Annotated in this window: 56 protein-coding genes and 1 pseudogene (2 of these 57 running past the window's edge); 56 read left to right on the forward strand and 1 reads right to left on the reverse strand. The window is 38.5% G+C overall.

The features are described 5' to 3' along the window. The 9 genes from fmt to spoVM form a co-directional block, all read left to right on the forward strand. A protein-coding gene (gene fmt / locus BR30_RS0119240) for a methionyl-tRNA formyltransferase (protein ID WP_026566416.1) crosses the window boundary here: on the forward strand, nucleotides 1–903 show its 3' portion. The gene continues 36 nt to the left of window position 1, outside the view; 903 of the gene's 939 nt are visible here — the last part of the coding sequence; its start codon lies off the left edge, out of view; its stop codon occupies nucleotides 901–903. Between the two features lie 2 nt (nucleotides 904–905). Beyond that, nucleotides 906–2,255, forward strand: coding sequence for a 16S rRNA (cytosine(967)-C(5))-methyltransferase RsmB (rsmB, locus tag BR30_RS0119245; RefSeq protein WP_026566417.1), 1,350 nt, complete (start codon nucleotides 906–908; stop codon nucleotides 2,253–2,255). Between the two features lie 3 nt (nucleotides 2,256–2,258). Beyond that, on the forward strand, nucleotides 2,259–3,350 hold the full coding sequence (gene rlmN / locus BR30_RS0119250) for a dual-specificity RNA methyltransferase RlmN (RefSeq protein ID WP_026566418.1): 1,092 nt from the start codon (nucleotides 2,259–2,261) through the stop codon (nucleotides 3,348–3,350). 5 nt (nucleotides 3,351–3,355) lie between these two features. Beyond that, nucleotides 3,356–4,114 carry a Stp1/IreP family PP2C-type Ser/Thr phosphatase gene (locus tag BR30_RS0119255; RefSeq protein ID WP_026566419.1) on the forward strand — a complete coding sequence of 253 codons (759 nt, stop codon included), beginning with the start codon at nucleotides 3,356–3,358 and terminating at the stop codon, nucleotides 4,112–4,114. Next, nucleotides 4,111–6,096, forward strand: coding sequence for a Stk1 family PASTA domain-containing Ser/Thr kinase (gene pknB / locus BR30_RS0119260; RefSeq protein WP_026566420.1), 1,986 nt, complete (start codon nucleotides 4,111–4,113; stop codon nucleotides 6,094–6,096). The genes BR30_RS0119255 and pknB overlap by 4 nt, the downstream gene beginning before the upstream one ends. Nucleotides 6,097–6,183: 87 nt before the next feature. Beyond that, a complete protein-coding gene (gene rsgA, locus BR30_RS0119265) occupies nucleotides 6,184–7,065 on the forward strand; it encodes a ribosome small subunit-dependent GTPase A (protein ID WP_026566421.1) in 882 nt (293 codons plus the stop codon). Between the two features lie 2 nt (nucleotides 7,066–7,067). Next, nucleotides 7,068–7,712 (forward strand): ribulose-phosphate 3-epimerase, encoded by a 645-nt coding sequence (gene rpe / locus BR30_RS0119270; protein WP_026566422.1) that lies wholly within the window; start codon nucleotides 7,068–7,070, stop codon nucleotides 7,710–7,712. Nucleotides 7,713–7,768: 56 nt separating this feature from the next. Beyond that, nucleotides 7,769–8,416: a thiamine diphosphokinase gene (locus BR30_RS0119275; protein ID WP_026566423.1), complete on the forward strand. Its 648-nt coding sequence runs from the start codon at nucleotides 7,769–7,771 to the stop codon at nucleotides 8,414–8,416. A 134-nt stretch (nucleotides 8,417–8,550) separates the two neighbouring features. After that, nucleotides 8,551–8,634: a stage V sporulation protein SpoVM gene (spoVM, locus tag BR30_RS33970; RefSeq protein ID WP_035445740.1), complete on the forward strand. Its 84-nt coding sequence runs from the start codon at nucleotides 8,551–8,553 to the stop codon at nucleotides 8,632–8,634. 167 nt (nucleotides 8,635–8,801) lie between these two features. On the opposite strand, the gene rpmB is transcribed toward spoVM, so the two are convergent. Beyond that, nucleotides 8,802–8,990, reverse strand: a complete 189-nt coding sequence (rpmB, locus tag BR30_RS0119285) for a 50S ribosomal protein L28 (protein WP_026566424.1) — start codon at nucleotides 8,988–8,990, stop codon at nucleotides 8,802–8,804. A gap of 284 nt (nucleotides 8,991–9,274) precedes the next feature. Here rpmB and BR30_RS0119290 point away from each other — a divergent pair, with 284 nt between their 5' ends. From BR30_RS0119290 to infB, 47 genes and pseudogenes are all read left to right on the forward strand, one after another. Then, nucleotides 9,275–9,637, forward strand: coding sequence for an Asp23/Gls24 family envelope stress response protein (locus BR30_RS0119290; RefSeq protein ID WP_026566425.1), 363 nt, complete (start codon nucleotides 9,275–9,277; stop codon nucleotides 9,635–9,637). 36 nt (nucleotides 9,638–9,673) lie between these two features. Then, complete coding sequence (locus BR30_RS0119295) at nucleotides 9,674–11,356, forward strand: DAK2 domain-containing protein (protein ID WP_026566426.1); 1,683 nt, start codon at nucleotides 9,674–9,676, stop codon at nucleotides 11,354–11,356. Between the two features lie 54 nt (nucleotides 11,357–11,410). Continuing rightward, a pseudogene (locus tag BR30_RS38030) lies at nucleotides 11,411–11,542 on the forward strand (L-serine ammonia-lyase, iron-sulfur-dependent, subunit alpha); the annotation flags it as partial. After that, entirely contained in the window at nucleotides 11,526–13,574 is a 2,049-nt protein-coding gene (gene recG / locus BR30_RS0119305; protein WP_026566427.1) for an ATP-dependent DNA helicase RecG, read from the forward strand. The pseudogene BR30_RS38030 and the gene recG, both read left to right, overlap by 17 nt. A gap of 141 nt (nucleotides 13,575–13,715) precedes the next feature. Then, nucleotides 13,716–14,282 carry a transcription factor FapR gene (gene fapR, locus BR30_RS0119310; protein ID WP_026566428.1) on the forward strand — a complete coding sequence of 189 codons (567 nt, stop codon included), beginning with the start codon at nucleotides 13,716–13,718 and terminating at the stop codon, nucleotides 14,280–14,282. Nucleotides 14,283–14,295: 13 nt separating this feature from the next. Then, nucleotides 14,296–15,315, forward strand: coding sequence for a phosphate acyltransferase PlsX (gene plsX / locus BR30_RS0119315; RefSeq protein ID WP_026566429.1), 1,020 nt, complete (start codon nucleotides 14,296–14,298; stop codon nucleotides 15,313–15,315). A 12-nt stretch (nucleotides 15,316–15,327) separates the two neighbouring features. Next, nucleotides 15,328–16,275 (forward strand): ACP S-malonyltransferase, encoded by a 948-nt coding sequence (gene fabD / locus BR30_RS0119320; RefSeq protein WP_026566430.1) that lies wholly within the window; start codon nucleotides 15,328–15,330, stop codon nucleotides 16,273–16,275. After that, the gene (fabG, locus tag BR30_RS0119325; RefSeq protein WP_026566431.1) at nucleotides 16,272–17,015 is read left to right on the forward strand and encodes a 3-oxoacyl-[acyl-carrier-protein] reductase; all 744 of its coding nucleotides are present in this window, start codon (nucleotides 16,272–16,274) and stop codon (nucleotides 17,013–17,015) included. The genes fabD and fabG overlap by 4 nt, the downstream gene beginning before the upstream one ends. Nucleotides 17,016–17,114: 99 nt before the next feature. Continuing rightward, a complete protein-coding gene (acpP, locus tag BR30_RS0119330) occupies nucleotides 17,115–17,348 on the forward strand; it encodes an acyl carrier protein (protein ID WP_026566432.1) in 234 nt (77 codons plus the stop codon). A 168-nt stretch (nucleotides 17,349–17,516) separates the two neighbouring features. Next, nucleotides 17,517–18,257 (forward strand): ribonuclease III, encoded by a 741-nt coding sequence (rnc, locus tag BR30_RS0119335; protein ID WP_026566433.1) that lies wholly within the window; start codon nucleotides 17,517–17,519, stop codon nucleotides 18,255–18,257. A gap of 54 nt (nucleotides 18,258–18,311) precedes the next feature. Next, the gene (gene smc / locus BR30_RS0119340; protein WP_026566434.1) at nucleotides 18,312–21,878 is read left to right on the forward strand and encodes a chromosome segregation protein SMC; all 3,567 of its coding nucleotides are present in this window, start codon (nucleotides 18,312–18,314) and stop codon (nucleotides 21,876–21,878) included. Nucleotides 21,879–21,895: 17 nt separating this feature from the next. Next, on the forward strand, nucleotides 21,896–22,882 hold the full coding sequence (ftsY, locus tag BR30_RS0119345) for a signal recognition particle-docking protein FtsY (protein ID WP_026566435.1): 987 nt from the start codon (nucleotides 21,896–21,898) through the stop codon (nucleotides 22,880–22,882). A gap of 96 nt (nucleotides 22,883–22,978) precedes the next feature. Next, on the forward strand, nucleotides 22,979–23,311 hold the full coding sequence (locus BR30_RS0119350) for a putative DNA-binding protein (protein ID WP_026566436.1): 333 nt from the start codon (nucleotides 22,979–22,981) through the stop codon (nucleotides 23,309–23,311). A gap of 12 nt (nucleotides 23,312–23,323) precedes the next feature. Beyond that, nucleotides 23,324–24,676 carry a signal recognition particle protein gene (gene ffh / locus BR30_RS0119355; RefSeq protein ID WP_026566437.1) on the forward strand — a complete coding sequence of 451 codons (1,353 nt, stop codon included), beginning with the start codon at nucleotides 23,324–23,326 and terminating at the stop codon, nucleotides 24,674–24,676. A 119-nt stretch (nucleotides 24,677–24,795) separates the two neighbouring features. Continuing rightward, complete coding sequence (gene rpsP, locus BR30_RS0119360) at nucleotides 24,796–25,068, forward strand: 30S ribosomal protein S16 (RefSeq protein ID WP_026566438.1); 273 nt, start codon at nucleotides 24,796–24,798, stop codon at nucleotides 25,066–25,068. A gap of 11 nt (nucleotides 25,069–25,079) precedes the next feature. After that, on the forward strand, nucleotides 25,080–25,310 hold the full coding sequence (locus tag BR30_RS0119365) for a KH domain-containing protein (RefSeq protein WP_026566439.1): 231 nt from the start codon (nucleotides 25,080–25,082) through the stop codon (nucleotides 25,308–25,310). Nucleotides 25,311–25,392: 82 nt separating this feature from the next. Beyond that, nucleotides 25,393–25,788, forward strand: coding sequence for a YlqD family protein (locus BR30_RS0119370; protein WP_026566440.1), 396 nt, complete (start codon nucleotides 25,393–25,395; stop codon nucleotides 25,786–25,788). 4 nt (nucleotides 25,789–25,792) lie between these two features. Continuing rightward, nucleotides 25,793–26,311, forward strand: a complete 519-nt coding sequence (gene rimM, locus BR30_RS0119375; RefSeq protein ID WP_026566441.1) for a ribosome maturation factor RimM — start codon at nucleotides 25,793–25,795, stop codon at nucleotides 26,309–26,311. Next, nucleotides 26,311–27,051: a tRNA (guanosine(37)-N1)-methyltransferase TrmD gene (gene trmD, locus BR30_RS0119380; protein WP_197032394.1), complete on the forward strand. Its 741-nt coding sequence runs from the start codon at nucleotides 26,311–26,313 to the stop codon at nucleotides 27,049–27,051. The genes rimM and trmD overlap by 1 nt, the downstream gene beginning before the upstream one ends. Before the next feature lie 145 nt (nucleotides 27,052–27,196). Further along, complete coding sequence (rplS, locus tag BR30_RS0119385) at nucleotides 27,197–27,541, forward strand: 50S ribosomal protein L19 (protein WP_026566443.1); 345 nt, start codon at nucleotides 27,197–27,199, stop codon at nucleotides 27,539–27,541. A 219-nt stretch (nucleotides 27,542–27,760) separates the two neighbouring features. Then, nucleotides 27,761–28,318, forward strand: coding sequence for a signal peptidase I (gene lepB / locus BR30_RS0119390; protein ID WP_026566444.1), 558 nt, complete (start codon nucleotides 27,761–27,763; stop codon nucleotides 28,316–28,318). Between the two features lie 64 nt (nucleotides 28,319–28,382). Continuing rightward, entirely contained in the window at nucleotides 28,383–29,246 is an 864-nt protein-coding gene (gene ylqF, locus BR30_RS0119395; RefSeq protein WP_026566445.1) for a ribosome biogenesis GTPase YlqF, read from the forward strand. A 122-nt stretch (nucleotides 29,247–29,368) separates the two neighbouring features. Then, nucleotides 29,369–30,031 carry an L-serine ammonia-lyase, iron-sulfur-dependent subunit beta gene (sdaAB, locus tag BR30_RS0119400; RefSeq protein ID WP_026566446.1) on the forward strand — a complete coding sequence of 221 codons (663 nt, stop codon included), beginning with the start codon at nucleotides 29,369–29,371 and terminating at the stop codon, nucleotides 30,029–30,031. A gap of 31 nt (nucleotides 30,032–30,062) precedes the next feature. Continuing rightward, the gene (gene sdaAA, locus BR30_RS0119405; protein WP_026566447.1) at nucleotides 30,063–30,968 is read left to right on the forward strand and encodes an L-serine ammonia-lyase, iron-sulfur-dependent, subunit alpha; all 906 of its coding nucleotides are present in this window, start codon (nucleotides 30,063–30,065) and stop codon (nucleotides 30,966–30,968) included. Between the two features lie 91 nt (nucleotides 30,969–31,059). Then, nucleotides 31,060–31,827, forward strand: coding sequence for a ribonuclease HII (locus BR30_RS0119410; protein WP_026566448.1), 768 nt, complete (start codon nucleotides 31,060–31,062; stop codon nucleotides 31,825–31,827). A 431-nt stretch (nucleotides 31,828–32,258) separates the two neighbouring features. Next, the gene (sucC, locus tag BR30_RS0119415; RefSeq protein WP_026566449.1) at nucleotides 32,259–33,419 is read left to right on the forward strand and encodes an ADP-forming succinate--CoA ligase subunit beta; all 1,161 of its coding nucleotides are present in this window, start codon (nucleotides 32,259–32,261) and stop codon (nucleotides 33,417–33,419) included. 22 nt (nucleotides 33,420–33,441) lie between these two features. After that, nucleotides 33,442–34,344: a succinate--CoA ligase subunit alpha gene (sucD, locus tag BR30_RS0119420; RefSeq protein WP_026566450.1), complete on the forward strand. Its 903-nt coding sequence runs from the start codon at nucleotides 33,442–33,444 to the stop codon at nucleotides 34,342–34,344. 88 nt (nucleotides 34,345–34,432) lie between these two features. Continuing rightward, nucleotides 34,433–35,320, forward strand: coding sequence for a DNA-processing protein DprA (gene dprA, locus BR30_RS0119425; RefSeq protein WP_026566451.1), 888 nt, complete (start codon nucleotides 34,433–34,435; stop codon nucleotides 35,318–35,320). 346 nt (nucleotides 35,321–35,666) lie between these two features. Beyond that, on the forward strand, nucleotides 35,667–37,745 hold the full coding sequence (gene topA, locus BR30_RS0119430; protein WP_026566452.1) for a type I DNA topoisomerase: 2,079 nt from the start codon (nucleotides 35,667–35,669) through the stop codon (nucleotides 37,743–37,745). 196 nt (nucleotides 37,746–37,941) lie between these two features. After that, entirely contained in the window at nucleotides 37,942–39,249 is a 1,308-nt protein-coding gene (gene trmFO, locus BR30_RS0119435; RefSeq protein WP_026566453.1) for an FADH(2)-oxidizing methylenetetrahydrofolate--tRNA-(uracil(54)-C(5))-methyltransferase TrmFO, read from the forward strand. Between the two features lie 184 nt (nucleotides 39,250–39,433). Then, nucleotides 39,434–39,976 carry an ATP-dependent protease subunit HslV gene (hslV, locus tag BR30_RS0119440; protein WP_026566454.1) on the forward strand — a complete coding sequence of 181 codons (543 nt, stop codon included), beginning with the start codon at nucleotides 39,434–39,436 and terminating at the stop codon, nucleotides 39,974–39,976. A gap of 18 nt (nucleotides 39,977–39,994) precedes the next feature. After that, a complete protein-coding gene (gene hslU / locus BR30_RS0119445; protein ID WP_026566455.1) occupies nucleotides 39,995–41,398 on the forward strand; it encodes an HslU--HslV peptidase ATPase subunit in 1,404 nt (467 codons plus the stop codon). Between the two features lie 120 nt (nucleotides 41,399–41,518). Continuing rightward, nucleotides 41,519–42,298, forward strand: a complete 780-nt coding sequence (gene codY, locus BR30_RS0119450; protein ID WP_026566456.1) for a GTP-sensing pleiotropic transcriptional regulator CodY — start codon at nucleotides 41,519–41,521, stop codon at nucleotides 42,296–42,298. Nucleotides 42,299–42,496: 198 nt separating this feature from the next. Next, entirely contained in the window at nucleotides 42,497–43,201 is a 705-nt protein-coding gene (gene rpsB / locus BR30_RS0119455) for a 30S ribosomal protein S2 (protein WP_026566457.1), read from the forward strand. Nucleotides 43,202–43,345: 144 nt separating this feature from the next. Then, nucleotides 43,346–44,227: a translation elongation factor Ts gene (gene tsf, locus BR30_RS0119460; RefSeq protein ID WP_026566458.1), complete on the forward strand. Its 882-nt coding sequence runs from the start codon at nucleotides 43,346–43,348 to the stop codon at nucleotides 44,225–44,227. A gap of 105 nt (nucleotides 44,228–44,332) precedes the next feature. Continuing rightward, nucleotides 44,333–45,058, forward strand: coding sequence for a UMP kinase (gene pyrH / locus BR30_RS0119465; protein ID WP_026566459.1), 726 nt, complete (start codon nucleotides 44,333–44,335; stop codon nucleotides 45,056–45,058). Continuing rightward, nucleotides 45,058–45,615 (forward strand): ribosome recycling factor, encoded by a 558-nt coding sequence (gene frr, locus BR30_RS0119470; RefSeq protein ID WP_026566460.1) that lies wholly within the window; start codon nucleotides 45,058–45,060, stop codon nucleotides 45,613–45,615. Before pyrH ends, frr begins: the two co-directional genes overlap by 1 nt. A gap of 266 nt (nucleotides 45,616–45,881) precedes the next feature. After that, nucleotides 45,882–46,658, forward strand: a complete 777-nt coding sequence (locus tag BR30_RS0119475) for an isoprenyl transferase (protein WP_026566461.1) — start codon at nucleotides 45,882–45,884, stop codon at nucleotides 46,656–46,658. Nucleotides 46,659–46,682: 24 nt separating this feature from the next. After that, entirely contained in the window at nucleotides 46,683–47,477 is a 795-nt protein-coding gene (locus BR30_RS0119480; protein ID WP_026566462.1) for a phosphatidate cytidylyltransferase, read from the forward strand. 34 nt (nucleotides 47,478–47,511) lie between these two features. Further along, nucleotides 47,512–48,654: a 1-deoxy-D-xylulose-5-phosphate reductoisomerase gene (dxr, locus tag BR30_RS0119485; RefSeq protein WP_026566463.1), complete on the forward strand. Its 1,143-nt coding sequence runs from the start codon at nucleotides 47,512–47,514 to the stop codon at nucleotides 48,652–48,654. A 17-nt stretch (nucleotides 48,655–48,671) separates the two neighbouring features. Further along, nucleotides 48,672–49,931: an RIP metalloprotease RseP gene (rseP, locus tag BR30_RS0119490; protein ID WP_026566464.1), complete on the forward strand. Its 1,260-nt coding sequence runs from the start codon at nucleotides 48,672–48,674 to the stop codon at nucleotides 49,929–49,931. A gap of 188 nt (nucleotides 49,932–50,119) precedes the next feature. Further along, on the forward strand, nucleotides 50,120–54,445 hold the full coding sequence (locus BR30_RS0119495; protein ID WP_026566465.1) for a PolC-type DNA polymerase III: 4,326 nt from the start codon (nucleotides 50,120–50,122) through the stop codon (nucleotides 54,443–54,445). A 215-nt stretch (nucleotides 54,446–54,660) separates the two neighbouring features. Then, entirely contained in the window at nucleotides 54,661–55,131 is a 471-nt protein-coding gene (gene rimP / locus BR30_RS0119500; RefSeq protein ID WP_026566466.1) for a ribosome maturation factor RimP, read from the forward strand. A 35-nt stretch (nucleotides 55,132–55,166) separates the two neighbouring features. Then, entirely contained in the window at nucleotides 55,167–56,288 is a 1,122-nt protein-coding gene (gene nusA, locus BR30_RS0119505) for a transcription termination factor NusA (protein ID WP_026566467.1), read from the forward strand. Between the two features lie 19 nt (nucleotides 56,289–56,307). After that, nucleotides 56,308–56,580: an RNase P modulator RnpM gene (gene rnpM / locus BR30_RS0119510; RefSeq protein ID WP_026566468.1), complete on the forward strand. Its 273-nt coding sequence runs from the start codon at nucleotides 56,308–56,310 to the stop codon at nucleotides 56,578–56,580. Nucleotides 56,581–56,588: 8 nt separating this feature from the next. Continuing rightward, nucleotides 56,589–56,891, forward strand: a complete 303-nt coding sequence (locus tag BR30_RS0119515; RefSeq protein ID WP_026566469.1) for a YlxQ family RNA-binding protein — start codon at nucleotides 56,589–56,591, stop codon at nucleotides 56,889–56,891. A 19-nt stretch (nucleotides 56,892–56,910) separates the two neighbouring features. Continuing rightward, nucleotides 56,911–57,671, forward strand: partial view of a translation initiation factor IF-2 gene (gene infB / locus BR30_RS0119520; protein ID WP_026566470.1) — the beginning only. Its footprint extends 1,561 nt past the window's final position; the window shows 761 of its 2,322 coding nt (coding positions 1–761); its start codon is at nucleotides 56,911–56,913; its stop codon lies off the right edge, out of view.

The following is a 57,671-nucleotide window of genomic DNA, read 5'->3' on the forward strand; positions in this document are numbered from 1 at the left end:
TCCGTGCCGGTTTTACAACAAATTATTAATGACGGATATGATGTCATTGGTGTAGTGACACAACCAGACCGACCAGTTGGCAGGAAAAAGATATTGACACCCCCTCCAGTAAAGGTTGAGGCTTTAAAACATGATATTCCGGTCTTTCAGCCAGAAAAAATACGTCAAGAACAAGAACTCGAAAAGATTCTATCATTGAAACCTGATTTAATTGTTACGGCCGCGTTTGGTCAAATCTTACCCAATAAATTATTAGAAGCCCCCAAATACGGTTGTATCAATGTTCATGCATCCTTGCTTCCTGAACTTCGCGGCGGTGCTCCTATCCATTACGCTATTCTTCAAGGGAAACAGAAAACAGGTGTGACAATCATGTATATGGTTGAAAAATTAGATGCTGGAGATATTTTAACAAGTATTGAGGTTCCAATCACGGAAGAAGACAATGTTGGAACGCTTTTCGCCAAACTAAGTGAAGCTGGAGCTAAATTGTTATCGGAAACCTTGCCACTTCTATTGGACGGGCAACTTACTCCAAAGCCACAAAACCATGCCGATGCAACCTTTGCATCCAACATTAAACGAGAACAGGAAAAAATTAACTGGACAAAAACCGGTGAAGAAATCTATAACCATATCCGTGGATTAAACCCTTGGCCCGTTGCGTTTACCACCTTGAATGGTCAGGTGGTAAAGATATGGCGAGCTAATAAGGAAGCGGGGCAGAGGGGAGTAGAACCTGGTACTGTCCTAAAGGTAGAAACAGATAGCTTTACTGTTAGTACGGGAAATGAAACAGCCATTAAAATCATTGAACTTCAGCCTTCAGGGAAATCAAAAATGATGTGTGAACAATTCTTAAGAGGTTCTAAAATTTCAGTAGGCACGAGACTAGGAGAATAGCAATGACAACAACAATAAATAATGTACGAACCATCGCAATGGACATGTTAGTTGCTATTGAGAAGAATCAAGCCTACAGCAATTTACTTCTTAATTCTACAATTGAAAAAAACGAGCTGCCTGCCAAAGATGTTGGCCTATTAACAGAATTAGTCTATGGAACATTACAAAGAAGAATGGCGCTTGACTATTTTTTAGAGCCGTTTGTCAAAGAAAATAAAAAGTTAGCAAATTGGGTTCACCATTTATTAAGGCTCACTCTATATCAAATGGTTTACCTTGATCGAATACCTGATAGAGCTGCAATATACGAAGCAGTTGAAATTGCCAAAAAACGTGGTCATAAAGGAATTGGCAGTTTGGTAAATGGGGTTTTAAGGAGCATCCAAAGAGAAGGGCTTCCTTCACTTTCGGAAATTGTCGATCCCAATAAGCGACTGGCACTTGAAACTAGTCACCCCGAATGGCTTATTACCAGGTGGGTAGATCAATTCGGTTATGATAAAACAAAAGAAATGTGTGAGGTTAACTTAACCGCACCATTGCAAACAGCTCGAGTTAACCTCACGAAAATTTCAAGAGACGAATGTATCTCCATTTTAGAAGAAGATGGTTTTCAAATCGAAAAAAGCCCGGTCATTCCTGAGGCCATTCGTTCGTTAAAGGGAAATCTGGCTTCAACCATTTCCTTCAAATATGGAATGTTTACCATCCAAGATGAAAGTTCGATGCTTGCAGCCTATGCTTTAGGTGCATCGCCAAACGAATATGTCCTCGATGCCTGCGCGGCACCAGGTGGTAAAAGTACCCATATTGCTGAAAAAATGGACAATACCGGTGAAGTGATTTCGGTGGATCTTCATCAGCATAAGGTAAGATTAGTCAATGACAATGCCAAGCGGTTAGGGTTAGAAAATATTAAAACAAGTGTCTCTGATTCAAGAAATTTACAGGAAAAGTTTAAGATTGAATCATTTGATCGAATTCTTCTCGATGCTCCGTGCTCCGGTCTCGGCGTAATGAGAAGAAAGCCAGATATGAAATATACCAAAACAGAGATGGATATAAAGCGGCTAAGTACAATTCAACAAGACTTATTAACGTCCGTAACCCCATTATTGAAAAAGGGCGGTATTCTTGTCTATAGTACATGTACAGTCGATAAAGAAGAAAATGAATATACAGTGAAGACATTCCTAGAGAATAACCCTGACTTCGAAGGGGATTTAACATTTAAAAACCGGATGCCAGAAGCAATTCAGCCATTAATTACAGGTTTTGATTTGCAGATATTCCCACAAGATATTGGTTCGGACGGTTTCTATATTGCAGTATTAAGAAAGAAGGTGTAACAGTTGGAACAATTAAATACAACTGAGACAAACACAACAACGGAAGTTAAGAAAAAATCAATTTATTCATTACAGTTACACGAATTAAAGGATTGGCTTTCAGAAAATGGAGAAAAGCCATTTCGGGCCGATCAAATCTTTGAATGGCTTTATAAAAAAAGAATTACAACCTTTGAGGATATGAGTAATGTTTCGAAGGGACTTAGAGATAAGATCGCAAATCATTTTGAACTGACAACATTAAATACAGCAATTCAACAAACCTCTTCAGATGGGACGATTAAGTTTCTATTTGAACTTCATGATGGATATTCCATTGAAACCGTGTTAATGCGTCATGAATATGGGAATTCCGTTTGTGTCACAACGCAGGTAGGCTGTCGAATTGGTTGTACCTTTTGCGCTTCAACATTGGGCGGATTAAAAAGACATTTGGAAGCAGGTGAAATTGTTGCTCAAGTAGTTAAAGTCCAACAAACACTTGATGAAACAGATGAGCGGGTTAGTTCAGTTGTTATTATGGGCATCGGTGAACCATTCGATAATTACGACAATATGATGTCATTTTTAAAAATAATTAATCATGAAAAGGCGCTGAATATTGGGGCACGTCATATTACCGTTTCAACAAGTGGAATTGTGCCGAAGATTTATAAGTTTGCCGATGAAGACACGCAAATTAATTTTGCGATTTCCTTGCACGCTCCAAATACAGAATTACGATCGCGGTTAATGCCAATAAATAAGGCTTATAAACTTGATGACTTAATGACGGCAGTAAGGTATTATATCGATAAGACAGGGCGTCGAATCAGCTTTGAATATGGTCTTTTTGGAGGAGTTAATGATTCAGTTGAGCATGCCGAAGAATTAGCTGAATTATTAAAAGGATTGAAGTGCCATGTCAATCTAATTCCTGTCAACTATGTTCCTGAAAGGGATTATGTACGGACGCCAAGAGACAAAATTTTTGCTTTCGAAAAAACATTAAAAAACCGCGGAATTAATGTAACGATTCGCCGAGAGCAAGGCTCAGATATAGCTGCAGCATGTGGGCAACTTCGTGCAAAGGAGCGGAAAGAGGAGACGAGGTGACAAAAGTGAAAGCTGTTTTTAAAACGGACCAAGGAAGAGTCCGTCAGAATAATGAAGATAGTGGTGGTACTTTTGTAAATCGGGACGGACACTGCCTTGCCATCGTAGCTGATGGTATGGGCGGTCACCTTGCCGGTGATGTAGCAAGTAATATGACTGTTTCACATCTCCAAGAAATGTGGGAGAAGTCTGAAGGCATTCAAACAGCAGATCAAGCGGAAGCTTGGTTGAAAACACATGTTCTTCAAGTGAATCAATTACTTTTTGACCATTCCAGAAGCCATGTGGAATGTGAGGGGATGGGCACAACAATTGAAGCAGTCATAGCATCAGAGAATTTTACAACCATAGCCCATGTCGGGGATAGTCGTTGTTATATTTTAAATGATTCGGGCTTCAAGCAGCTTACAGAGGACCATACGCTTGTCAACGAATTAGTCAGAACAGGACAAATTACGAAAGAGGATGCGGAACATCACCCAAGGAAAAATTGGATTTTAAGAGCCCTAGGAACGGAACAAGATGTTAAAATCGATTTTAAAACAATCATGTTTGAAGAAGGAGATTATCTTTTACTATGCTCTGATGGATTGTCCAATAAAGTAAATGAAAAAGAAATGATTCAAATTCTTCAAAATGAAGATTCTCTTGAACAAAAGGCTTCTACATTAATTACCATGGCAAATGAGAATGGTGGAGAAGACAATATTACCCTAATTATATTAGAATATGCTAATGATAATGAATTGGGTGATCATCAGTGATTATTGGGAAGAGAATAAGCGGCCGCTATAAAGTGCTTGAAATGATTGGCGGAGGCGGTATGGCAAATGTTTATTTAGCACATGATATGATTTTAGACAGAGAAGTTGCTGTTAAAATGCTCCGCCTTGATTTTGTTAATGATGAGGAATTTATTCGCCGTTTCCATAGAGAAGCACAGTCAGCTACTAGTCTTACCCATCCCAATATTGTCAGTATTTACGATGTAGGGGAAGAGGATTCTCTTTACTATATCGTTATGGAATATGTGAATGGGCAAACATTAAAGCAATACATAAACCAACATTCATCACTTCGTGTCGAAAAAGCTTTAGATATAATGATGCAATTAACTTCTGCCATTTCTCATGCCCATCAAAATCATATTATTCATCGTGATATTAAACCACATAACATACTTATTGATCGGAATGGCAATGTAAAAATCACTGATTTTGGAATTGCAATGGCTTTGAGTGCAACAAGCATTACCCAAACCAATTCGGTTTTAGGTTCAGTACACTATTTATCACCAGAACAAGCCAGAGGCGGTATGGCAAATAGGAAATCAGATATTTATTCTCTTGGGATTGTTATGTTTGAAATTTTAACAGGAAGGCTTCCATTCTCTGGGGAATCGGCCGTTTCGATTGCATTAAAGCATCTTCAATCAGAAACTCCGTCTGTAAGAAGGTGGAATTCAAACATCCCACAAAGTGTAGAGAATATTGTTTTGAAGGCAACTGCAAAAGATCCATTTCATCGTTATAACAGTGTCGATGAGATGGAAGAGGATATAAGAACAGCACTTAATCCAGAGAGAATGAATGAATCTAAGTTTATTATTCCGATTGATGATGAAGCAACGAAGGCAATACCTATTATTACAAATGAGCGTCCACAAAAAAACTTGGATGAAACCTTAGTTCATACTACAGATAAAATTGTTCCAAAAAACAAAAAGGATCCATCTAAAAAAGAAAACGAAAGTAAGAAAAAGCGGAAAAACTGGCCGACTGTCTTAATTGCGACTTTTCTTACCCTTACTGTTCTAGGGCTATTAGCTATAACCTTTTTACCTGGATTATTGTCGGCTAAAGATATCAAAATCCCAGATGTAAGTGGGATGGAATTAACTGATGCCATCTCCAAACTAAAACTTAATAGTTTAGAGGTTGAGAAACAAATCGAAATTCCAGATGATTTGATTGATCAAGGAGAAGTCATTAAGACAGACCCTGAAATTGGAACAACAGTCAAGGAAAACACAAAAGTTACTTTATATATTAGTACAGGCAAAGAAAAAACGGACCTCCCGGATTATGTTGGAAGAATATACGAAGATGTTTTTCCTTTATTAGAGAGTCGAAATTTTAAAGATATTAAAAAGACCGAGATATATGATGATAGTGAACCAGGAACAATCCTTAATCAATCCCCTCCTGGTGGTGAAAAAGTTGTAGATGAAGACACTGTATTAGTGTTTGAAGTTAGTAAGGGACCAGAAACAATTGAACTTAAGGACTTAACCCAATACACTTTAAAAAGTGTAGAGGACTATGCCTCCTTAGTAGGGCTCAAAATCGAGACTGAAGAAAAATTTGATGAAAAAGTTCCTGCCGACATGGTGATTTCACAAAACCCAAAACCTGGAACGGAAATGACTAAAGGCGATACCATAACCGTTATTATTTCAAAAGGTAAAGAAGAAAAGCCGCCAAAAACGGTAGTGAAGGAAATAACCATTGATTATGAACCAACCGTTCCAGTTACGGGAGAACCTATTCCTAAGCAGGAAGTTCTTATTTACATCGAAGATATGAATCACAGTATGACGGAACCGGCAGAAACCTTTTTTATTACCGAAACAACCAAAAAACAAATTGAGTTAACGATACCTTATGGCGGAAAAGGCGGCTACAAAATTATTAGAGACAGCAAAGTCATAGCGGAGGATGTAATTACCTATTCTGAAACAGAATAATCAATATTACAATGCTCTATTATGATTGATTACGAAGAATTTAATATGAAAAATGAGTTGTCTAATTGAAAGGCAAGGAGTGTGGCTATGCCGGAAGGAAAAATTGTTAAAGCATTAAGCGGTTTCTATTATGTACTTGGAAACGATAAGTTAATCCAATGCCGTGGCAGAGGGGTATTTAGAAAAAATAAAATTACCCCTCTCGTTGGTGATGAGGTTGTTTTTCAAGCTGAAAATGACTTGGAAGGATACATCATGGAGGTAAAATCTCGCAAGAATGAGCTAATACGTCCACCGATTGCAAATGTTGACCAGGCCATTTTAGTGTTTTCAGCTGTTGAACCAGATTTTAGTACGGTCCTATTAGATCGTTTCCTTGTGCTTGTTGAATTTAATCGAATTGAACCGCTTATTTGTATTACCAAAATGGATCTTACTAACGAAGATGAGAAAAAGATGATTAAGGATTATGCAGAGCAATATACTGCAGCAGGATATAAAGTGATCCTTACTTCCTCCGAAACAGAAGCAGGAATTGAACTGTTAAATCCGCACGTAGATAATAAAATATCTGTGTTTGCGGGTCAATCTGGTGTTGGGAAATCATCGTTACTAAATGTTCTTAGACCGGACCTTGAATTAAAAACAAATGATATTTCATCGCATCTAGGCAGAGGAAAGCACACCACCAGACATGTGGAATTAATAAAGATTGGCAATGGACTAATAGCAGACACGCCAGGGTTTAGTTCATTGGAATTTACCAATATTGAAGCTGAAGATTTGACTTTTTGTTTTCCTGAAATTCAAACGGCTAGTGAAAATTGCAAATTCCGAGGCTGTTTGCATGTAAGCGAACCTAAATGTGGTGTGAAACAAGCAGTTGACTCAAATGAAATCCCAGCATATCGTTACGAACATTATTTGGACTTCCTACAGGAGATAAAAGATAGAAAGCCGAGGTACTAAACATGGTTAAAATAGCACCATCCATACTTTCAGCTGATTTTTCAAAATTAGGTGAAGAAATTTTAGCAGTGGAAAAAGGAGGAGCTGACTACATTCATATTGATGTCATGGATGGCCACTTTGTCCCTAATATTACGATTGGACCCCTGATTGTTGAAGCGATTCGTCCAATCACCAAACTGCCACTAGATGTTCACCTTATGATTGAAAACCCTGATCAATATATTGAAGCATTTGCTAAAGCTGGAGCTGATTATATTACTGTCCATGTTGAGGCATGTCGTCACTTACATCGTACGATTCAAATTATTAAATCTTTTGGAATTAAGGCGGGTGTAGTATTAAACCCAGCAACACCTGTTGAATCGATTCAACACATAATTGGTGAAATTGACATGGTCTTATTAATGTCTGTCAATCCAGGGTTTGGCGGGCAAAAATTCATACCTGAAGTTCTTCCAAAAATAAGAAAAGTAAAAGAAATGGCTGAACAAAAAGGTTTAGACATGGAGATTGAGATTGACGGCGGTGTTAACTCAGAAACGGCAAAGCTATGCATGGAAGCAGGTGCAAATGTCCTTGTGGCAGGCTCAGCTATTTATAATCAAGAAGATTATGCGAAGGCAATTTCGCTGATAAGAGGTTAATGGGGAAAGCCAGCTTATTGCTGGCTTTTTGCATATTGAAAAAAAGGAGAACTTTTATGATTATCAATATTGTGGCCGGAGGCCCTGAAGACCATTTGCCAGATTTAACGGAGTACAAAGTAAATGATTCAATTTGGGTAGGAGTCGATCGCGGCGTCTATCATTTATTAAAAAGAAACATTTCTCCATCTATTGCTTTTGGTGATTTTGATTCTGTTTCATCAACTGAGTTAAAGTATATTGAAGAACGTGTTACAGAATTAAAAAAGTATAAACCGGAAAAGGATGAAACGGATATGGAGCTTGCCCTTAATTGGGCACTTAATCAGCATCCAAGCACCATTCGTATATTTGGGGCAACTGGTGGCAGGCTGGATCATTTATTTGCGAATGTTCACTTATTGCTCACTCCGATCCAAGAAAAAAATGAAGTGGATATTTGCATAATTGACCGTAATAATATCGTTTTTATTAGGGAAGCAGGCAGCTATAAGATTGAAAAAATGGATTCAAAAAAATATATTTCCTTTGTTCCTGTAACCCTAAATATCCACAATCTCACCCTAGAAGGCTTTAAATTCCCTTTGAAAAATCGTCATATTTCAATTGGTTCAACACTATGTATTAGTAATGAACTTATTAATGATTATGGTACTTTTTCATTTTCTGAAGGCATATTAATAGTGATAAGAAGTCATGATTAATATGTTTTAGTAACTAACTCAGAATGGTGCCTACAATGTTTTTGGTACTGATTTCGTTCGTTTGAATAATATGGTAGGGCGTTCGAAAAAAGTTGAGTTGAAATAAGTTGGGGAGATTTGTGAGGAGGGACAGTATGAAATTTTATACGATTAAACTGCCGAAATTTTTAGGCGGACTTGTCCGTGCGATGATTGGAGCGTTTAAAAAGAACGAATAGCATAAGTATGTATGATGATATCGTTTTAACAATGGCACCCGTTTAATTTGGGTGCTTTTTATTTTGTTAAATGGGGAATACTATACAAATAGATTCCTGAAGAGAAATTGTGGTTTTTGGACAAAAAGAAAAGGCACCCTTAACGGATGCCCATTCTAAACGGTTTATTAAACGCGTTCTACTTTACCGGATTTCAACGCTCTTGCAGAAACCCAAACACGCTTAGGCTTTCCATCAACAAGAATACGTACTTTTTGTAGGTTAGCACCCCATGTACGCTTGTTTGCGTTCATAGCGTGAGAACGTGCGTTACCAGTTGTTGTTTTCTTTCCAGTTACAACACATTGACGTGGCATAATGATTTCCCTCCTTAACTACCAAAAGCTTTATACAGCAATCTTTAAGATCCTCATCTGGAAATAGAAAATTGTTTGAACAAATTTTCTAGACTTGAGATACCTTAATAATTTATCATACAACTTATTTGATTGCAATAGTTACCTTTCAAGAAAAAAGCCTTGACATCACTTTATATAAAAAGCTGTTATATTAAACAGACAGGAATAACTTTCAAAATTGCAGTGACTATAGTAAAATGACTATAGTCAAGGAGCAATTTTTTCAGGAGGGGGAACGATTCATGTCCATTGAATTAAAAACAAAGTTCGGACAAATTGATATTTCTAACGAAGTAATCGCGACCATTGCCGGAGGAGCGGCGATTGAATGTTATGGAATCGTCGGTATGGCCTCAAAGAATCAAATTAAAGATGGAATTACGGAAATACTACGAAAAGAAAATTTCACTCGGGGCGTGATTGTCCGCCAAGAGAACGAGGCATTACATATTGATATGTATATTATTGTTAGCTATGGAACGAAAATTTCCGAAATTGCCCACAACGTGCAATCAAAGGTTAAATATACCCTCGATAAGACTGTTGGACTTGCCGTTGACTCGGTCAATATTTACGTTCAGGGAGTTCGAGTAACGAACCCGTAAGTTTGTGTTACGAACTCTTGTAGAGGAGGAAAGTTTGTGTCAATAACAGCTTTAGATGGAAAACGTTTTGCCGAGATGGTGATTCAAGGTGCCAATCATTTATCAACAAATGCAAAAATGGTTGATGCTTTAAACGTTTTTCCCGTGCCCGATGGTGATACTGGAACTAACATGAATTTATCAATGACATCCGGGGCAAAGGAAGTAAAGAATAATGTTCAAGATCATATAGGAAAAGTTGGTGTAGCTCTTTCCAAGGGTTTACTAATGGGAGCACGCGGAAATTCCGGAGTTATCCTTTCACAACTATTCCGTGGTTTTTCAAAGGCCATTGAAGCGAAAGCGCAAATCTCAGGGATTGATTTTGCTCATGCCTTTGACGCTGGAGTTGAAACCGCTTATAAAGCAGTAATGAAACCGGTGGAAGGGACCATCTTAACCGTTGCAAAAGATTCAGCGAAGAAGGCTGTTCAGGCAGCCGAGACTTCAAACGACATCATTGTCATTATGGAAGAAGTATTAAAAGAAGCAAAGGCTTCCTTGAAACGGACTCCGGATTTACTTCCGGTATTAAAGGAAGTTGGCGTGGTTGACAGTGGCGGTCAAGGTCTTGTCTTTGTTTACGAAGGTTTTCTTGCCGTCCTAAAAGGCGAAAAGCTGCCTGATACACCCTCTGCCTCTCTGTCTATGGATGAGTTAGTTAATACAGAACACCATAAAAGTGTCCAGGGACATATTAACACTGAGGATATTGAATTTGGATATTGTACCGAATTTATGGTTCGCTTTGAACAAGAAAAGACAGCAAAACATCCCTTCGATGAAGGAATCTTCAGAAATGACCTTAGCCAGTTAGGAGATTCTTTATTGGTCATTGCTGATGAAGATGTGGTGAAAGTGCATATTCATTCCGAACAGCCCGGTGAAGTCCTTAGTTACGGGCAGAAATATGGCAATTTAATTAATATGAAAATAGAAAACATGCGTCAACAACATACCAATATTGTTGGTGAAACACATGTTGCACCAGCTGCTGGTCAGCAGAAGTCACCAAAAGAGCAGCAAGAATACGGAATTGTTACTGTCTCTATGGGTTCTGGGATTGCTGATTTATTTAGAAGTATTGGCGCAAATGCCGTGATTGAAGGCGGTCAAACAATGAACCCGAGCACAGAGGATATCGTAAAGGCTGTCAAAGAAGTCAATGCTAAAAAGGTATTTATCTTACCGAATAATAAAAACATCATTATGGCAGCTCAGCAGGCAGCAGATGTTTCTGAAGAGGAAATTTATGTGATCCCTTCCAAAACGGTTCCGCAAGGATTATCAGCTTTGTTAGCATTCAATCCAGCTGCTGGTCTTAAGGCAAATGAAGACTCTATGAATGATGCGCTAAAACATGTAAAAACTGGACAAATCACCTTTGCTGTTCGGGATACCCAGATTGATGGCTTAGAAATCGAGAAAGATGATTTTATGGGGATTGCTGAAGGAAAAATCGTCGTAAAAAACAAGGACAAAGGCAAAGTTGCTGAGGACCTGCTTTCACAAATGCTAGATGAGGATTCAGAAATATTAACCATCATTTATGGAGAAGACATTAGCGAGGAAGATGTAAACCAGCTTTCAAAATATGTTGAAGAAAATTATGGAGATGTTGAAGTGGAAATCCATAATGGTCGTCAGCCGTTATATTCATATATCTTTTCAATTGAATAATGAAAAGCTAAAATAGAAGGGAGCATCCCTTCTTTTTTTGTGCAAAAAAGCAGGAGAATCGGTCGAATGATTCCAATTACACTAAGAGAAACTGGGCAGGGAGGGTTGGCGGCAACACCGGCAGGTCGTGAACTGGAAGATAAGATCTTCGGTATACCGCAAAGTAATAGTGAATCCACATCTTAATCAATCAATAACCGTCATAAAGGGAATTGGTGAAGAAACTGCTGAAATTTTTTCAGAAATGAAAATCTTTACGATAAATGATTTATTGGAGTATTTTCCTTATCGTTATGAAGATTACCGCCTCCGTGAAATAACAGAGGTGCAGCATGATGAGAAAGTAACAGTGGAAGGGAAGGTTCACAGTGAGCCTTCTCTTAGCTATTTTGGCAGGAAGAAATCAAAACTAATGTTCCGGCTTTTTGTTGGAGCGCATTTGATTAAGGTAGTCTTTTTTAACCAACCCTATTTAAAAAATAAAATCACCATCAATGAAACCATTACCGTCACAGGGAAATGGGATGCCCATCGGCAGACGATTACGGCAAATGAGATGCAGATGGGAACAAATGCAAAAACAAAAGATTTTGAGCCCGTTTATTCGTTAAGAGGGAAATTAACGACAAAGGGAATACGGAAATTTATCAGCATTGCTTTTCAACAATATGGACAATTTATTGAAGAAACGCTGCCAATCGCTTTTTTAAAAAAATATCGATTACTAGATAGGCAGTCTGCTTTCAAAGCGATGCACTTTCCAGACAGCCAAGAAGATGTGAAACAAGCGAGAAGGCGTATTGTTTATGAAGAATTTCTTTTGTTTCAATTAAAAATGCAAGCATTAAGGAAATTTGAACGCGAGCATTCCCCTGGAGTTTGCCAAAACTATGATGTAACAAAAGTAAAGGAATTTATTAATAGCCTTCCTTTTCCGTTAACAAATGCCCAAGCACGTGTAGTAAAAGAAGTATTAGCAGAACTAAAATCACCACTTCGTATGAATCGATTGCTGCAGGGAGATGTAGGTTCGGGAAAAACAGTGGTTGCAGCTATTGGTTTGTATGCCAGTGTTACCGCAGGTTTTCAAGGTGCACTTATGGTGCCGACAGAAATATTGGCGGAGCAGCATGCGGAAAGCTTAAAAAGTATGTTAGAACCATTTAATATCAGATGCGAACTTCTGACGAGTTCGATAAAGGGGAAGCGAAGAAAAGAAATCCTTCGCGAACTAGCAGAAGGGAACGTTGATATCTTAATTGGTACACACGCCCTAATTCAAGATGAGGTAACTTTCAAGAGACTCGGTTTTGTTATCACGGATGAACAGCATCGCTTTGGCGTGGAACAGCGAAGAGTACTGAGAGAAAAAGGTGAGAATCCAGACGTATTGTTCATGACGGCGACGCCAATCCCACGTACACTTGCGATTACGGTATTTGGTGAAATGGATGTATCAATCATTGATGAGATGCCAGCAGGTAGAAAAACGATAGAAACCTATTGGGCCAAACCAGAAATGCTTGACCGTGTACTTGCTTTTGTTGAAAAAGAACTACAAAAAGGTCACCAAGCCTATGTTATTTGTCCGCTTATTGAAGAATCAGAAAAGCTTGATGTTCAAAATGCCATTGACGTGTACAATACATTAAGTCATTATTTTCAAAACCGATTTAAAGCGGGTCTTATGCATGGCCGCTTAAGCTCAGAAGAAAAGGACTCTGTAATGAAGGCATTTAGTGCGAACGAAGTACAGGTACTAGTTTCAACGACCGTTGTAGAGGTGGGGGTAAATGTACCGAATGCGACCATGATGGTCATTTATGATGCTGAAAGGTTTGGCCTTTCACAGCTTCATCAGCTGCGCGGCAGAGTTGGACGCGGCAGTGATCAATCCTACTGCATTTTGCTGGCAAGTCCAAAATCAGAAGTGGGCCAAGAACGCATGCGGATTATGACCGAAACGAACGATGGCTTCGTATTAAGTGAAAAAGACTTAGAGCTTAGAGGGCCAGGAGACTTTTTTGGCAGAAAACAAAGCGGGGTTCCTGAATTTAAGGTCGCAGATATGGTTCATGATTATCGAGCCCTAGAAACTGCACGAAATGATGCAGTGATGTTGATTCAGTCTGAAACATTTTGGACAGCCCCAGAATATCAATACCTAAGAAATATCCTCGATGAATCAGGCGTTTTAGAAGGGGAGAAACTAGATTAAACCAAACTTTTTCCTCTTAAAGGGTTCTTTGTTGGAAAAAGCAGAAGGTCTGAATAAAAAACTAATTCTTGCAATCTGCTTTTTCAAATTTTATACTACTATTAGTACCTAGTCATAAGATCTCGGACGGTGTAATCATACATGCGAAAAAGTAAAAAAGAGCGACAAGAATTGTTGACCACGACAATTAAAGAGAATCCTTTTATTACGGATGAAGACTTAGCAGAAAAGTTTCAAGTAAGTGTACAAACCATTCGTCTTGATCGTTTAGAATTATCAATTCCTGAACTCAGGGAGCGGATTAAGACAGTAGCTGAGAAACGATTTGATGATGAAGTCCTCTCATTACCGCTTGAAGAAGTGATTGGTGAAATTATTCATATAGAATTGGATCAGAATGCCATTTCGATTTTTGATGTAAAAAAAGAGCATGTCTTTATACGAAATAACATAGCACGTGGCCATCATGTATTCGCTCAGGCTAATTCTTTAGCAGTAGCTGTAATAAATGATGAACTGGCGTTAACAGCAAAAGCGAATATTCAATTTAAACGTTTGGTTAAACTGAATGAGCGGGTTATTGCTAAAGCTAAGGTTACAAAAATTGATCGGAATCAAGGTAGAACGAGTGTCGAAGTAACAAGTTTTGTCAATAATGAACTTGTTTTTACCGGAGAATTTGAAATGTACCGTTCGAAAAATCGGTAGAGGATGAGGAAAAATGAAACTAGCAATCGATGCCATGGGCGGCGATAATGCTCCCAAAGAAATCGTATTAGGGGCACTTAAAGCTGTACAAGCATTTTCAGATATACATATTACCCTTGTCGGGGATGAAAATAAAATAAAAGAAACCTTAACAAATCATGATCGAATCAATGTCATCCATACAACGGAAGTAATCCTCGGAACAGATGAGCCTGTTAAAGCGGTTCGGCGCAAAAAGAATGCCTCGATGGTGTTAGCCGCACAGCAAGTGGCTGATGGAATGGCAGATGCATGTATTTCAGCAGGAAATACAGGTGCGTTAGTGGCTGCTGGACTTTTTGTGGTAGGAAGAATTTCTGGGATACACCGCCCAGCCTTAGCACCTACGCTGCCGACCATAGGCGGGGAGGGGTTCTTGTTATTAGATGTCGGGGCTAATGCGGATGCCAAGCCAGAGCATCTCCTCCAATATGGACTAATGGGCTCGATTTATAGTGAGAAAGTAAGAGGAATTTCCAAGCCAAGGGTCGGTCTTTTAAATATTGGGACTGAGGAAAAGAAAGGGAATGAACTTACCAAGCAAGCTTTCGAATTGTTGAAAGATGCCGATATTAATTTTGTGGGAAATGTTGAAGCACGGGATTTATTAGATGGTGTGGCGGATGTGGTTGTGACCGATGGATTTACGGGAAACATGGTCCTAAAGTCAATTGAAGGCACGGCACTTTCCATGTTTAAAATGTTAAAAACGGCATTGATGAGTAGTTTTACAAGTAAATTAGCGGCAGCTGTGCTGAAACCGAATCTTAAAACGTTAAAAAATACAATGGATTATTCTGAATATGGCGGTGCAGCTTTGTTTGGATTGAATGCCCCTGTAATAAAGGCGCATGGCTCATCCAATGGTCAGGCTATATTTAGTGCAATAAGGCAAACAAGGGAAATGGTAAGTAACGATGTTGTTGGTTTAATTAAGATGTCATCTGAAGAAGCAGATTCTAAAGAAGCAGATTCTGAAAAAGTAGAACGGTAAAGGAGTTTTGACATGAATAAAATAGCATTCGTGTTTCCGGGACAAGGGTCACAAACGGTCGGAATGGGAAAAGAATTAGCTGGTAAACATTCCAAGGTTATGGATTTTTTTAGGAGAGCCGATGAGAAGCTAAATATCCCACTGAGTAAACTAATTTTTGAAGGCCCAAAGGAAGAGTTGACTATTACCTACAATACACAGCCTGCCCTATTAACAACAAGTATTGCTATTTTAGATTACTTTCAAAAATTTGGGATTAAGGCTGATTACGTGGCTGGTCACAGCTTAGGGGAATATACGGCGCTTGTTGCTGCTGGAACACTTTCTTTTGAAGAAGGAGTATATGCCGTCAGAAAACGAGGCGAATTTATGGAGAATGCGGTCCCAAATGGAGAAGGGTCAATGGCTGCCATACTAGGGCTTGACCGAGATCGTCTATTTGCAGTAACAAATGAGGTAAGTGAATCAGGCAATCCTGTTTCACTAGCAAACCTAAATTGCCCTGGCCAAATTGTCATATCTGGCTCAAGAAAAGGGGTCGAGTTGGCTAGTGCCAAAGCAAAAGAAGCAGGAGCAAAAAGGGCTCTTCCTCTAGAAGTTAGCGGCCCATTCCATTCCACTTTAATGAAGCCTGCTGCAGACCAGTTGCGTGAAGTTCTGGATGGAATTGAAATGAAGGATGCCGAAGTCCCGATCGTTGCAAATGTAACAGCAGAGCCGATTAGCTCAGCATCTGAAATGAAGGATAAATTAATTGAGCAGCTCTATTCTCCTGTATTATGGGAAGATTCTGTTCGCAAAATGATTGAGCTGGGTGTCGACACATTCATTGAAATCGGTCCTGGAAAAGTTCTTTCAGGTTTAATCAAAAAAATTGATAAAACAGTTACCACTTTCTCTGTCTCGGATGAGGAAAGTGCACAATCTGTTATTGATGCATTAAAGGAGGAGAAAATATGAATCTTGAAGGGAAAGCAGCCCTTGTCACAGGTGCATCAAGAGGAATTGGCAGAGAAATTGCTCTCGAACTTGCAAGGCAAGGAGCCAATGTAGCCGTAAATTTTTCAGGCAGTGAAGCAAAAGCAAATGAGGTTGTCGATGAAATCAAAGCTCTTGGCAGAGAGGCATTCGCAGTAAAATGTAATGTATCAAACTCTGAAGAAGTTGCTGAGATGGTTAAAGGAACAATAGACAATTTTGGAAAACTTGATATTCTAGTCAATAATGCAGGGATTACAAAAGATAATTTGTTGATGAGAATGAAAGAAGAAGAATGGGATGATGTTATTAATATCAACCTTAAAGGTGTGTTCCTTTGTACTAAGGCGGTAACAAGACAAATGATGAAACAGCGGGTAGGTCGAATTATTAATATTGCATCAATTGTTGGCGTTAGTGGGAATCCAGGACAGGCTAACTATGTAGCTGCCAAAGCTGGGGTCATCGGATTAACAAAAACAACAGCGAAAGAATTGGCATCCCGTAACATTACTGTTAATGCAATCGCACCAGGCTTCATCACAACAGATATGACCGATAAATTACCGGAAGATGTAAAAACAGAAATGTTAAAACAGATTCCTTTGGCAAGGTTAGGAGAGCCTAAAGATATCGCCAAAATAACAGCGTTCCTTGCATCAGATGATTCGTCCTATATTACTGGACAAACACTTCATATTGATGGTGGAATGGTAATGTAGCTAGACAGTTCAAAAAGTTCAAAATACAAAAAGTAATAAAAACCTAGTGTATTATTTTGTTGAAATACTCTATAATAGCTTGAGGGGAGGTGAACAGGCATGGCAGAGGTATTAGAACGTGTAACAAAAATCATCGTTGACCGCTTAGGTGTAGATGAATCTCAAGTTAAACTTGAAGCTTCATTTAAAGATGATCTTGGTGCTGATTCCCTTGACGTAGTTGAACTAGTTATGGAATTAGAAGATGAGTTCGATATGGAAATTTCTGACGATGATGCTGAAAAAATTAGCACAGTTGGTGACGCTGTTAATTACATACAAAGCACAAAGTAATCGTTGGATTTCTTCACAAAAGCTCCGTTTTCAAACGGGGCTTTATTCTGTAAAATAGAACTTGGCTTCCAACAGTGATGCCAAGTTTCTTTGCGTTTTGCGAAAAACTTTTTTAAACTAGAATGTAGTAGTGTGTAAATTATTTGATGCAAGGTGGAGAAGTTTTATATGCGCAAGAACAATAATGAAAAAGAGTTGAATAATCGCGCAAAAGAAAATCTTTTTAAAGGTTTTCAACATACGATTGGTATTTCGATGGAGAACGAAAAATTATTAAAACAAGCATTTACTCATTCATCCTATGTGAATGAGCATCGCAGAAAGCCTTTCGAAGACAATGAAAGACTTGAGTTTTTAGGGGATGCTGTTCTTGAGCTAACTGTTTCACAATTCCTTTACAAAAAATATCCAACAATGACCGAGGGCGAATTGACAAAACTTCGAGCAGCCATAGTTTGCGAGCCGTCTCTAGTATCTTTTGCTAATGAATTACATTTTGGAAAATTAGTATTGTTAGGTAAAGGTGAAGAGATGACAGGTGGTAGAGAACGTCCAGCTTTATTAGCTGATGTTTTTGAAGCATTCATCGGGGCCCTTTATTTAGACCAAGGAATTGAAACAGTGATTAGTTTTCTTGAGAAAGTAGTCTTCCCTAAAATAAATGCTGGTGCTTTTTCTCATGTGATGGATTATAAAAGTCAATTACAGGAGCTCATTCAGCGAGATGGAACAGGGACAATTGAATATCGTGTACTTCAAGAAATAGGACCTGCCCACAACAAAGAATTTGTTTCTAAAGTTTCCTTGAATGGCAAGGAATTAGGTGTAGGAACCGGAAAATCAAAGAAGGAAGCCGAACAACATGCCGCCCAAATGGCTTTAGACATATTAAAGGCAAAAACAACTTAGAATGACAAAATGTTAGCAAGGAGTCCAACTTGCATGCATAGGGAGGATTAAGAAATGTTTCTAAAACGGTTGGACATTATTGGCTTTAAGTCCTTCGCTGATCGTATTGGTGTTGATTTTGTTCCAGGCGTAACGGCGGTGGTAGGTCCCAATGGCAGTGGAAAAAGTAATATAACCGATGCCATCCGTTGGGTTTTGGGGGAACAATCAGCTAAATCGCTAAGAGGCAGCAAAATGGAGGATATTATTTTTGGCGGAAGTGACACAAGAAAGCCTCTTAATTTTGCTGAAGTGACATTGACCTTAGATAACCAAGAGCAAGGCTTGTCCCTTGATTATAACGAGGTAAGTGTGACGAGAAGAGTAACCCGATCGGGTGAGAGTGAATTCTTAATAAATAAACAGCAATGCCGTCTTAAAGATATTATTGATTTATTCATGGATTCTGGGCTGGGGCGAGAAGCATTTTCGATTATTAGCCAAGGAAAAGTGGAGGAAATATTAAATAGTAAAGCAGAAGAAAGACGAACCATTTTTGATGAAGCTGCTGGGGTTCTAAAGTATAAGCATCGTAAGAAAAAGGCAGAAGTGAAATTGTTTGAGACTCAGGACAATTTAAACCGCGTAAATGATATACTTCACGAACTCGAAAGCCAAGTTGAACCATTAAAAATACAGGCATCAATGGCCAAAGATTTTCTGGAGAAAAAAGAGGAACTTGAAAAGTTTGAGGTTTCCTTAACTGTTTATGAAATTGAAGATCTCCACCAAAAATGGGAAGACCTTTCAAAGCAGTTAAAAGTACATCAGGAGGATGAACTCAAAATCTCATCTGAACTGCAAGTAAAGGAAGCTAAGATTGTTGAAAAAAGAGATCAAATAGCTGCGTTCGATGAGTCCATTACTGACCTGCAAAACGTTCTTCTTCATGCAACAGAGGAACTAGAAAAGCTTGAGGGGCGAAAAGAAGTCTTAAAAGAACGGAAGAAAAATTCTTCCCAAAATAAAGAACAGCTTCAAACGAACATTACTGAAATAACTGATAAAATTAGCCAATTAAAAAAGAATCGTGACAGCTTTTCTACTTCTGCTGAAGAACTAAGTAAGCAAGTGAACCAATTACAAGTACAATTAAAAGAAAAACAGTCAAAACTGCAATTATTTAATGAAAATATTGAAGAAAAAATAGAGAACTTAAAAAGTGAATATATTGAAATACTTAACGACCAAGCTGGCGCAAAAAATGAATTGAAATACATTGAACAGCAGCTTGAACAGCAGGAAAGAAAAAGTTCCCGTCTAGATATTGAAAATGACAAGTTTATTGAAGAGCGGCAAATCGCGAAAGGTAAGAAATCAGATATCCAATCCTCATTAAACGAAATACAACAAAAAATAGAGGGTCAAGTCGGTACCTATAGAGAAAAGCAACGAAAGCTTGAAACATCGAAAAATAATTATCAAAAACAGGAAAAGACTTTGTACCAGGCATATCAAATTCTTCAGCAGGCACAGTCAAGAAAAGATATGCTCGAAGAAATGGAAGAAGATTACTCAGGCTTTTTTCAAGGTGTCAAAGAGGTTCTTAAAGTACGTGGGAAAAATCTCAAGGGAATTGAAGGGGCTGTAGCGGAACTTGTTACCGTTCCAAAAGAGTATGAAACCGCATTAGAAACTGCTTTTGGCGGGTCACTACAGCATATTGTGGTGGATAATGAACCAAATGCACGATCAGCCATTCAATATTTGAAACAAAATTCCTTTGGCAGGGCTACATTTTTACCTTTGAGTGTCATTAAGGGGAGAGCATTGTCTCCAGTCCAATTATCTTCGATTCAAAATCATCCATCTTTTATTGGAACAGCCGTGAGCCTTGTGAAATTTGATCCTAAGTTCGCGGAGGTTATGAGCAGCCTTCTTGGAAATGTGGTTATAACGAGAGACTTAAAAGGTGCCAATGAATTAGCAAAAATTCTTCAATACCGCAGCCGGATGGTTACACTTGATGGGGATATCGTCAATCCTGGCGGTTCAATGACAGGTGGAGCGGTTAAGCAAAAAAACTCTTCTTTATTAACTCGTAAGGGGGAACTTGAGGAACTAAAAGAAAAGTTAATTGTGATGGAAGAAAAAACAATCCAGTTAGAGAATCTTGTAAAATCATTAAAAACAGAGGTTCAAGATTTAGAGAATTTGCTGGATGAAATGCGTAAAAATGGTGAAGATTTGAGATTAAGGGAACTGACACTAAAGGGCGACCTTCGCCAAGCAGAGCTCGAAGAAAAAAACATTAATGAACGATTAGCTATATATGACCTTGAAAAAGGGCAATTTTCTGATGAGAAAACAACCCTAACCAATAGAAAAAATGAATTATCTACTGCAATGGATGACTACAAAACCTCTTTAGTAAAACTAGATGCACAAATATCGAAACTTTCGGAACAAAAGTCGAATGATCTGACTTCAAAAGAAGCACTTTCGAATGAAATAAATGATTTAAAAGTTGCCTTTGCCTCCAAGAATGAACAGTATATGAGTACACAAGAACGCTTAGCTCAATTACAAGCGGATTTAGATGAGAGTAAACAAAAGCTTACCTTGTATACCGAAGACCTCAATCTGTTAACTTCGGAAATGACAAATAGTTCATCCGGTGAGGCGCAGTTAGAAACTGCTGCAATTCGGAAACAACAAGATAAAGATGCCGCATTGAAGTTAATTTCTGTACGAAGAGAAGAACGCTTAACTCTAAAGACGACATTAGAAGATTTAGAATTGGAAGTAAAAGAATTAAAACGACTTCAGCGTGGGTTGATTGTTGTTTTAAAAGACGAGGAAGTAAAAATTAACCGTTTGGATGTAGACCTTGAAAACCGTTTTGCCCGCTTAAGGGAAGAATATCTTTTATCGTTTGAAGGTGCTAAGGAGCAATATCCATTAACCATACCGATAGAAGAGGCTAGGAAGAAGGTTAAGCTCATCAAACTGGCCATCGAGGAACTTGGAAATGTGAACATCGGAGCGATTGATGAATATGATCGTGTATCTGAACGATATGAGTTTCTTAATGAACAAAAGACAGATCTCCAGGAGGCTAAAGAAACTCTTTACATGGTAATAGAGGAAATGGATGAGGAAATGAAAAAACGCTTTGAACAAACCTTCAATGGTATTCGAGAGCATTTTGAGCCAGTATTCAGGTCACTCTTTGGCGGGGGAAGAGCAGATTTAGTACTTACCATCCCTGGAGATCTATTAAATACAGGTGTCGAAATTGTTGCACAGCCGCCGGGAAAGAAACTGCAAAATTTAAGCTTATTATCAGGTGGAGAACGAGCATTAACAGCTATAGCACTCCTCTTTTCAATTTTAAAAGTCCGGCCTGTCCCATTCTGTATTCTTGATGAGGTTGAAGCTGCCCTGGATGAAGCGAATGTCCAGCGCTTTAGCCAGTACCTAAAACGATATAGTAAGGAGACTCAATTTATTGTAATTACCCACCGCAAAGGAACGATGGAGGAAGCGGACGTATTATACGGAGTAACCATGCAAGAATCAGGCGTTTCAAAGCTTGTATCCGTACGCTTAGAGGATACCAAAGAGCTTGTTGAATCTTAAAATTAGGAAGTGAGAAAATGAGTTTTTTTAAAAAGTTAAAAGAGAAAATCACAAAATCCACGGATACAGTGACTGAGAAGTTTAAAGAAGGATTGACGAAAACACGAGATAATTTTACAGGAAAAGTAAATGATTTAGTCGCAAGATACCGCAAAGTGGATGAAGACTTCTTTGAAGAATTAGAAGAAATTATGATCCAGGCCGATGTTGGTTTTGATACAGTCATGAAACTAATTGAAGAGTTGAAAATGGAGGTCAAACGCAGGAACATCCAAGACCCACAGGAAGTTCAAAGCGTAATTTCTGAGAAATTGGTTGATATCTATAATGCGGGTGAAGAGCAATCCTCCCAATTAAACATTCAAGAGGCCGGTCTAACTGTTATCCTATTTGTAGGGGTTAATGGTGTTGGGAAAACCACCACGATTGGTAAATTAGGTTACAAATTTAAAAATGAAGGAAAGAAAGTACTATTGGCTGCAGGAGATACCTTCCGTGCGGGTGCTATCGAACAACTAGAAGTCTGGGGAGAAAGAGTAGGTGTTGACGTCATCAAGCAAGCAGAAGGGTCAGATCCTGCGGCAGTTATGTACGACGCGATTCAGGCAGCAAAATCACGGAAGTCCGATATTTTGTTATGTGACACTGCTGGACGTTTGCAAAACAAAGTAAACCTTATGAAAGAGCTAGAGAAGGTTAAGCGTGTCATCGAAAAAGAAGTTCCTGGCGCGCCGCATGAAGTAATCCTGGTTTTAGATGCAACAACAGGTCAAAATGCGTTAATTCAAGCAAAAACATTTAAAGAAGTGACAAATGTAAGTGGAATTGTTCTTTCAAAATTGGATGGAACAGCAAAAGGTGGAATCGTCCTTGCGATTCGCAATGAATTAAAAATTCCTGTAAAATTTGTCGGTCTAGGAGAAAAAATGGATGACCTTCAGGAATTTGATGCAGAGAAATATGTATATGGATTATTTGCCCATGAAATTGAACAAACCGAATAAGTGATGTAAAGGGATTATCTTGACAGATAATGTCTGACCCTGTAAACTACTTATGTAAAGGCTTTTCACTTAACATACGTGTTGGAGGGGATTGGCATGCTTGAAAAGACAACACGAATGAATTATCTTTATGATTTTTATCATTCGTTGTTAACGCCAAAGCAGCAAAGCTATATGTCTCTCTATTATTTAGATGATTTCTCATTAGGAGAAATAGCCGAAGAGTATGACGTCAGTCGACAAGCCGTTTATGATAATATTAAGCGGACCGAGGCAATGCTCGAGGAGTATGAAGAAAAGCTGCTGTTATTTCATAAATTTCAAGAGCGTAGTAAACTTTTAAGAAATGTGAAAGAATTGCTTAACGAAGAAGACCCTTCAAAGCTGGCAATGCAAGAAGCTGTTGCCGAGTTGGAGAATTTAGATTAGGAGGCGGCATGAATGGCATTTGAAGGATTAGCCGACCGACTGCAGAATACAATCCAGAAAATCCGCGGAAAAGGGAAAGTCTCAGAAGCGGATGTTAAAGAAATGATGCGTGAAGTGCGTCTCGCATTACTTGAAGCAGACGTAAACTTCAAGGTAGTTAAAGATTTTGTGAAAAAAGTCAGTGAACGTGCCATTGGGCAGGAAGTACTGAAAAGCTTAACACCAGGACAGCAAATTATTAAAATCGTTAATGAAGAACTAACGGAGTTAATGGGTGGAGAACAAAGCAAAATCGCTGCGTCTAATCGTCCCCCAACGGTCATCATGATGGTCGGCTTACAGGGTGCGGGTAAAACGACAACTTCAGGAAAACTTGCTAATTTACTTCGCAAAAAGTATAACCGCAAGCCATTACTTGTTGCTGCAGATATTTATCGACCTGCTGCCATCAAACAACTTGAAACCCTCGGTAAACAATTGGACATGCCTGTTTTCTCACTCGGTGATCAAGTAAGCCCAGTAGAGATTGCTAGGCAGGCAATTGCAAAAGCAAAAGAAGAGCACAATGATTATGTCCTTATTGATACGGCTGGTCGACTTCATGTAGATGAAGCATTAATGGGTGAGTTAAAAGACATCAAAGAATTGACAAAACCTGATGAAATCTTCTTAGTCGTCGATGCCATGACTGGTCAAGATGCAGTCAATGTTGCTCAAAGCTTTAATGAACAACTCGGTCTAACTGGTGTTGTATTAACCAAATTGGACGGCGATACCAGGGGCGGAGCTGCACTATCGATTCGAGCTGTTACGCAAATACCGATTAAATTTGTCGGTTTAGGTGAGAAGTTAGACGCTCTTGAACCGTTTCATCCTGAACGGATGGCATCAAGGATCCTAGGTATGGGTGACGTGCTTACTTTGATTGAAAAAGCACAGGCTAATGTGGATGAAGAAAAAGCTAAAGAATTGGAACAGAAAATGCGGACAGCGTCTTTTACGCTCGAAGATTTTTTGGATCAGCTTGGTCAAGTTCGTAATTTAGGACCGCTTGACGAATTATTAAAGATGATGCCTGGTGCAAATAAAATCAAAGGGTTAAATAATCTTCAAATTGATGAAAAACAAATTGCCCATGTAGAAGCAATCATCCGTTCGATGACGAAGGCTGAAAAAAATAATCCTGAGATTTTGAACGCGAAACGGAAAAACCGGATTGCTAAGGGCAGCGGTCGTTCTGTAACAGAAGTAAACCGTTTGTTGAAGCAGTTTGAAGACATGAAAAAAATGATGAAACAAATGACAGGAATGCAGCAAAAAGGCAAGAAAAAAGGTGGATTTAAGTTCCCATTTAATCCATTCTAACTTGTTTTATTCTTGAAAAAATTGGTAATACTGTATGTAAAGAAAAAACACTTTACAAACTATAAAAGAATTGATAATATACTATCTTGTGTGAAACTATTCGGAGGTGCTTTTTTAAAATGGCAGTAAAAATTCGTTTAAAACGTATGGGAGCTAACAAATCCCCTTTCTATCGTATCGTAGTAGCAGATTCTCGTTCACCACGTGATGGACGTTACATCGAGGTTGTTGGAACTTACAATCCAGTTGCGCAACCAGCAAAAGTTGACATCAACGAAGAACTAGCTCTTAAATGGTTACAAGACGGTGCGAAACCATCTGATACAGTACGTAACCTTTTCTCTAACCAAGGCATCATGGAAAAATTCCATAATGCAAAATTAAGTAAGTAAAACGGTCGACGATGAAACAATTAGTCGAAACGATTGTTAAGCCCCTTGTTGATTTTCCAGAAGACGTCCATGTGGATGTTAAAGAAGACGACACCCGGATTACTTATCAGCTGTCTGTGAATAAAACAGATATGGGAAAAGTGATTGGTAAACAAGGGCGTGTTGCAAAGGCCATTAGAACTGTTGTTTATGCAGCAGGATCATCACAACAAAAGAAAATTTTTCTAGAAATTGGTGAATAGCTTTTTGCACCGAGATGAAAGGGAGGAATTAATTCCTCCCTTTTTTGCATACCAATGTGAGAGCGTGAGGGAGGCATATTCTTTGCAAATCATTCAAACTGTTGTGGTCAAACAAATTTTAACGGAAGATAGTAAGAAAAAATTATTCGATCAATATGAGGCTAAAAAACTGCAGCTTCAACGGGAAAACAGCCAGCTTCAATTTGAGTTGAAGCGGATGGAAAAAACAAAGAACTTTTCACCGGGTGCATTGAAGAATCATTTTGAAAAAGAAATCAATAAACGTTTGGAAAAAGAGAAGCTTCTTGAGTTTCAAATCGAACAATTACATATGCTACCTTTAGGCAGTGAATTAAAGGAAAAGGAAGTCCAAGCGCTTATTGAGGTAAAAGTAGGCGATTCGTGGAATGAACGTCGAGGACAGTCCGAGATCATCATTAAAGACGGTATAATTGAGGAAATTAGAGAAGGTGAATAAAGAAATGGAAAAATGGTTTAATGTCGGGAAAATTGTTAACACACAAGGAATTAAGGGGGAAGTACGAGTCATATCAAAGACTGATTTCCCTGAAAAACGCTATAAGGCTGGAAATGTATTATATTTGTTTATGCCAAATTCAAGTTCGCCGATTGAATTAACAGTCAAAAGCCGCCGAACCCATAAGAATTTTGAATTACTTACATTTGAAGGGTTTAACAATATCAATGAGGTAGAAAAGTTTAGGGAAGGAATTTTAAAAGTACCAGAATCACAACTAGGTACACTTAAGAAAGATGAATTTTATTACCATGAAATTATTGGATGTCTTGTTGCTACAACAAAAGGCGAGGAACTTGGAAAAGTCTCTGAAATTCTATCACCTGGCGCAAACGACGTATGGGTAGTTAAGGGTAAAGGCGGCAAAGAATTATTAATCCCTTATATCCATGATGTGGTCAAGAAAGTAGATGTGAAAGAAAAAGTCGTCCTAATCGAACCGATGGAAGGGCTGCTTTCATGATGCAGATTGATATCCTTACCCTTTTCCCGGAAATGTTTTCCGGGGTATTTGGTCAATCAATTTTGAATAAAGCTGCTGAGAAATCTGCAGTAAACTATACTGTTATAAATTTTCGTGAGTATGCAGATAACAAACATTCTACTGTTGATGATTATCCCTATGGCGGCGGTGCAGGAATGGTACTAAAACCGCAGCCGATCTTTGACGCCGTATCAGCACTAAGGGATAAAGCTAAAAGTAAGAATCCAAGAGTAATTCTTCTTTGTCCTCAAGGTGAACGCTACGAGCAGCGAAAAGCTGAAGAATTGTCAAAAGAAGAGCATTTAATTTTTATTTGCGGTCATTATGAGGGATACGATGAGCGAATAAGGGAACATGTGGTAACAGATGAAATCTCGATTGGTGATTATGTCATGACTGGTGGTGAACTTGGTGCAATGGTGGTTGTTGATAGTGTAGTCCGTCTTCTGCCAGAAGTGTTAGGCAATCAGGAATCACATATGAAAGACTCCTTCAGTACGGGACTGCTAGAACATCCTCACTACACAAGACCAGCTGATTTCCGAGGCCTAAAGGTTCCAGAAGTCCTAATGTCGGGGAATCATAAGTTAATAGAAGAATGGCGTAATAAAGAAACATTGCGTAGAACACTTGAAAGACGCCCAGACCTTTTCGAGAAAATAGAATTAACAGGTGAGCAGGAAAAATGGCTTAAAGAAATAAAAAAAGAATACAAGTAGTATTGCACGTGCCTAGTAATTATGGTATGATACTTCTTGTGACTTGAGCTGATACCAATCAGATTGTAGTCTTATAACGATGTTCCGCTGCAATGGATTTTGAAGTTTGATGTGCATGAGCGTCTGTTGGAAGGAGTTGAAAACGATGCAAAAATTGATTGAAGAAATCACAAAAGAACAACTTCGTACTGATCTTCCTGCTTTCCGTCCTGGTGACACTGTACGTGTACACGTTAAAGTTGTCGAGGGTACTCGTGAGCGTATTCAGTTATTTGAAGGTGTTGTGATTAAGCGTCGTGGTGGTGGAATTAGCGAAACTTTTACAGTTCGTAAAATTTCTTACGGAGTAGGCGTTGAGCGTACTTTCCCAGTACACACACCAAAAATTGCGAAGCTAGAAGTACTTCGTCGCGGTAAAGTTCGCCGTGCTAAGCTTTACTACTTGCGTAACCTTCGTGGTAAAAAAGCAAGAATTAAAGAGATTCGATAATAGAAAAGAAAAAGAGCTTGCTTGGAAGCAGGCTCTTTTTTTATGTATATTGATTTGAAACCCTTAATGAGATATTTTGTGTTAATCAATTTATTGCTTGTTTTTTAACAAATTATTAAAGTTTGATTAAAAAATATGTTCCCATCGTGTTAAATTTGTTGAAGTTATGTAAAATAAGCTTTATAAAACATTTTTTTACTGAGATTGGCGGGGATTGCGATGACAAAAAAGAAAAATGAACTGTGGGAATGGACAAAGGCCCTTTTGATTGCAGTTATCTTAGCTGCTGTTATTCGTTACTTTCTGTTTGCTCCAATTGTTGTCGATGGGTTATCGATGATGCCTACATTGAAGGACCAGGATCGAATGATAGTAAATAAGTTTAGTTATAATATTGGGGCGCCAAAGCGATTTGATATCATTGTCTTTCATGCTCCAGAGCAAAAGGATTACATAAAGCGCGTAATTGGACTGCCCGGCGACACCATTGAGTATAAAGATGATACATTATATGTTAATGGAAAAGCGTATAAAGAACCATATTTGGATAAGTATAAAAAAGAAGTCCAAGATGGGCCATTAACAGATCCATTCACTTTGGAAGAAAAAATAGGTCGAAAAACAGTTCCGGAAGGTGAACTGTTTGTGATGGGCGACAATCGCCGTTTCAGTAAAGATAGTCGTCACATTGGGACCGTTTCATATAGTAAAATAATTGGTAAAACAAGTTTCGTTTACTGGCCTTTAAATGATGCACATATCGTAACAGTGAAATAAAGTTTACTATCCAGCGAAAGCGCCTTGGTCAAGGCGCTTTCGATTTTAAGGGAGGTGGCCAACGATGACGATTCAATGGTTTCCTGGCCATATGGCAAAGGCTCGCAGAGAAGTTACAGAAAAGTTAAAGTTAGTTGATATTATATTTGAATTGGTGGATGCGAGGATTCCCTACTCATCGAGAAATCCAATGATTGATGAAATTATTCAGCATAAGCCAAGGCTTGTCTTGTTAAATAAAGCAGACATGGCTGATCGAGAAGCAACTAAGGAATGGATTAACTTCTTTGCCGAAAAAGGAATTAAAGCACTAGCAATTAACTCTCAGGCTGGAGAAGGAATGAGAGAAATTGCGCAAGTTTCACAAGAAATATTAAAAGAAAAATTTGACCGTCTCAGAGCAAGAGGGGTTACGAATCCTCGGGCGATTCGAGCAATGATAGTCGGAATTCCCAATGCGGGTAAATCGACGTTGATTAATCGGTTAGCGAAGAAAAATATCGCTAAGACCGGTAATACTCCAGGTGTTACGAAAGCCCAACAATGGATTAAAGTAGGGAAGGAAATGGAACTTCTAGACACGCCAGGAATATTATGGCCCAAGTTTGAGGACCAAGAAGTTGGCAAAAAACTGGCCGTTACGGGGGCGATCAAAGATACACTACTGAACCTCCAAGATCTCACGGTTTATGTCCTAAGGTTTTTAGAACGGGATTATCCTGAGCGCTTAAAGGAGCGTTACAGTCTTGAGACTCTACCTGAAGATGTTGTAGAGATGTTTGATAAAATAGGTGTATTGCGCGGCTGCCTTGCGGCTGGAGGTATCGTTGATTATGATAAAGTATCTGAATTGGTCATCAAGGAAATTAGATCCGAGAAATTTGGCCGGATTACATTTGAACGACCTGATGATATAATTTCTGAATAAAGAATTAGTTTTTACTCTCCGGACGGAGAGTCTTTTTTATGTATTTTTCCCAGTATTTATCGAAGGCTATTTTGCCTTATATCTTGTAATATAATTGTATAGAAAATAAAGGAGCGTCCTAAATGAAATATCGTTCTGCATTTGATATTATTGGTCCTGTCATGATTGGCCCATCAAGCTCACATACCGCAGGCGCAGCACGAATTGGCAGGGTAGCAAGAACATTATTCGGTCAAGCGCCAAAGAAAGCAGTCATCTCATTGTACGGTTCGTTTGCAAAAACCTATAAAGGACACGGAACAGACTTTGCCATTGTGGCTGGACTGTTAGATTTGGATACATTTGATGAACGAATGCCAAAATCTTTGGAAATTGCAAAAGAAATGGGTTTAGAGGTGACCTTTCGCACTGAAGAAGCAGTAACAGATCACCCAAATACCGTGAAAATAAATTTATATAATGAAGATAACAAACTTGAATTAGTTGGGATTTCAATTGGTGGTGGAACAATCGAGATTACTGAAATAAATTCATTCCCATTGAAACTTTCAGGTGAACACCCTGCAATATTAGTTATTCATCAAGACCGTTTTGGTATCATTTCAGCCGTAACAAGTGTGTTATCAAAATATGAAATTAACATTGGCCATATGGAAGTTTCGCGATTAGAAAAAGGTGAAATGGCTTTAATGGTTATTGAAGTCGACCAGAAAATTGATGACCAGGTAATTGAGGAATTACAGCATCTTTCAAATGTATCACAAATCATTCGCATGGCTGATTAGATAAACTTACTTGACATCAGGAGGTGTTCAAATGTTTCGAAATGTAGCCGAACTTGTTCAACTTGCAGAGAGCAATCAAGTTAAAATTGCAGAAATCATGATTCGTCAAGAAATCGAGGTATCTGGTCTTTCTAGAGAAGAAGTTCTAGGTAAAATGGATAGGAACTTAGTGGTAATGGAACAAGCAGTGGAAAGAGGTTTGAAGGGAGTACACTCCCATACAGGCCTAACTGGCGGCGACGCAGTGTTGCTTCAAAACTATATTAAAAGTGGTCGTGCACTAGGGGGAAACATTTTGTTAGATGCCGTTAGTAAGGCAGTGGCAACTAATGAAGTGAACGCAGCAATGGGTGTTATTTGTGCTACACCAACAGCTGGTTCAGCAGGCGTAGTACCAGGAACATTATTTGCTGTAAAAGAAAGATTAAATCCAACTCGCCAAGAAATGATTGAATTTTTATTTACGGCAGCGGCTTTCGGTTTCGTAGTCGCAAATAATGCCTCTATTTCTGGCGCGGCAGGTGGATGCCAAGCAGAAGTAGGATCAGCGAGTGGAATGGCTGCAGCAGCAATTGTTGAATTAGCAGGAGGCTCGCCTAAGCAGGCAGCTGAGGCGATGGCGATCACTTTGAAAAATATGCTTGGATTAGTATGTGATCCAGTTGCAGGTTTAGTTGAGGTTCCTTGTGTAAAAAGGAATGCAATGGGCGCATCTAATGCGATTACGGCAGCAGATATGGCGTTGGCGGGGATTACAAGTAGGATCCCTTGTGACGAAGTCATTCATGCCATGTTTTTAATAGGCCAATCCATGCCATCTGCTTTAAGAGAAACAGCTGAGGGTGGACTTGCAGCGACTCCAACAGGAAAAAGATTGGAACAAGAAATTTTTGGTAATGACAAACCATTCAAATTAAAAGACTTAGTCTTATCCTAAAAAGTGTGAATAACACCCAATGCGAACGAAAAATTGGGTGTTATTTTGCTTGTTAATAGAAAATAATACCATCAAAATTGCAGGTGATAGAATGAAACAATTAACCATCGCAGAGATTGAGCAGCGATTAGAAAATATCGTGATCGAATCTGATCCGTTCTTATTGAACCTTTTTCAAGATGAGCGTAAAGGTGTTCAACAGTTGGTACATAGATGGAAAAAGAAATATGCTGAGAAACAACACCTAAAAGAAAAATTTGATGAAATGAATGTTTATGAACATAAATGGCGCTTAAAAGGTTTTGAAATGATTGCAGGTGTTGACGAAGTCGGAAGAGGACCGCTTGCGGGTCCAGTAGTTGCAGCAGCTGTCATTTTGCCACATGACTTTTTTCTTGCAGGAATAGACGACTCTAAAAAGCTGTCTGAAAAAAAACGTTTGGAATACGATTCAATCATTAGAAAAGAAGCCATAGCCTTCAGTATTTCGATGATTCATGCCCATGAAATTGATGAAATGAATATTTATCAAGCGACAAAAAAAGCAATGAATATTGCTATTGCATCTTTAGGACCAAAACCAGACTTTTTACTTATTGATGCAATGAAACTTGAAATTCCCTTTCCCTCTGAATCTATTATTAAGGGTGATGCAAAAAGTATTTCAATCGCTGCCGCATCGATTGTAGCAAAAGTCGCAAGAGATACACTGATGCAGGAAATTTCACAAACCTATCCAGTCTATGGATTTCAGCAAAACATGGGCTATGGAACAAAAGAGCATATCGAGGCTATCAAGACACATGGGATCACTTCCTATCACAGAAAAAGTTTTGCACCAGTCAAGGATTTTATTTAAGGAAAACACAATAGTGTAGCGATTCTTTGTTTGATTGCCCCCTGTTGGTTGGAGTGGAAGGTGCGAAGACTCCTGCGAGAGTACGGGGCAGGGGAGACCCCGCAGGAGCAAAGCGACGAGGAGGCTCCCCGGCACGCCCGCGAACCGCTCGCACCTGGAACGGAAATCAACAGGTACTGTCGCATAGACCAGACCACCTGTCTAGATAATCTGTAAAACAGGCTAAGCCTGTTTTTATTATTATTCTAGAAAACAAAATATTCCATTTGAGGTTCCTATTTCCTTGATGTATTCAAGAAAAAATTATTGACAATTTAGAATATTTTCAAGGCGTATATAATTTTTTAGCATAATGGTAGACAAGGTATGTATCATTATATAAAATGAAAACGGAGTCAGTTTTTAGAAGAGTTTGAATAGGAGGATGGGAAATGAATATCCATGAGTATCAAGGGAAAGAGATCCTCAGAAAATACGGGGTTGCGGTTCCGAATGGAAAAGTAGCATTCACTGTAGAAGAAGCAGTGGAAGCAGCGAAAGAATTAGGTACACAGGTATGTGTGGTAAAAGCACAAATCCATGCTGGTGGTCGGGGTAAAGCCGGTGGTGTTAAAGTAGCAAAAAACCTTGAAGAGGTTCGTACATATGCAAGCGAAATCCTCGGAAAAACATTGGTAACACACCAAACAGGTCCAGAGGGTAAAGAAGTTAAACGTCTCCTTATTGAAGAGGGCTGTGACATTAAAAAAGAATACTATGTTGGACTAGTATTAGACCGTGCAACTTCTCGTGTTGTTTTAATGGCTTCAGAAGAGGGCGGTACGGAAATTGAAGAGGTTGCTGAAAAGACTCCAGAGAAAATTTTCAAAGAAGAAATTGATCCGGTTGTAGGCTTACAGCCTTATCAAGCACGTCGCATTGCATTCAATATTAATATTCCAAAAGAATTAATTAATCAAGCTGTTAAATTTATGACAGCTCTATACAATGCATACATCGAAAAAGATTGTTCTATCGCAGAAATTAACCCGCTTGTTGTTACAGGTGATGGTAAGGTAATGGCTCTTGATGCAAAATTGAACTTTGACTCAAATGCTCTATATCGTCAAAAAGACGTTCTTGAGTATCGTGACCTTGAAGAAGAGGATGCAAAGGAAATCGAAGCCTCAAAATACGACCTAAGCTATGTTGCTTTAGACGGAAACATTGGTTGTATGGTTAACGGTGCAGGTCTTGCCATGTCTACGATGGATATTATTAAACATTACGGCGGCGACCCTGCTAACTTCCTGGATGTTGGGGGCGGCGCAACAGCTGAAAAGGTTACAGAAGCATTCAAAATTATCCTTTCTGATCCAAACGTAAAAGGTATTTTCGTTAATATCTTTGGTGGAATCATGAAGTGTGATGTTATTGCTGAGGGTGTTGTAGAAGCAGCTAAGCAAGTTGGTCTAAGTGTTCCACTTGTTGTTCGCCTAGAGGGAACAAATGTTGAATTAGGTAAGAAAATCTTAGCTGAGTCAACTGTAGAAATTATTGCTGCTGAATCCATGGCTGATGGCGCACAAAAAATCGTTTCATTAGTGAAATAGGATCATAGAAAGGGGAATTAACGTGAGCGTTTTTATTAATAAGGATACAAAAGTTATTGTTCAAGGGATCACTGGTGCAACCGCCCTTTTTCATACAAAACAGATGCTTGAATATGGTACACAAATTGTTGGTGGGACATCTCCAGGTAAAGGCGGAATGGAAGTAGAAGGCGTTCCTGTTTTTAATACGGTTAAAGATGCTGTTGTTGCAACAGGCGCTACAGCTTCTGTTATTTACGTACCTGCACCATTTGCAGCAGATGCGATTATCGAAGCTGTCGATGCTGAGTTGGATCTTGCCATTTGTATCACTGAACATATTCCAGTTTTAGATATGGTAAAAGTAAAACGTTATATGGAAGGCAAAAAGACCCGCTTAGTTGGTCCAAACTGCCCAGGTGTTATCACTGCTGATGAATGTAAAATCGGGATTATGCCTGGTTACATTCATACAAAAGGACATGTCGGCGTTGTATCCCGCTCTGGAACATTAACATACGAGGCTGTTCATCAATTAACTCAAGCTGGTATTGGTCAAACAACTGCTGTTGGTATTGGTGGCGACCCGGTGAATGGAACAAACTTCATCGATGTTTTAAAAGCATTTAATGAAGATCCTGAAACATACGCTGTGATCATGATTGGTGAAATCGGTGGTACTGCTGAAGAAGAAGCAGCTGAATGGGTGAAAGCGAACATGACAAAACCTGTTGTCGGCTTCATCGGTGGACGTACAGCGCCTCCTGGGAAACGTATGGGACATGCAGGTGCGATTATCTCAGGCGGTAAAGGTACAGCAGATGAAAAGATCCGTGTCATGAACGAATGCGGAATTAAAGTTGCTGATACACCATCTGTTATGGGTGAAACTTTAATTGAAGTATTAAAAGAACAAGGTTTATATGAAAAGTGTAAAACACACTAATATTTACTGCTAGTGTTTAACAAATAGTCCCTCATAATTGAGGGGCTATTTGTCTAATCTTATATTTATAAGGAGGCAATTATTAAAAATGGACGAATTTAAAGAGAAACTGATATCTTTATTGCATTATCCAAATATTTCCTGGAGCGCCGTTTTACAAATGCTAAAAAAAGACCCAACCCTGAAAAACGTCTATAAAATCCAATCCCAATTCACACACCAGACCAGTTTATTTCCACCTAGTACCTCCAGTAACCCTTCAGAAAAATCTTCTAGCTCCTCATTTAATCCCGACATCATTCGAGACCAAATCCGCCAATACGAAACCAATGATATAGCTGTAATCACTATTTTGGATAAGGAATATCCCTCATTGTTAAAAGAAATTTATCAACCACCATGGGCATTGTTTGCCAAGGGCGATATCTCCCTTCTCGAAAAAGACCCCAAACTTGCCGTAGTTGGTTCCCGTCAGGCTACCCAATATGGAAAAAATGCCATTAGAATTATTTTTCCTGGTTTAATAGACAAAGGGATATTAATAGTAAGTGGTTTAGCTAAGGGGATTGACGCACTTGCCCATGAATATGCGATAAAAAATGGTGGAAATACCATTGCCGTGATTGCTGGTGGGTTTTATCATATTTATCCCAAGGAAAATATGAACTTAGCTTTAGAAATGATGAAAAATCAACTTGTTCTTTCAGAGTATCCGCCGGATACAAAGCCGCTTAGATGGCATTTTCCATCGAGGAATCGAATCATTAGTGGTTTGTCTAAGGGGACACTTATTATAGAAGCAAAGCGAAAAAGCGGTTCTCTTATTACCGCCAATTTTGCGGTCAATGAGGGAAGAGAGGTATTTTCCTTACCTGGAAGCATTTTTAACCCTTATTCCATTGGTGCAAATGAATTAATTCAACAGGGGGCAAAGCTAGTAACCGATGCGGAGGATATATTAGTTGAAATTAAATAAAACTCTAGATTAGCAATAAATTTTTTAAGAAAAATTGTTTATTTTTAAAGGTTTTTATGAATAAATGGAGAAATTAGCTTAAAAAGGTTGCAATAATTTCTAATTTGTTATACATTTTCCAACAGATGTTCGAAAAAAAGAATATTTGCACATGGAATAAATAATTATGTAAAACACATATAAAAGAAAAACTTTGGGATAGGGCAGTTTTGTAAAGTATTTTCTCCGGTCAATTTAGGTAAAACTGGTATGTAGGAAAGCTTCTCAATTGAAAAGCACCTTAGAAACAGAAATTTTGCCAGATTCGGGGCGCTTCTACACTTTCCCTCTTAAGGAGGATATTTAAATGGCAGATTTTCTTGTAATCGTTGAATCGCCGGCAAAAGCGAAAACGATTGAACGATATTTAGGAAATAAATATAAAGTAAAAGCATCAATGGGACATATTCGCGATTTGCCACGGAGCCAAATGGGGGTTAATGTAGAAAATAGCTATGAACCAAAATATATTACGATTCGTGGAAAAGGTCCTGTTTTAAAAGATTTAAAAACGGCAGCTAAAAAAGCGAAAAAAATCTATCTCGCAGCTGACCCGGATCGTGAAGGGGAAGCAATTGCATGGCATTTAGCCCATAGTTTATCAGTCGACATTAGTTCTGATTGTCGAGTCGTTTTTAATGAAATAACAAAAGATGCGATAAAAGAGTCCTTTAAGCATCCACGTCCAATTAATATGGATTTGGTGGATGCCCAGCAGGCACGTAGAATTCTCGATCGGCTTGTAGGCTATAATATCAGTCCGCTTCTCTGGAAAAAGGTGAAGAAAGGGTTAAGTGCTGGCCGAGTTCAATCTGTTGCCGTCCGTCTAATTATCGATCGAGAAAATGAAATCAAAGCCTTTGTCCCAGAGGAATATTGGACGATAGATGGCGAGTTTTTAAAAGGAAAAGACCATTTCAGTGCCCAATATTTTTCATTAGCGGGTAAAGAAAAATTTGAACTTAAATCCGAACAAGATGTCCAAAGCATCCTAAGCCAAATGGATGACAATAAGTTTAAAGTCATGTCAGTTACAAAAAAAGAACGAAAAAGAAACCCTGCTCCACCTTTTATTACTTCATCCTTGCAACAAGAAGCAGCCAGAAAACTAAACTTTCGAGCTAAGAAAACGATGATGCTTGCACAGCAGTTATATGAAGGGATTGAGCTTGGAAAAGAAGGAACGGTTGGTCTGATTACATACATGAGAACGGATTCAACACGGATCTCAGAAGTAGCACAGACCGAGGCTGCTGGCTACATCCGCTCAGAGTATGGGGAAGATTATTTAAAAGATGAGCAAAGAAAAGAGAAGAAACAATCGAACGCCCAAGATGCACATGAAGCGATTCGACCGACAAGTACATTGAGAGACCCAAATAGCTTAAAATCATTTTTATCAAGAGACCAACTACGCTTATATAAATTAATCTGGGAACGGTTTTTAGCGAGCCAAATGGCACAGGCTGTTATGGATACTATGAGCGTAGACTTGCAAAATGGGAATGTTTTATTCCGAGCTAATGGTTCAAAAATAAAGTTTCCTGGCTTTATGAAACTTTATGTTGAGGGTTCAGATGACAATGTAGATGAAAAAGATAAAATGCTTCCAGACCTAAAAGTTGGGGATGAAGTGTTTAAAAAGGACATCGAGCCGAAGCAGCACTTCACTCAGCCTCCGCCAAGGTATACGGAGGCAAGACTGGTTAAGACGCTGGAAGAGCTGGGAATCGGCCGTCCGTCGACATATGCACCGACACTCGACACCATTCAAAAGCGGGGGTATGTAGCGCTTGATAATAAAAGATTTGTACCTACCGAGCTTGGTGAAATTATCGATGAGTTAATTTTAGAGTTTTTCCCAGATATTCTAGATGTTGAATTTACAGCAAAAATGGAACAGGGATTGGATAATATCGAAGATGGAAAGGTCCCTTGGGTCAATATTATCGATGATTTTTATCAAGATTTTGAAATTCATTTAAAAAAAGCTGAAGAAGAAATGCAATCTGTTGAAATCAAAGATGAGCCTGCAGGGGAAGATTGTGAGAACTGTGGGAACCCTATGGTCTTTAAAATGGGGCGCTATGGGAAATTTATGGCTTGCAGCAATTTTCCTGATTGCCGGAACACAAAACCAATTGTCAAAGAAATCGGAGTAACTTGCCCGAGTTGTAAAGAGGGACAAATCATTGAGCGTAAAAGCAAGAAAAAGAGATTATTTTACGGGTGCACCAAATACCCTGAATGTGAATTTATTTCCTGGGATAAACCACTGCCAAGGGAATGTCCTAAATGTGAAGGCATGCTGGTTGAAAAGAAATTAAAAAAAGGCGTGCAAGTTCAATGTGTTAGTTGTGATTACAAAGAGGAACCGCAAAACTAAGGGGGAGAGTGGACAAAGTCCACTCTTTTCATTTTGTATAATCATAATTAAAAATATTTCCGAGTTGCTTAAAACTTTTTTCTTTTTCATTCGTATAGTACAATGCAAGTTGGACTTAATTGTGGGAAAGGTAATGATAGGTATGTGAACTTTTCCACATTTACATAAACCAAGGTTAATATTAGGAGGATAATAAATGAACGATGGAACTATAAATGTAATCGGGGCTGGCCTTGCAGGAAGTGAAGCAGCATGGCAAATTGCAAAACGCGGGGTCAAAGTAAGACTTTACGAGATGAGACCAGTGAGGCAAACCCCTGCCCACCATACTGATAAATTTGCAGAATTAGTTTGCAGTAATTCTTTACGTGCTAATACATTAACAAATGCAGTAGGTGTATTAAAAGAAGAAATGAGAAAGCTTGATTCCGTCATCATCGCGGCTGCAGATGCTTGTTCTGTACCTGCCGGGGGTGCGCTAGCAGTGGACCGCCATGAATTTGCAGCAAAAGTAACTGAAATGGTAAAAAATCATGAAAATGTGACGGTAGTAAATGAAGAAGTAACGGAAATTCCTGAGGGTATAACAGTTATTGCCACAGGCCCGCTAACAAGTCCTGATCTTTCTGAAAAACTAAAGGGGCTAACAGGCGAGGAATATCTTTATTTTTACGATGCCGCTGCACCAATACTTGAAAAAGATAGTATTGATATGGAAAAAGTTTATTTAAAATCCCGTTATGATAAAGGGGAAGCAGCTTACCTAAACTGTCCAATGAACGAAGAAGAATTTAACCGTTTTTATGAGGCGCTAATCTCTGCTGAAACAGTTCCTGTAAAAGAATTTGAAAAGGAAGTTTTTTTTGAAGGGTGTATGCCGATTGAAGTAATGGCGTCACGAGGAAAGAAAACGATGCTGTTTGGTCCGTTAAAGCCAGTAGGATTAGAAGATCCAAAAACAGGAAAAAGACCTTTTGCAGTAGTGCAACTTCGTCAAGATGATGCAGCAGGAACCCTTTTTAATATTGTCGGTTTTCAGACACATTTAAAGTGGGGCGCACAAAAGGAAGTCCTTCAATTAATTCCTGGATTAGAAAATGCAGAAATTATCCGTTATGGTGTGATGCACCGTAATACGTTTATAAATTCTCCAAAGGTCTTAAAAGCCACCTATCAATTCCGAAACCGAGAAGATTTATTCTTTGCTGGTCAAATGACAGGGGTAGAAGGGTATGTTGAATCTGCGGCAAGCGGGTTAATTGCAGGAATAAATGCTGCTCGGTTAAGCCAACAATTGGATCCAATTGAATTTCCGGCTGAAACAGCGATTGGAAGCATGGCACATTATATTACGACAACCAACGCTAAGAATTTCCAGCCAATGAATGCAAACTTTGGTTTATTTCCCGAACTGCCGGTAAGAATTAAAGGAAAGCAAGAGAGGAATTTACAGCACGCAAATAGAGCGCTGGAAACAATTCAGAACTTTATGAAAGTTTTGTAAATTTTATTGCAAGGGGATTAGAAGTATGTTACGATTTAGTAGCCCTTGCGAGGAGAATATTATGACAAATGTGAATATTTTCTTAAAGTTAATTATAGAGTATTTACAAATTGAAATTTCACATGTTACATAATTATCTGTGCGAAAATTAAATCGAAATCACTCCAAAAGGAGGTTCATCTTTATGAACCAATTTCATGCGACAACGATATTTGCAATCCATCATAATGGTGAATATTCAATGTCAGGTGATGGACAAGTGACATTTGGTAATGCGGTAGTGATGAAACACACAGCAAGAAAAGTTAGAAAGATATTTAATGGAAAAGTACTTGCTGGTTTTGCTGGTTCTGTTGCAGATGCATTTACTCTTTTTGAACTATTTGAGGGGAAATTGGAAGAATTTAACGGGAACCTTCAGAGAGCTGCTGTGGAGCTTGCCAAAGAGTGGAGAAGCGATAAAGTGCTCAGGAAGCTTGAAGCAATGCTAATTGTTATGAATCGTGAATATTTACTGCTTGTATCAGGAACTGGAGAAGTAATCGAACCGGATGATGGAATTCTAGCGATTGGCTCAGGTGGTAACTATGCGTTATCCGCGGGTCGTGCGTTAAAGAAATATGCAGGAGACCACTTGTCTGCAAAGGAAATAGCGAAAGCTTCTTTAGAAATAGCAGCGGAAATATGTGTGTACACGAACCATAACATTATTGTGGAAGAGCTATAACGGAAGGAGACTTATATTATGGGAAGAACCACTAATTTAACCCCTCGACAAATAGTTGAAAAACTTGATCAATATATCATTGGACAAAAGGATGCTAAGAAAGCAGTGGCTGTTGCCCTCAGGAATCGATTCAGAAGAGGATTGTTAAATGAAAAACTTAGGGATGAAATTATCCCTAAAAATATTTTGATGATCGGGCCAACTGGCGTGGGGAAAACGGAAATTGCCAGAAGAATTGCTAAAATTGTTGGTGCTCCTTTTATCAAAGTTGAGGCTACTAAGTTTACGGAAGTGGGCTATGTCGGGCGGGATGTTGAATCCATGGTTAGAGATCTTGCTGAAACCTCTGTGCGTTTAGTGAAAGAGGAACGAATGCAAAGTGTAAAGGAACGAGCTGAAGAAAATGCAAACAGCCGACTGATTGATTTACTAGTTCCGTCCGCTAAGAAAGCAAATAACTTTAAAAATCCGCTTGAGATGCTATTTGGCGGCAGCAACCCGTCAACAGATACAGAAACTCAACAAGAAGATTATTCAATCACAGAAAAAAGAAAAATTGTGAAAGAAAAATTAGCACTAGGGCAGCTTGAGGAAGAAATCGTTACGGTAGAAGTAGAAGAGCAAACACCATCCATGTTTGATATGCTTCAAGGTTCAGGAATTGAACAAATGGGAATGAATATGCAAGATGCCCTTAGCAGCTTTATGCCTAAAAAACGCAAAAAGCGCAAATTGACTGTTCGTGAAGCGAGAACGGTGTTAACTAGTGAAGAAGCTTCTAAGCTAATTGACATGGATGAAGTATCGTCAGAAGCAATCTATCGAGCGGAACAAAATGGCATCATTTTCATTGATGAGATTGATAAAATTGCTAGCAAGAACTCGGGAGGTTCTTCAGCGGATGTATCAAGAGAAGGTGTCCAACGAGATATTTTACCTGTAGTTGAAGGTTCAACAGTGGTAACAAAATATGGGTCAGTAAAAACAGATCATGTTTTATTTATTGCAGCCGGCGCGTTTCACATGGCCAAACCTTCAGATTTAATTCCAGAGCTTCAAGGGCGTTTCCCGATTCGTGTTGAATTAACGAAATTGACTGTGGAAGATTTTTTCAGGATTTTAATCGAACCGGATAATGCACTAATTAAGCAATATCAAGCATTATTGGAAACAGAAGGTATACAAATTGAATTTTCTGACGATGCTATTCGTAGAATAGCTGAAGTTGCATATGAAGTGAATCAAAATACAGACAATATTGGTGCAAGACGTCTTCATACCATACTAGAAAAGCTTTTAGAAGATTTATCTTTTGAGGCACCGGATATTTCTATGGAGAAAGTTACCATTACACCACAGTATGTAGATGATAAACTCGGTGCTATTTCGAAAAACAAAGATTTAAGTCAGTTTATCCTATAAAAGTGACCATTTGCTTTTTTAATTAAGGAAGCAGTGTTCATTTATTAAATACCTAAAATGTAGAAATTATGCTTGATTAAAATTTAATAATGGTTGTAGTTACTTAGGAGGAAGAAACAGATGGATTTACTTACAAAAACTAGAAGGATTAACGTATTATTGCAAAAGGCGGCTGGAAAACCAGTTAATTTTAAGGAAATGTCCGAGACATTGAGCGAAACAATTGAAGCAAATGTGTATATTGTCAGCCGTCGCGGAAAACTTCTTGGTTTTTCAATTTATCAGCAAATTGAAAACGAAAGAATGAAAAAAATGTTTGAGGATCGTCAATTTCCTGAAGAATATACAAATGGTTTATTTAATATTCAAGAAACATCTTCAAACCTTGATATTGAAAGCCAATATACTGCTTTTCCTGTGGAAAACGGAGACTTATTCCGTACAGGTTTAACAACAATTGTGCCAATTATTGGTGGAGGAGAGCGTCTTGGAACACTCATCCTTGCAAGATTAGAAGCGAAATTCCATGATGAAGATTTAATCCTTGCAGAATATGGTGCAACAGTTGTAGGAATGGAAATTCTTCGTGAAAAGTCAGAAGAAATCGAAGAAGAAGCAAGAAGTAAAGCCGTTGTTCAAATGGCGATTAGTTCATTATCATATAGTGAGCTGGAAGCGATTGAGCATATTTTTGAAGAGCTAAATGGTCGTGAAGGGTTATTGGTTGCCTCTAAAATTGCGGACCGTGTTGGAATTACCCGTTCGGTTATCGTTAACGCTCTAAGAAAACTTGAGAGTGCTGGGGTAATTGAATCACGTTCACTTGGTATGAAAGGAACATATATCAAAGTCTTAAATGATAAGTTCTTGATTGAATTAGATAAACTAAGAGCAAATTAAGTATAAACATTCCCTAGCCTCGCTAGGGATTTTATTTTTTTAGTAAAGTAATGCTTGATTGTTATTATCACATATGCTATATTATTTCATGGTGTTAATACACACGCTCATTGATTTAAACAGATGGTGCTGTTCAAAACAGTTTCTGTTTAGAAATGAAGTGAGCGGAGGAAAACAAACCATTAGGAGGAAAAAATCATGTCAGTAATTTCTATGAAACAATTGCTTGAAGCTGGTGTACACTTTGGACACCAAACACGCCGTTGGAACCCAAAAATGAAGAAATATATCTTCACAGAGCGTAACGGTATCTATATCATTGACCTACAAAAAACAGTTAAAAAAGTTGAAGAAGCTTATAACTGGGTTAAGGAACTTGCTGGTAACGGCGGAACTGTTCTTTTTGTTGGTACAAAGAAACAAGCTCAAGATTCTGTTAAAGAAGAAGCAGGCCGTTCTGGTATGTACTATGTAAACCAACGTTGGTTAGGTGGTACACTAACAAACTTTGAAACAATTCAAAAGCGTATTGGCCGCTTAAAAGATATTGAAAGAATGTCTGAAGACGGTACTTTCGAAGTACTACCTAAGAAAGAAGTAGTACAATTAAAGAAAGAACAAGAACGTCTTGAAAAATTCCTAGGCGGAATTAAAGACATGAAACAACTTCCAGATGCATTATTCATCATCGATCCTCGTAAAGAGCGTATCGCTGTTGCGGAAGCTAAGAAATTAAACATTCCAATCGTTGGTATCGTTGATACAAACTGTGATCCAGACGAAATCGATGTTGTTATCCCAGCGAATGATGATGCGATTCGTGCAGTTAAACTTTTAACTGGTAAAATGGCTGATGCGATTCTTGAAGCTAAACAAGGTGAAGAAGTAGCTGTTCAAGCTTAATTCAATGTTGTGAACTAATAAAAAGGTGATAAGAGGGAGACCCTTTATCACCTTTTTTTAAGAAGGTTTTTTTAAGAAAGTTTTATATTAGCTGTCATTGGCTAAGATATGGATACATAGAAAAATAAAGGAGGAATTTATATTATGGCAATTACTGCTCAAATGGTAAAAGAATTACGTGAAAAAACTGGTGCTGGTATGTTGGATTGTAAAAAAGCATTAACTGAAACAGATGGTGATATGGACAAAGCAATTGACTTCTTACGCGAAAAAGGAATTGCATCTGCGGCTAAAAAAGGTGACCGTATCGCTGCAGAAGGGTTAACATACGTTGTAACTGAAGGAAACAATGCAGTTATTCTAGAAGTAAACTCTGAAACAGATTTCGTTGCGAAAAACGAAGCGTTCCAAGCACTTGTTAAAGAATTAGCTGCTCATCTTCTAAAAAACAACCCAGCATCTGTTGAAGAAGCATCTGCTCAAACAATGGAAAATGGCGCTACTGTAGCAGACCATATCAATGCTGCGATTGCTAAGATTGGTGAGAAATTAACTCTTCGTCGCTTTACAGTTTTATCAAAAACTGACAACGATGCATTTGGTGCATACATTCATATGGGTGGCCGTATTTCTGTGTTATCTGTTCTTGAAGGTACTACAGAGGCAGACGCTGCTAAAGATGTTTCTATGCATATCGCTGCACTTAAGCCAAAATATGTTTCTCGTGACCAAGTTTCACAAGACGAAGTAGAGCATGAGCGTCAAGTTTTAACTCAACAAGCTCTAAACGAAGGCAAGCCTGAAAAGATCGTTGAAAAAATGGTTGAAGGCCGCCTTGGAAAATATTTTGAAGATGTTTGTGTTCTTGATCAAACTTTTGTTAAAAATCCTGATCAAAAAGTACGTCAATTTGTTGAATCTAAAGGTGCTACAATCCGTGAATTCGTTCGTTATGAAGTAGGAGAAGGCATCGAAAAACGTGAAGATAACTTTGCAGAAGAAGTTATGAATCAAATTAAAAAATAATCGGCAATATTCTTGAACAAGAGGGAATATTACGAAATAGCTATTAAATAGGGGACACTATGTGTTCCCTTTTTTAAGAAGAAATAATACATATTGGAGGTTTATATGAGCGGTCCTAAGTACAAACGCGTAGTTTTAAAGTTGAGCGGTGAAGCACTAGCTGGTGATGAGAGCTTTGGTATTAAACCTTCAGTAATCAAATCAATTGCTATTCAAGTGAAAGAAATAGCGGAACTTGGTGTAGAAGTTGCTGTCGTGGTTGGCGGTGGTAACATTTGGCGTGGTAAAATCGGCAGTGAGATGGGTATGGACCGGGCAACAGCTGATTATATGGGGATGCTTGCAACTGTAATGAATTCTTTAGCTCTACAAGATAGCTTAGAGCACTTAGGGATTGAATCGAGGGTGCAAACATCAATTGAAATGCGCCAAGTGGCAGAACCTTATATTAGACGCCGTGCGATTAGGCACTTAGAAAAAAAACGTGTAATCATTTTTGCGGCTGGTACAGGGAATCCATATTTCTCAACTGATACAACTGCAGCACTCCGAGCAGCAGAAATTGATGCTGAAGTGATTTTGATGGCAAAAAATAATGTCGATGGAGTTTACTCTGCTGACCCGCGTTTAGATGCTAACGCAATCAAATATGAAGATCTATCTTTCCTTGATGTCCTTAAAGAGGGATTAGCAGTTATGGACTCAACTGCTTCGTCTTTATGTATGGACAATGATATACCATTAATTGTTTTCTCAATTATGGAGCAGGGCAATATTAAACGAGCCGTTATGGGTGAAAAGATAGGAACAATTGTTAGGGGGAAACATTAATGCCGAAACAGGTCATTGCTACGACAAAAGATCGTATGACAAAAGCGATTCAGTCATATTCACGTGAACTTGCAAGTATTCGAGCGGGAAGAGCAAGTGCTTCATTATTAGATAGAATTACAATTGATTACTATGGTGCACCAACCCCTGTCAATCAAATGGCTGGAATTACCACACCTGAAGCAAGACTGATTGTGATTCAACCGTATGATAAATCTATTCTTGGTGATATTGAGAAAGCTATTCTCAAATCCGATTTAGGATTAAATCCTACTAATGACGGAACGGTAATCCGTCTTGCAATCCCACAATTGACTGAAGAGCGCCGTAAAGAACTGGTTAAGTTAGTTAAAAAGTATTCAGAAGAAGCTAAAGTAGCTATCCGTAATATCCGTCGTGACGGTAATGATGATTTGAAAAAGCTTGAGAAGAGCGGTGAAATTACTGAGGATGCTCTTCGCGGTCATTCTGATGATATTCAAAAGCTAACTGACGAATACATTAGTAAAGTTGATCAAGTCACAAAAGATAAAGAAAAAGAAATTATGGAAGTATAAAGAATTAATGAACCCTCTGTATAGGGGGTTTTTCACTATTTTATTACTGATAATTAGCTTTTTTGAGGGATTGTCAAAGTTGTCTACAAGATAATTCTTAATTCCTTCATTTTTACATATGTTAATATATAGAGATATCTTAATGCTTTTTTGGTATGATAAAAACATGCTACCCCGAAATGTCCATTACATAACAACACACGCTTCAATGGAATTGATTGATTTATTTTCGGAGGAAATGATTAACTAATTAGAGGAGCAATGTCATGTTTAATAAAATAAGGCTTGGGAAGAACCGAAATACCTCTTCCACACTCCGAAATAAAATAGATGAAATAAAAAAATTGCCTGTTCCTGAACATGTGGCGATTATTATGGATGGAAACGGGCGTTGGGCTAAAAAACGAGCATTACCAAGGATTGCTGGTCATCACGAAGGTATGAAAGTAGTCCGTAAAACAACGAAATTAGCAAATGAACTTGGAATCAAGACATTAACATTATATGCGTTTTCGACTGAAAATTGGAAAAGACCAAAGAATGAAGTTGAGTATATAATGAGTCTTCCTGATGAGTTTTTAGGTACTTTTCTTCCAGATTTGATTGCAGAAAATGTACAGGTGAAAATGATGGGTTACAAAGATCAACTTCCCCCACATACACTGCGTGCAATCGAAAAAGCTATTGAGGATACAAAGGATAACAACGGGTTAGTTCTCAACTTTGCTTTAAATTATGGGAGTAGAGCAGAGATACTTGATGCCGTTAAGAAGGTCTTAAATGATAGCAAAAGTGGTAAACTAAAAGAGACAGACCTAGATGATAAAGTCTTTTCTTCCTATCTAATGACCGCAGACTTTTCGGATCCAGACCTTTTAATCCGTACGAGTGGAGAAATCCGCCTAAGTAACTTTATGCTTTGGCAGTTAGCTTACTCAGAGTTTTGGTTTACCGATGTGTTATGGCCAGATTTTAGTGAGGAACATTTACTTGAAGCAATAGAAACATTTCAAAAACGACAGCGTCGGTTTGGTGGTATATAGTACAACAAAGGTGTTGAAAATTAAATGAAGCAAAGAATCATAACAGGAGTCATCGCAGCTGCACTTTTTTTGCCCATCGTTTACTTTGGTGGATTTCCAATGGTATTGCTAACCTACTTTTTAGCGACGATCGGTTTGTATGAATTATTGAAAATGAAAAAACTTAATATTTTTTCTGTAAATGGTGTTTTGACAGTTTTATTTCTTTGGGTGCTACTTTTCCCTGAGGAGTATCATCACATATTGGATTCATTTTATTATTCAAAAATGGAGATATGTATTGCTTTAATTCTATTGTTACTTACCTTTACAGTCATTACCAAGAATCAATTTACATTTGAAGATGTTTCATTTTCAATCTTGTCTGCTATTTATGTAGGGATTGGTTTTTACTTTTTCTTTGAAACAAGACAAGACGGCGGCCTCGTTTTTATCTTGTATTCTTTATTTATGATCTGGGCTACCGATTCAGGGGCATATTTTATTGGAAAGGCTCTTGGAAAAACAAAACTATGGCCGGAAATTAGCCCCAATAAAACAGTGGAAGGATCAATTGGCGGTGTTGCTTGTGCTGTTTTGATTGCAGTTCTCTTTGCAATCATTTCTGACATCAATGTCGGTCTCTTATCATTAATGGGAATTACAGTTGTTCTATCTGTTTTTGGACAAATCGGTGACTTAGTTGAATCTGCTTTTAAGCGTCATTTCAATGTGAAAGACTCTGGAAATATCTTGCCGGGTCACGGGGGGATTCTTGACCGATTTGACAGCCTATTATTTGTTTGGCCCTTGCTTCATCTGTTTCACCTTTGGTTATAAAGCGTAAGTGCTTCACATTTAGGAGTTGACCTTATTGAAAAAGATTAGTTTATTGGGTGCAACAGGATCGATCGGCACTCAAACGTTAGATATTATTCGTGAGCATCCAACTGAATTTAGAGTGTCAGCCATTTCTGTTGGGAAAAATATTGATTTGGCTCGAAAAACAATTGTTGAGTTTCAACCAGAGCTTGTTTCTGTACAAGACTATCATGACTGTCGTACATTAAAAGCAGAATTCCCTACTATTAAGTTTACATTTGGTCAGGAAGGACTTATTGAGGCTGCTGTTTATGATAAAGCAGATATCCTTGTCAATGCTGTTATTGGAAGTGTGGGTTTAAACCCAACGCTGCAAGCGATTGAGAGTGGGAAAGTCATCGCGATTGCTAATAAAGAAACTCTTGTAACTGCTGGCCATTTAGTAATGGATGCTGCTAAAAGAAATAAAGTTACACTCCTTCCTGTCGATAGTGAGCATTCTGCCATTTTTCAAGCCTTGCAGGGGGAGAAAGAAAAAAACATTGAAAGATTAATTCTTACTGCTTCAGGTGGAAGCTTTCGTGATCGATCTCGGCAAGAATTGAAAAATGTTACCGTGGAACAAGCTTTAAACCATCCAAATTGGTCAATGGGAGCTAAAATCACCATTGATTCGGCATCGATGATGAATAAAGGTTTGGAAGTAATTGAAGCACACTGGCTCTTTAATATGCCATATGAAAAGATTGATGTACTACTTCATAAAGAAAGCATCATCCATTCAATGGTTGAATTCCATGATAGCAGTATAATTGCCCAGTTAGGTACACCAGATATGAGAGTACCTATCCAATTTGCACTCACTTATCCTGATCGCTTACCATTACCTACATCAAAACGTTTGGATTTAGCAAGCATTGGGAAATTGCATTTTCAGGAAATGGATGTTGCAAGATTTCGCTGTCTCGGGTTTGCCTATGAAGCAGGAAAAAAAGGGGGCTCGATGCCTACGGTATTAAATGCGGCTAATGAAGTGGCAGTTGCAGCATTTCTAGCAGGAAAAATCCATTTCTTGCAAATTGAAGATTTGATTGAAAAGGCATTAACTACGCACCAAATCGTGAATCACCCTAGCTTATCAGCAATCCAAGAGATAGATACAGAAACAAGAGAGTATGTACGTTCACTTCTATAAAAAAAGGTGGTTTTAATTTGACTACAGTTATTGCCTTTATTGTGATTTTTGGCGCGCTCGTATTCTTTCATGAATTAGGTCATTTGATTTTCGCAAAAAGGGCAGGTATATTATGCCGTGAATTTGCCATAGGTTTTGGGCCAAAGGTATTTTCTCATAAAAAAGGGGAGACGACTTATACTATTCGCTTACTTCCGATTGGCGGATTTGTCCGTATGGCAGGCGAAGACCCAGAAATTATTGAAATTAAGCCTGGATATCGAATTGGCCTGTTGTTTGATAAAGATGAGAAAGTAAATAAAATCATCTTGAATAATAAAGAAAAATTTCCTAATTGCCGGATTGTTGAAGTGGAATATGCTGATATTGAAAAAGATTTAATCATTAAAGGATTTCCCGACGATGAGGATGAGGAATTAAAAACATTTTCCATTGACCCAAAAGCAGTTATCGTAGAAAATGGTGTCGAATCACAGATTGCTCCCATTGATCGTCAATTTGGTTCAAAAACATTAGGGCAAAGAACAATGGCTATTTTTGCTGGACCAATGATGAATTTTGTACTTGCATTCATTGTATTTATTATTATTGCTTTTATTCAAGGTGTTCCTACGAATGAACCTAAGTTAGGTGAAATCACTCCTGAAGGGGCAGCAATGGCTGCAGGTCTTAAAAAAGGCGATCTAATACAGACAATCAATGGTTCAGAAATAACTAGTTGGTCTGATGTGGTGGAAGTTATTCGGAAAAACCCAAATGAAAAACTCGATTTTTCAATTCGCCGTGACAACAAGGATTTAGATATCACAGTAACCCCGATTGAAAAAACGGTGGAAGGAAAGAAAATCGGACTGATTGGTGTATATAGTCCAGTTGAAAAATCACCCATTCAAGCGGTAAAAGCAGGATTCACAGAAACCTATTTCTGGACCAAGCAGATTTTTGTGATGGTAGGTAAATTAGTCACGGGACAATTTTCAATCGATGCTCTTTCCGGACCGGTTGGTATTTACCAAGCTACAGATTCTGTTGCTAAATCGGGAATTTATTATTTAATGAAGTGGGCCGGGATATTAAGCATTAACTTAGGAATTATGAACTTATTACCTATTCCCGCTCTTGATGGCGGCAGATTGATGTTTTTTGCTGTTGAAGCTGTCAGAGGGAAGCCAATTGATCGTCAAAAGGAAGGGATGGTCCATTTTATAGGATTTGCCCTCCTAATGCTGCTCATGCTTGTTGTCACATGGAATGATATTCAAAGGTTCTTTCTGTAATATGTAAATATTAATGAATTTTTTTGGGGCCGTCTATACGGTCCCTTCATTTGTTTTTAGGAAAACTATTTTACCTAAAATGGAGAATTTTTTCTGTCGAATAAAGACGAATCCATTCAACTCATATGATATAATTATTTTTTGACGAGATAAAAATTAGTGATTTTTAATAGATGGGAGAGAGAACGATGAGCGAACATGCCCCAGGCAAAAAAGAGCGATTCCAACTCTTGCTCCAGCAGCTGCAATTAATCGAGGATGCTGTTGTAGTGCATTTCAATAATGCGCAAATAGATAGGTTATTAGTTGAAAAAAAGAATCGAAAGTGGCATTTTCAATTTTTATTCGAAAATATCCTTCCCTATAATATCTATGTTCTGTTTACGACACAACTTGAACGGACATTTTCAAACATTGCCACGATATCTTTCCATATTAATGTAACAAATCAAACCATTTCATCGGAATTAATACGAGATTATTGGAGTTATAGCATTCAGCAAATTGATGGGATTGCTCCGCCGCTTTTAAAACTTTTACATGAACAACTCCCTGAAGTGAATGGAAATAAACTAACGATTACGGTTCGTAACGATACAGAGGGACTTGCGTTAAAGAGGAAATATGGAGAGATAATCTCAAATATATATCAATCGTTCGGGTTTCCTGGCCTTTCAATAGAGACGGACCTGAAAAATGTAGAAAAAAGTGATGAATACCAACAATTTTTACTTGCTAAGCAAAAAGAAGATCAAGAACGCGGACTGCAGGCAATGGTAGAATTGCAGAAAAAAGAAGCTGAAAAGGATCAAGCTTCGGGTGATCTGCCATCTGGACCACTTACTATTGGCCTTACGATTAAAGATAATAACGACTTCCGCAGTTTGATTGATATTGTCGATGAAGAAAGAAGAATAGCAGTGGAAGGTTACATCTTTGATGCTGAGATTCGTGAACTCAGGAGCGGCAGGTCTCTGTTAACCTTTAAAATAACTGATTATACAAGTTCCATCATGGTAAAAATGTTTTCACGAGACAAAGAGGACGCTGCTCTCTTCCAATTAGTCAAGAAGGGGATGTGGGTAAAGGTTCGAGGGAGCATTCAAAATGATACCTTTGTCCGTGACCTCGTTATGATAGGAAATGATATCAATGAGATCAAACCAGCAGGTCGGAAGGATACGGCTCCTGAAGATGAAAAACGGGTAGAACTCCATCTTCATACCCCGATGAGTCAAATGGATGCTGTCACACCTGTTAGTGTGTTGATTGCCCAGGCGAGCAAATGGGGGCATAAAGCGATTGCCGTAACCGATCACGCCGTTGCTCAATCCTTTCCTGAAGCATATGGTGCAGGGAAGAAAAATGATATAAAAATTCTTTATGGCGTTGAAGTAAACTTAGTAGATGATGGAGTGCCAATCGCTTATAATGATGCGCACCGTCAGCTTACCGAGGATACTTATGTCGTTTTTGACGTTGAAACGACTGGTCTTTCAGCCGTGTATAACACAATTATCGAACTAGCCGCGGTAAAAATACATGATGGGGAAATCATTGACCGGTTTGAATCCTTTGCCAATCCGCATCACCGTTTATCGGCAACCACTATTAACCTCACTGGAATTACCGATGATATGGTCCAAACTGCACCGGAAATAGAGGAAGTTCTTCGGAATTTTAGTGAGTGGGCTGGAGATGCTGTACTTGTAGCCCATAATGCTTCCTTTGATATGGGTTTCCTCAATGTCGGATATAGAAAAATAGGCTATGACAAGGCAAAGAATCCTGTTATTGATACACTTGAACTTGGACGTTTCCTCTATCCTGAGATGAAAAACCATCGTCTAAATACACTAACTAAGAAGTTTGATATTGAATTAACCCAGCATCACCGTGCGATATATGATGCAGAGGCCACTGGTTATTTGCTATTGAAAATGTTAAAAGATTCACTTGAAAAAGGAATTGAATACCATGATCAATTTAATGATAACATGGGTAAAGGTAATGCCTACCAACGGGCACGTCCATATCACTGTACATTGTTAACCCAAACTCAAGCAGGGTTAAAGAACCTGTTTAAACTTGTATCCATTTCTCACCTTGAATACTTTTATCGCGTCCCTCGATTGCCTCGATCTGTTTTACAAAAATACAGAGAAGGGATTCTTGTTGGCTCCGGATGTAATAAAGGGGAAGTATTTGAAGGGATGATGCAAAAGTCTCCTGAGGAAGTGGAAGGCGCTGCCCGCTTTTATGATTACATTGAAGTCATGCCAAAAGAAGTCAATGCACCGTTAATTGAAATGGAATTGGTGAGCGATGAAAAAGCAATGGAAGATATTATTGCGAAAATCGTTAACTTGGGAGATAAATTAGGACTTCCAGTCGTTGCCACAGGAAATGTTCATTACCTTAACGAAAATGATAAAATTTATCGCAAAATATTAATTAATTCGCAAGGGGGAGCGAATCCGCTCAACCGTCATCAACTTCCAGATGTTCACTTTAGAACAACCAATGAAATGCTTGATGCCTTTTCATTTTTAGGAAAAGAGAAAGCAAAAGAAATTGTCGTCACGAACACAAATAAAATTGCTGATATGATTGAAGTCATTAAACCAATTAAAGATGATTTGTATACACCGAAAATTGAGGGTGCCGATGAAGAAATGCGCGAAATGAGTTACGCAATGGCACGGAAGATTTACGGTGATAACTTGCCAGAAATTGTTGAAGCCCGGTTAGAAAAAGAATTGAAAAGTATTATTGGGCATGGGTTTGCGGTTATTTATTTGATTTCACATAAGCTAGTAAAAAAATCATTGGATGACGGCTATCTTGTAGGTTCAAGGGGGTCTGTCGGTTCATCACTGGTTGCGACTATGACAGAAATTACCGAAGTAAACCCACTGCCGCCACATTATGTATGTCCAACCTGTAAGCATTCAGAGTTCTTTAACGATGGGTCGGTTGGGTCTGGTTTTGATTTACCTGATAAAGATTGCCCGCAATGCGGAGGGAAATACCATAAGGACGGACACGATATTCCGTTCGAAACGTTTCTTGGATTTAAAGGGGACAAGGTTCCCGATATCGATTTAAACTTCTCGGGTGAATACCAGCCGCGTGCCCATAACTATACAAAGGTTCTTTTCGGAGAAGAATATGTTTATCGTGCAGGGACGATTGGCACGGTTGCCGATAAAACAGCTTTTGGTTATGTGAAAGCATATCAGCAGGATAACAATCTTCAACTCCGCGGTGCTGAAGTGGAACGACTAGCTTCAGGCTGTACAGGTGTTAAAAGGACAACCGGACAGCACCCGGGGGGGATTATCGTAATCCCTGATTACATGGATGTTTATGATTTTTCACCGATTCAATTCCCAGCTGATGATAGAAATTCTGAATGGAAGACAACCCATTTCGATTTCCATTCCATCCATGATAATGTCTTAAAGCTAGATATTCTTGGGCACGACGACCCGACAGTCATTAGGATGCTTCAGGATCTGAGCGGAATGGATCCAAAAACAATCCCAACTGACGACCCTGAAGTTATGAAGATATTCAGCGGCACTGAGTCATTAGGCGTTACAGAACAACAGATCATGTGTAAAACGGGTACACTGGGTATTCCAGAGTTTGGGACTCGATTTGTACGTCAGATGCTTGAAGATACAAAACCAACTACTTTTTCTGAATTAGTGCAGATCTCAGGTCTGTCTCATGGTACCGATGTATGGCTCGGGAATGCTCAGGAATTAATCCATAATAAAACATGTAATCTAAGTGAAGTAATTGGCTGCCGGGATGATATCATGGTCTACCTTATTTATCAGGGGTTGGACCCTTCCTTTGCTTTTAAAATTATGGAATCCGTTCGTAAAGGTAAAGGTTTAAGTGAAGAAATGGAAGCTGAGATGAGGAAAAACGAGGTTCCGGAATGGTACATCGACTCCTGTAAGAAAATCAAGTATATGTTCCCTAAAGCACACGCGGCTGCCTATGTACTTATGGCAGTTAGAATTGCCTATTTCAAGGTGCATTTGCCGCTTCTATATTACGCCGCTTACTTTACTGTTCGTGCTGAAGACTTTGACATTGAAGCGATGTCGCGCGGTTCAGAAGCAATTCGGGCTAAAATTGAGGAAATCAATGCTAAAGGTTTGGAAGCATCAAACAAAGAGAAAAACTTATTGACGGTTTTAGAACTAGCATTAGAAATGACAGAAAGAGGATTTGTATTCCAAAACTACGATTTATATAAATCTTCTGCATCTGAATTCATCATTGAAGGCAATACCTTAATACCGCCATTTAATTCGATTCCTGGTCTCGGAACTAATGCGGCCTATAATATAGTCAAAGCTCGGGAATCAGGAGAGTTTTTATCTAAAGAAGATTTACAACAGCGCGGAAAAGTATCTAAAACTATCCTTGAATATTTGGACAAACAGGGGTGCCTCGCATCCCTTCCAGAGCAAAACCAGTTATCGTTGTTTTAAATAGGAAAATACTTGACAAACGGCGAAGCTATTTGCATAAAAATGATGGTTATGGTATAGTTTTATTGGAAATACTAAGAAATACTCTCGTGAACAAGAGTGGGGAAACCCGCTCTTTCCTTTTTGTATACGACTTTTTTTCTTAGTATAACTTGATAAAACTTTCCGTGAACTACATACAATATGGGTGAAATTATCGGAAAAGGAGGTAAAGCATGAGCAAGGTAACGGAAGTTGTAGAAGAATTGGCTGCACCTATTTTTCAAGAACTTGGATTAGAATTAGTGGAAATTGAGTATGTGAAAGAAGGTAAAAGTTGGTTTCTACGCGTATATATCGATAAAGACAATGGTGTTGATATTGAAGATTGCGGACTCGTTAGCGAAAAACTCAGCGAAAAACTCGATGAGCTTGATCCGATTCCCCATAATTATTTTCTTGAAGTTTCTTCACCTGGGGCAGAGCGTCCATTAAAAAAAGATAAAGACTTTCAAAAAGCAATCGGTAAAAACGTATTTATCAAAACTTATGAACCAATCGATGGGGAAAAAAGCTTTGAAGGGACCTTATTAGAATTTGATGGACAACATTTAAAAATTGAAATGAAAATAAAGACCCGTAAGAAGACGATTGAACTTCCCTATGAAAAGGTAGCAAATGCACGATTAGCGGTTACTTTTTCGTAATGAAATTATAGGAAATGATAGGGGGATACACAAAGATGAGCAGCGAATTATTAGATGCTCTTAATATACTGGAAAGAGAAAAAGGTATTTCCAGAGATGTTATCATTGATGCAATTGAAGCAGCCCTTGTTTCGGCATATCGCCGTAATTTTAACCAGGCACAGAATGTACGGATTGATTTAAATTTAAAGACAGGATCGATGCGTGTTTTTGCTAGAAAAGAAGTGGTCGATCAAGTATTTGACCCCCGTCTTGAAATTTCATTAGAGGATGCTAGACAAATCTCGCCAAATTATCAAGTTGAAGATGTTGTCGAAATGGAAGTCACTCCTAAAGATTTCGGACGGATTGCAGCTCAAACAGCTAAGCAAGTGGTTACCCAGCGTGTTAGAGAAGCGGAACGAGGAATTATTTATTCAGAATTTATTGACCGTGAAGAAGATATTATGACTGGTATTGTTCAAAGACTGGACTCCAAATTCATTTATGTAAGTCTTGGGAAAATCGAGGCCTTACTCCCAGTGAATGAGCAGATGCCTAATGAACGCTATAAACCTCATGATCGAATCAAAGTATTTATCACAAAAGTAGAAAAAACGACCAAAGGTCCTCAGATATTTGTTTCCCGGACACATCCAGGCCTCTTAAAACGTCTGTTTGAGATTGAAGTGCCGGAAATTTATGACGGCACGGTTGAAATTAAATCAGTTGCCCGTGAAGCAGGAGACCGATCGAAAATCTCTGTTCATTCAGATAATTCTGAGGTAGATCCTGTTGGTTCTTGTGTTGGACCTAAAGGAGCAAGGGTTCAAGCGGTAGTTAATGAATTAAAAGGTGAGAAAATAGATATAGTTAAGTGGTCAGCGGATCCGGTTGTTTTTGTAGCAAATTCACTTAGTCCTTCTAAAGTGTTAGATGTTATGGTGAATGAAAATGAAAAAGCAACCACTGTTGTTGTTCCTGATTATCAACTTTCATTGGCAATTGGTAAACGTGGACAAAATGCCCGCCTAGCAGCGAAATTAACAGGCTGGAAAATTGATATTAAATCAGAAACAGATGCACGCGAAATTGGTATCTATCCGCGTGAAGAAACCATTAGGCTTTTTGATGATCAAGTTGAAAATGACTTCGATTTTGAAGAAGAGCTAGAATAAAAAGTGAGGTGAATGATGAGTGAACCAAAAGAAAAAAGTTCCTATGCGTAAGTGTGTAGCAACCGGTGAAATGAAGCCGAAAAAAGAACTAGTTCGCATCGTTCGCTCAAAAGAAGGGGATGTATCCATCGACCTGACGGGAAAGAAATCCGGAAGAGGTGCCTACCTTTCAAAGGACAAGGAAGCAGTCTTACTTGCCAAGAAAAAAAATACCCTATCTAATCACTTACAGGTTTCTATAAATGATTCGTTATACGAAGAGCTACTTGAGCTTATAGAGAAGGAGAATTGACAATCCAAATGAAAGAGAATCAATGGATGTCATTGCTTGGCTTGGCCAATCGAGCACGTAAAATCATATCAGGTGAGGAGCTAACCGTGAAGCAGATTCAAAGCGGAAAAGCACGACTCATTTTATTATCAGCAGATGCTTCTGCAAATACGACAAAAAAAATTACTGATAAGTGTAATTCGTATGAGGTTCCATATAAATTTGTGGAAAATCGTCATCTTCTTGGCCAAGCGATTGGCAAGGAAGCCCGCGTTGTTGTAGCTGTACTGGATGATGGCTTTGCAAAAAAAATGGTAACGTTGCTCGATTAAATCTAGCGGGGGTGAAAAGATGAGTAAAATACGTGTATATGAATACGCAAAAAAACACAACATTTCAAGTAAAGAAATCATCACAAAACTAAAAGAAATGAATATAGAGGTCTCTAATCATATGGCAACAATAGAAGACGCAGACGTTAAAAAGCTTGACGCAGCATTCAGCAAAAAAGAAAACAACACACCACAACAAAAACAAGAGAATAAACAAAATGGACAGCAGTCACAACGAACTAACTCACGTCCAGGGCAACAGCAGCAACGTTCAAGCCAAAGGCCTGCTCAGTCGGCCCAAAGACCGCAAGTGCAAACCAAAACGGCAAAAGCATTTGAAGAAGCAGCTGATAATAATGTTGCTCCAACGAAAGTAAAAGTGGTCTCGCCTCCAAAAGCGGTAGAAGGCAAAAAGCAAAACCAGGAAAATCAATCCAAAGAGAATAAGGTCTTCAATAATGCTGATAAAGCAAAGTCCAGACCTTATAATAATAATCAAAATCGCAATAATAATAATAATAATAAAAAGAAGAAGACTCATACGCCAGTTCAACAAACACAACCACAAAAGAAAAAAGAGAAAGAACTTCCAGCTAAAATTACTTTTAGTGAATCTCTAACAGTGGGTGAGTTAGCGAAAAAGATTTATCGTGAGCCTTCTGAAATTATTAAAAAGCTCTTTTTACTTGGAGTAATGGCAACAATTAACCAGGTATTAGATAAAGATGCGATTGAATTAATTGCTAGTGAATATGGCGTTGAGGTTGAAGAAGAAATTAA

It is taken from the genome of Bacillus sp. UNC41MFS5 (assembly GCF_000686805.1).

Bases quoted from the DNA above. Each gene is read 5' to 3' on its own strand.
- rsmB (WP_026566417.1), top strand. From the start codon at position 906: ATGACAACAACAATAAATAATGTACGAACCATCGCAATGGACATGTTA.
- rsgA (WP_026566421.1), top strand. From the start codon at position 6,184: ATGCCGGAAGGAAAAATTGTTAAAGCATTAAGCGGTTTCTATTATGTA.
- rpe (WP_026566422.1), top strand. From the start codon at position 7,068: ATGGTTAAAATAGCACCATCCATACTTTCAGCTGATTTTTCAAAATTA.
- BR30_RS0119275 (WP_026566423.1), top strand. From the start codon at position 7,769: ATGATTATCAATATTGTGGCCGGAGGCCCTGAAGACCATTTGCCAGAT.
- spoVM (WP_035445740.1), top strand. From the start codon at position 8,551: ATGAAATTTTATACGATTAAACTGCCGAAATTTTTAGGCGGACTTGTC.
- rpmB (WP_026566424.1), bottom strand. From the start codon at position 8,990: ATGCCACGTCAATGTGTTGTAACTGGAAAGAAAACAACAACTGGTAAC.
- BR30_RS0119290 (WP_026566425.1), top strand. From the start codon at position 9,275: ATGTCCATTGAATTAAAAACAAAGTTCGGACAAATTGATATTTCTAAC.
- fapR (WP_026566428.1), top strand. From the start codon at position 13,716: ATGCGAAAAAGTAAAAAAGAGCGACAAGAATTGTTGACCACGACAATT.
- plsX (WP_026566429.1), top strand. From the start codon at position 14,296: ATGAAACTAGCAATCGATGCCATGGGCGGCGATAATGCTCCCAAAGAA.
- fabD (WP_026566430.1), top strand. From the start codon at position 15,328: ATGAATAAAATAGCATTCGTGTTTCCGGGACAAGGGTCACAAACGGTC.
- fabG (WP_026566431.1), top strand. From the start codon at position 16,272: ATGAATCTTGAAGGGAAAGCAGCCCTTGTCACAGGTGCATCAAGAGGA.
- acpP (WP_026566432.1), top strand. From the start codon at position 17,115: ATGGCAGAGGTATTAGAACGTGTAACAAAAATCATCGTTGACCGCTTA.
- rnc (WP_026566433.1), top strand. From the start codon at position 17,517: ATGCGCAAGAACAATAATGAAAAAGAGTTGAATAATCGCGCAAAAGAA.
- smc (WP_026566434.1), top strand. From the start codon at position 18,312: ATGTTTCTAAAACGGTTGGACATTATTGGCTTTAAGTCCTTCGCTGAT.
- ftsY (WP_026566435.1), top strand. From the start codon at position 21,896: ATGAGTTTTTTTAAAAAGTTAAAAGAGAAAATCACAAAATCCACGGAT.
- BR30_RS0119350 (WP_026566436.1), top strand. From the start codon at position 22,979: ATGCTTGAAAAGACAACACGAATGAATTATCTTTATGATTTTTATCAT.
- ffh (WP_026566437.1), top strand. From the start codon at position 23,324: ATGGCATTTGAAGGATTAGCCGACCGACTGCAGAATACAATCCAGAAA.
- rpsP (WP_026566438.1), top strand. From the start codon at position 24,796: ATGGCAGTAAAAATTCGTTTAAAACGTATGGGAGCTAACAAATCCCCT.
- BR30_RS0119365 (WP_026566439.1), top strand. From the start codon at position 25,080: ATGAAACAATTAGTCGAAACGATTGTTAAGCCCCTTGTTGATTTTCCA.
- rimM (WP_026566441.1), top strand. From the start codon at position 25,793: ATGGAAAAATGGTTTAATGTCGGGAAAATTGTTAACACACAAGGAATT.
- trmD (WP_197032394.1), top strand. From the start codon at position 26,311: ATGCAGATTGATATCCTTACCCTTTTCCCGGAAATGTTTTCCGGGGTA.
- rplS (WP_026566443.1), top strand. From the start codon at position 27,197: ATGCAAAAATTGATTGAAGAAATCACAAAAGAACAACTTCGTACTGAT.
- lepB (WP_026566444.1), top strand. From the start codon at position 27,761: ATGACAAAAAAGAAAAATGAACTGTGGGAATGGACAAAGGCCCTTTTG.
- ylqF (WP_026566445.1), top strand. From the start codon at position 28,383: ATGACGATTCAATGGTTTCCTGGCCATATGGCAAAGGCTCGCAGAGAA.
- sdaAB (WP_026566446.1), top strand. From the start codon at position 29,369: ATGAAATATCGTTCTGCATTTGATATTATTGGTCCTGTCATGATTGGC.
- sdaAA (WP_026566447.1), top strand. From the start codon at position 30,063: ATGTTTCGAAATGTAGCCGAACTTGTTCAACTTGCAGAGAGCAATCAA.
- BR30_RS0119410 (WP_026566448.1), top strand. From the start codon at position 31,060: ATGAAACAATTAACCATCGCAGAGATTGAGCAGCGATTAGAAAATATC.
- sucC (WP_026566449.1), top strand. From the start codon at position 32,259: ATGAATATCCATGAGTATCAAGGGAAAGAGATCCTCAGAAAATACGGG.
- dprA (WP_026566451.1), top strand. From the start codon at position 34,433: ATGGACGAATTTAAAGAGAAACTGATATCTTTATTGCATTATCCAAAT.
- topA (WP_026566452.1), top strand. From the start codon at position 35,667: ATGGCAGATTTTCTTGTAATCGTTGAATCGCCGGCAAAAGCGAAAACG.
- trmFO (WP_026566453.1), top strand. From the start codon at position 37,942: ATGAACGATGGAACTATAAATGTAATCGGGGCTGGCCTTGCAGGAAGT.
- hslV (WP_026566454.1), top strand. From the start codon at position 39,434: ATGAACCAATTTCATGCGACAACGATATTTGCAATCCATCATAATGGT.
- hslU (WP_026566455.1), top strand. From the start codon at position 39,995: ATGGGAAGAACCACTAATTTAACCCCTCGACAAATAGTTGAAAAACTT.
- codY (WP_026566456.1), top strand. From the start codon at position 41,519: ATGGATTTACTTACAAAAACTAGAAGGATTAACGTATTATTGCAAAAG.
- rpsB (WP_026566457.1), top strand. From the start codon at position 42,497: ATGTCAGTAATTTCTATGAAACAATTGCTTGAAGCTGGTGTACACTTT.
- tsf (WP_026566458.1), top strand. From the start codon at position 43,346: ATGGCAATTACTGCTCAAATGGTAAAAGAATTACGTGAAAAAACTGGT.
- pyrH (WP_026566459.1), top strand. From the start codon at position 44,333: ATGAGCGGTCCTAAGTACAAACGCGTAGTTTTAAAGTTGAGCGGTGAA.
- frr (WP_026566460.1), top strand. From the start codon at position 45,058: ATGCCGAAACAGGTCATTGCTACGACAAAAGATCGTATGACAAAAGCG.
- BR30_RS0119475 (WP_026566461.1), top strand. From the start codon at position 45,882: ATGTTTAATAAAATAAGGCTTGGGAAGAACCGAAATACCTCTTCCACA.
- BR30_RS0119480 (WP_026566462.1), top strand. From the start codon at position 46,683: ATGAAGCAAAGAATCATAACAGGAGTCATCGCAGCTGCACTTTTTTTG.
- BR30_RS0119495 (WP_026566465.1), top strand. From the start codon at position 50,120: ATGAGCGAACATGCCCCAGGCAAAAAAGAGCGATTCCAACTCTTGCTC.
- rimP (WP_026566466.1), top strand. From the start codon at position 54,661: ATGAGCAAGGTAACGGAAGTTGTAGAAGAATTGGCTGCACCTATTTTT.
- nusA (WP_026566467.1), top strand. From the start codon at position 55,167: ATGAGCAGCGAATTATTAGATGCTCTTAATATACTGGAAAGAGAAAAA.
- BR30_RS0119515 (WP_026566469.1), top strand. From the start codon at position 56,589: ATGAAAGAGAATCAATGGATGTCATTGCTTGGCTTGGCCAATCGAGCA.